The sequence below is a fragment of the Streptomyces sp. NPDC086989 genome (genome assembly GCF_044745505.1).
GTDB lineage: Bacteria > Actinomycetota > Actinomycetes > Streptomycetales > Streptomycetaceae > Streptomyces.
This window is the reverse complement of sequence record NZ_JBIVAL010000013.1, coordinates 222,127-273,752: the sequence shown is the minus strand read 5'-3', so window position 1 is coordinate 273,752 and position 51,626 is coordinate 222,127. Positions and strand designations below refer to the sequence as shown.

The window sequence follows — 51,626 nt, the reverse complement described above, 5'->3', positions numbered from 1 at the left end:
GCGTCGGGTACTCCTGTGCGCAGGTCAACGCGACGCCCCTCAGGGAAGGCGTCCCACAGCGGGTCACCGGTTCATTCCGTTAGGAGTTCTAAGTCACATGACGGATGGCACCGACGACGGGTGGAACGAGACTGGACGCAGCAGTCGGTCCAGTCCCCCGGAGGTTCCCGTGATCCTCGTTCACCTCGCGCCCGGCCGGTCGCTTCGGCCCGGTTCCGGCCGGAGCCGGCCGCGTCAGGGCGGCCGCCGCGCCCGCGGTCGCGCGGCGACAACCGGCCGTTCCTGAGCCGCGCCGGCCACGCGGACCCCTGAGCCCCCGTCGGCTGCCCTTTCGCGTCGCGGTTCCCTGCGCCCCGCACCGGCGCAGCGGACCCCGCAGGCGGCTCCCACAGCCGGTCCCCGCGGACCCGCTCTTCCCTCTCCGATCCACGGCATCACGGACCGCGCATCCCTCTGCTCCGGCGCGGTCACGCACGGTGCCCGCACGAACGCACCAAGGAGTCACGATGTCCGTCGTGCTGTCCACCCTCCCCCTGCCGGCCACCGAGCGGGCCGATTACTGGCACAGCGTGGTGTCCGACACCTTCATACCGCTCGACGTCTCGCTGCACGAAGCCGAGCCCTCGGCGGGTACGATCGCCAGCGATCGGCTCGGCCCCCTGCAGATCTCCGTCGTCGAAGCGGGCCCGCAGACCGTGACGCGTGACAGACGCCTGATCTCCCGGGGCGGTGCGGAGTACGTCACGGTCACCCTGCAGCACCGGGGTACCGCCAGGCTCACCCAGGACGGACGCCAGGCCCTGGCCGGACCCGGCACCTTCACTTGTTCCGACGCCGGTAAGCCCTACAAGAGGGAGCAGCAGGACGACTTCCGCTTCACCGCCTTCCGGGTGCCGAAGCAGGGGCTCGGGGTGTCGGACGGGGACCTGCGGGCGGTGACGGGGACCGTTTTCGCCGGCGACCGCGGGACGGGCGGGCTGGTGGCCGGGTACCTGACGCGGCTCGCCGAACGGGCCGCGGACTTCGACCCGTACACCGGCCGACAGCTCGCGATGACCGCCACGGACCTGCTGACCGTCCTCGTACGGGAGCGGCAGGGACGGCTGAACCCCCACGCGTCGGAGGCGGCCCGCGGGATGCTGGCACGCGTCAAGGAGTACATCCTGCTGCACCTGGCGGACCCCGGCCTCTGCCCTGAGACGATCGCGTCGGCGCACCACATGTCCGTGCGGTACCTGCACAAACTGTTCCAGGCGGAGGAGGCGACGGTCGGGCGCTGGATCCACCGCGAGCGCCTCGACCGGTGCCGCCGTGAGCTCGCGAGGCCTTCGGGTGCCGCGCCGAACGTGTCGGCGGTCGCACAGCGTTGGGGTTTCGTGAACCCCTCCCACTTCAGCCGGGCCTTCCGCGCCGCGTACGGCATGTCGCCCCGGGAGTGGCAGTCGAGCACCCGGCAGGCTTGAGGGCGGTCACGGAGCCTGCGGTCGCCGTTCGTGCAGCGCCCCGCGGAGTACGCGCGTGGCGAGCATCAGGGCGGCCTGCGCCCCGCAGGTGGCGCGCAGGGCGTTGACCGCGACGAAGTCGTGGAGGGCGCCTTGGACGCGTACGGCCGCGACGGCGACGCCGGCCTCCCGCAGCCTGGCGGCGTAGGCCTCCCCCTCGTCGCGCAGGACGTCGGCCTCCGCGGTGATGACCAGGGCCGGGGGCAGACCGGCGAGTTGGCCGGTGGTGGCCCGCAGGGGTGAGGCGGTGATCTGGGCGCGCTCGACCCGGCTCGTCGTGTACTGGTCCCAGAACCACCGCATGGTGTCGCGGCGCAGGACGTAGCCGGTCGCGAACCGGTGGTAGGACGAGGTGTCGAAGTCGGCGTCGGTCACCGGGCAGAACAGGACCTGCTGGAGCAGCGGTACGTCGCCCCGGTCCTTGGCCAGCAGGGTCAGCGCGGCGCCCAGGTTCCCTCCGGCCGAGTCCCCCACGACGGCCAGGCGGGTGCCGTCCAGGTCCTTGACGGCTCCTTCGGCGACGATCCACCGCGCGACGGCGTAGTTCTGCTCCAAGGCGACCGGGTAGCCGACCTCGGGCGACAGGTCGTACTCGGGGAAGACCACGGCGGCGCCGGCCCCGACGGCCAGTTCGCGGACCAGCCGGTCGTGGGTGGAGGCATTGCCGAGCACCCATCCCGCGCCGTGGATGAAGAGGATCACCGGTAGCGTCCCTTCGGCGCCCGCGGGCCGCACGACGCGGACCCAGACACCTCCGGTGGGGCCGCCGGGCACCGCGAACCACTCCTCGTCGACGGCGGGCAGGGCCGTCCCGGCCGCCGCCTGGAGTTCCTCCAGCGCCTTGCGGCCGTTCGCCAGGCCGCGCGGGTACCCGTGGGGCGGCCGGGCGGCCGCCCAGGCCAGGACGCGGGCCGCGGGTTCGAGCACCGGCTCGGGGCCCGGACAGGGGCTTGCGTCGGGATGGGCGTCGAGGTCGGACTCCGGCGTCACCTCGGGCATCGACAGCTCCTTACAGGTCCGGGGAAAAACGCAGATGCCCGTGCGGACGGGTGCAGTGCGGACGGTCCGGGCCGCCCCCACGGCACGCGTCCGCGCGACGAGGGGGAAAGGATCAGTGGGCGGTGGAGCCCACCGCGTCCCGGATCAACTCGGCGACGCGCTCGGGCCGGGACAGCATGACCAGGTGGGAGGACTCGACCTCGACGGTGGTCATACCGGCCCGCCGGTAGCCGAAACGCTCCACCTCGGGGTTGAGGGTGCGGTCGGCGGTGGCGACCAAGCCCCAGGACGGCTTGGTCCGCCAGGCGGCGACAGGCGCTGCTTCGGCGAACGCCCTTGCCGCCAGCGGGCGTTGGGAGACGGCGAGGATGGCGGCGAGTTCGGGGGCGACGTCCGCCGCGAAGAGGGCCGGGAACTGCTCGGCGTCCACCGAGACGTCGGTACCGGGCTCGGTCGACCCCTCGACGGGGAAGGGGGCGTACACGAGGGCGTCGGCGAGGTCGGAGGCGGGGAAGCGCCCTTGCAGCTCACCGAGGCTCTCGCCCTCCTCCAGCGCGTAACCCGCCAGGTAGACCAGCGCCCGGACGTTGTCCTCCGCGCCGGCGACGGTGATGACGGCGCCTCCGTAGGAGTGGCCCACCAGCACCACCGGGCCGGGGATCCCGCGCACGACGGAGGCGATGTACGCGGCGTCACCGAGAAGGCTGCGGTTGGGTACCGCGGGGGCCAGCACGTTCAGGCCGTGCGCGGTCAGCAGGGGGATGACCCGAGCGTAGCCGGAGGCGTCGGCGAACGCGCCGTGGACCAGGACGACGGTCGGCAGGGAAGCAGGGGACATGGGGGTGCACTCCTCGAAGGACGGGGGCGGGCGGTGAGGGATCGGGGCGCTGGGCCCCGGTCACGACGAGGACGCTACGGGCGCCCGGCCCGGGCGCCTTGCCCGTCGGTGCTCCGCTTCTGGCCTCTGCGTGCCCGGCCCGCAGCGGCCGCCCCGTGGGCGGCCGGGAAACGACGCGTCCCGCCGCCGCGCCGTAGGGCGCGGACAACGGGCGTCGCGGGTAGCGGTGCCGCTCAGAGGCCGAACCGGCCGCGGCGAACCTCGGGCACCAGGTCCGCGTACTGCGGATGCCTGCCGATCCAGCCCCGGATGAAGGGACAGTACGGGAGCACCTCCAGCTTGCGCCTCCGTACGTCGTCCAGGGCGCCCCGGGCGGTGTCGGCGGGGGTGGTGGGTTCAGTCCCGGCCGGGGCGCAGAGCTGCCAACTGCTCTTCGAACGGCACTACTTCGTCCTCATGCCGGGCCTGCGGCGCAGCGCCGGCCGCCAGCCGCGCCAGCTCGGCGGCGGCCCGTTCGACGCGAACGGCGAGTGCGGCCGTCCGCCCGTCACCGGCCGTCCCCCAGTCCTCGGGGGCCGCGAAGACGGCGGTCGGGGCCACGGTGGCCCGCAGATGGGCGAAGAGCGGCCGCAGGGCGTACTCCAGGGCGAGGGAGTGCCGTGCGGTGCCGCCGGTGGCGGCGACGAGTACCGGCTTGCCGGCGAGGGCGTCCCGCTCGACGATGTCGAAGAAGGACTTGAACAGGCCGCTGTAGGAGGCGCTGAAGACGGGTGTGACGGCGATCAGGGCGTCCGCCCGCGTCACGGCTTCGAGTGCCGTGCGCAGTGCGGGCGCGGGGAACCCCGTGACCAGGTGATGGGCGATGTCCACGGCCAGCTCGCGCAGTTCGATCACCTGCACCTCGGCCGGCCCGGCCGACTCGGCCAGGCGGTCGGCGGTGGCCGTCGCGAGCCGGTCGGCGAGCAGTCGCGTGGAGGAGGGCAGGCTCAGCCCGGAGCTGACCACGACCAGCCGCACCGGGCTCACCGCCGCACCTCGGTGGCGCCGGTGGAACCGGCGGACGGGACGGTGGCCCCGACGGCGGACGGGACGGTGGCCCCTGCCCGGGCGGCCGCCCGGGCCTCGTGGGTCGGCCCCTGCGGGACCGTGGCCGGCCGGCCGGCCGCGAACTCCTTGCGCAGCACCGGGACCACCTCCTCCCCCAACAGGTCCAGCTGCTCCAGTACGGTCTTGAGCGGCAGGCCGGCGTGGTCCATGAGGAACAGCTGCCGCTGGTAATCCCCGAAGCTCTCGCGGAACGTGAGCGTCTTCTCGATCACCTGCTGCGGGCTGCCGACCGTCAGCGGTGTCTGCTCGGTGAACTCCTCCAGCGAGGGTCCGTGTCCGTAGACGGGAGCGTTGTCGAAGTAGGGCCGGAACTCGCGCACGGCATCCTGGGAGTTGCGACGTATGTACGCCTGTCCGCCCAAGCCCACGATCGCCTGCTCGGGAGCGCCGTGGCCGTGTTCGGCGAAGCGCCGCCGGTAGAGGCCGACGAGCCTGCGGAAGTGGTCCGTGGGCCAGAAGATGTGGTTGGCGAAGAAGCCGTCACCGTAGTAGGCGGCCTGTTCCGCTATCTCCGGGCTGCGGATCGAGCCGTGCCAGACGAACGGCGGTACGCCGTCCAGTGGGCGCGGGGTGGATGTGAAGCCCTGGAGCGATGTGCGGAAGCGGCCTTCCCAGTCCACCACGTCCTCGCGCCACAACTGGTGCAGCAGCGCGTAGTTCTCGATCGCCAGCGCGATGCCGTCGCGGATGTCGTGCCCGAACCAGGGGTAGACGGGGCCGGTGTTGCCGCGGCCCATCATCAGGTCGACGCGCCCGTCGGCCAGGTGCTGGAGCATCGCGTAGTCTTCGGCGATCTTCACCGGGTCGTTGGTGGTGATCAGGGTGGTGGAGGTGGAGAGGATCAGCCGCTCGGTGCGCGCGGCGATGTGACCGAGCATCGTGGTGGGTGAGGAGGGGACGAACGGCGGGTTGTGGTGTTCTCCCGTCGCGAAGACGTCGAGCCCCACTTCCTCGGCCTTGAGGGCGATGGCCACCATCGCCTTGATCCGCTCGTTTTCGGTGGGTGTCCGCCCGGAGGCCGGATCGGGCGTGACGTCGCCCACCGTGAAAATGCCGAACTGCACAGAGATCACCTTCGTCGGAACAGGGGGTGGGAGGGCTGTGTGCCTCCCGTCACAAAGTGCGCCGCACTCCCGCATGGCGTTCGAGGTTGCGCAGTTGCACCGCCAGGTCGCCCTCGACCGCGGTGTGGGCGGGCCCGCTGCGCCCGATGGGCAGCACCTCCTCGCTGCGCATGTCCTCCAGCATCAAGGCGAAGGCGGCGTACGTCGCGACGAGGGCCACCAGGAGCCCGAGGGCCCCGGAGACCTGCGTGAGCCGTTCGACGCCGGTCAGCCCCGCCAGCCCGGTGGCCAGCCACCGGGGCATCGAGACGACGAGGACGAGCCACAGGGCGCGCTTGGGCCGGGTCACCGCCGCCATCAGGGTCCCGAAGCACAAGAACGCCAGGTTGAACACGCCCAGCACCCGCGGTCCGCCTGCCGCGCCGGTTCCCATGACCAGGGAGTACGCCAGCCAGCTGCCGGCGAACGTGCCCATGAGGGTGGCGGCGATCACGTCCCGCGCCCCGAAGGCGAGGACGCTCACCAGGAGTTGGAGGGCGAACGCGGGCAGCACGCACAGGGCGACGGCCCTGCGGTCCGCGGCTTCGAGGACACCGAGCTGGAGGCACCCCGTCATCACCGAGGCGATCGCCACGGTGAAGAAGCCGAGTGGCATCGGTGACGCGATGGGGCGCAGGTTGATCCGGGTCATCGACCGCAGGTCGGGTTCGAACCGGCGTCCGGCGGGCGGGCCTTCGTCAGGGGGTGTACTCATGTGTCGGTCTTCCTCGGCTGTCGAAGCGGGCTCTCGGGGCAGGGCGTCAGCGGCCCGTCAGGGCGCGAAGCAGGGGTCGGTGAAGGGCTGGGAAGGGGGCGTCCCGGGGCCGGAGCCGCGCGCGGCGCGCCACCGGCGGTGGTCCTCGGATTCGGCGACGGCCTCGGCCATGCGGAGCGCTTGCCGCGCGCCCGGGGACTCGTGGCCGCCGGACTGGTGACGGCCGGACTGATAGCCGCCGAAGCGGGCCACCGGGGACCAGGCCGGGCTGACGGGCGGGACGGTCTCGTCGAGGCCCTCGTACTCCTCGCTCGCGTAGACGATCCGGCCGCCGACGACGGTGAGCACGGACTCGATGTCCGGGATCGCGGATTCCGGCACGGTGAAGAAGTCGTGTGTGAGGATCGCGAGGTCGCCGTAGCAGCCCTCCCGCAGGGCGCCCTTGACGTCCTGTTCGCCGGTGAGCTCCGCGCCGCCCCGGGTGTAGAGGCCGAGGGCGGTCTCCCGGTCGATCAGGTTCGCGGCCGGGCAGAGGGCGGTGCCGCCGACGGTGCGGCCGGTCACCAGCCAGTGCAGCGAGACCCACGGGTTGTAGGACGACACCCGGGTGGCGTCCGTTCCGGCGGCCACGGTCAGCCCCCGGTCGAGCATGGCCCGTACCGGCGGGGTGTGGGAGGTGGCCTCGGCGCCGTAGCGGTCGAGGAAGGCCGCTCCCTGGAAGGACATCCTGTTCTGCACCGACAGCGCTCCGCCGAGGGCCGCGATGCGGTCGAGGCTGTCGGCCGAGACGGTCTCGGCGTGGTCGAAGAGCCAGCGGTTGGCGCCCGGGAAGAGCCCTTCGGCGGCGAGCTTCTCGAACACGGCCAGATCCCGGCGGATCGTCTCGTCGTAGGTGGCGTGGAGCCGGAACCCCCAGCCGTTCTCCATCAGCAGCCGGACCGCCTGCTCGAACTCCGTCTCGAAGTCCGCGGCGAGCTCGGGCCGCGGCTGCGAGAAGTTCTCGAAGTCGGCCGCGGCCCAGGTCAGGTTCTCGCCCGCGCCGTTGAGGCGGAGCCACTCGTCGCCGTCCCGCGGTTCCACCGTCTCGATCCAGCGCTTGAGGTCGGCCAGCTCCTGTCCGGCCGTCTGCGGGAACAGGTGGTAGGCGATGCGCAGTGACAGCTCCCCCGAGCGGGCCAGATCGACGACGGTGGCGTAGTCGTCGGGGAAGTTCTGGAAGCCGCCGGCGGCGTCGACCGCCGAGGTCAGTCCGAAGCGGTTGAGTTCGCGCAGGAAGTGGCGGGTGGAGGTGCGCTTGTCCGCGACGCCGAGCGTCGGGGCCTTGGCCAGGGTCGAGTACAGGATCAGGGCCCCGGGAGCCGCCAGGAGCACCCCGTTGGGCTCGCCGTCCCGCCCCCGGACGATCTGGCCGCCCCGCGGGTCGGCCGTCTCGCGGGTGAACCCGGCGGCCCGCACGGCGGCCCGGTTCATCAGCGCCGACTGGTAGAGGTGCAGGACGAACACCGGGGTGTCGGGCGCGGCCGCGTTCAGTTCCGCCACCGTCGGCATGCGGCGTTCGGCGAACTGCTCCGCGGTCCAGCCGCCGACGACGCGGATCCACTGGCCCCTCGGTGTGCGGCCCGCCTGCTCGCGCAGCATGGCCAGCGCTTGGCGCAGGCTCCGTACGCCGTCCCAGCGCAGCTCCAGTACGTAGTTCAGGCCACCGCGGATGACGTGCAGGTGGGAGTCGTTGAGCCCGGGGACGACCCGGCGGCCGAGCGCGTCCACGATCCTGGTCGCGGGCCCGACGAGGGCGGCGAGGTCGCGGTCGTCCCCGAGGGCGACGACCCGGCCGTCGCGGATGGCGACACCGCGGGCCGCGGGACGGGCCGGGTCGCCGGTGTACACCTTGGCGTTGCGGACGACGAGGTCGGCGGAGGGCTGCTGCGGGTCCTGGGCGGGCCGGACGCCCGCCACGGGCATGGCCGTCGTACCGGGCCCGTCCTTCGTACCGGGCGAGGGCGTCGTAAGGCTCACGCCAGGGCCTTGCGCAGGGTGTCGGCGGCCAGACCGATGGCCAGGGACGCGGCCTGCGTGTCGCGGAGCGCGTTCAGCATGACGAAGTCGTGGATGGTGCCCTGGACGCGCAGCGCGGCGACGGGGACGCCGGCGGCGCGGAGCTTGGCGGCGTACGCCTCGCCCTCGTCGCGCAGGACGTCGGCCTCGGCGGTGATGACGAGCGCGGGGGGCAGGCCGGTGAGCTGGTCGAGGGAGGCCCGCAGCGGGGAGGCGGTGATCTGTGCGCGCTCGGCCTCGTCGGTCGTGTACTGGTCCCAGAACCACCGCATGGCTTCGCGGCGCAGGAAGTAGCCAGTGGCGAACCGGTGGTAGGAGTCGGTGTCGAAGGCCGCGTCGGTGACGGGGTAGAAGAGGACCTGGTGGACGAACGCCACGTCGCCGCGCTGCTTGGCCATGAGGGTGAGGGCGGCGCTCATGTTGCCGCCGACCGAGTCGCCCGCGATGGCGACGCGGGAGCCGTCGAGGTCCCTGTGGCGGCCCTCGCGGGCGATCCACTGGGCGACCGTGTAGTTCTGCTCGATGGCGACGGGGTAGCGGGCCTCGGGCGACAGGTCGTACTCCGGGAAGACCACCGCCGCGCCGGCGCCCACGGCGAGTTCCCGCACCAGACGGTCGTGGGTGTGTGCGTTGCCGAAGACCCAGCCCGCGCCATGGAGGTAGAGGACGACGGGAAGGGGGCCGGTGAGGCCGCGCGGGCGGACGATCCGGGCGCGTACCGCCCCGGTCGGGCCGCCCTGGACGGTGATCCACTCCTCGTCGACGGGGAGCAGGGGGACGCCCTCGCCGTTCTGGACGTCGTCCACGGCCTTGCGGCCGTCGACGACGGGGATCTGGTACAGGTACGGGGGCTGGGCGGTGGCATCGGCGAATGCCTGGGCCGCGGCGTCGAGTACGGGCGGGTGCTGGTCGGACATGGTTCGGCTCTCCTTCACGAGAGGGGCGGAGGTGCGGTTGTGCCCAGGAGGGGCACCCAGGAGGGCACCCAGGCGGGGCACCCAGGAGGGGCGGGTCCGGCGGTCTGCCGTACGGGAGGCGCGGGTCGTGCGGGATGCGCGGGTCGTGCCCCGTCCTGGGTGCCCGGGTACGCGCCTGCTCAGGCGAGGAAGGCGAGCAGGGCGGCGTTGACCTCGGCGGCGTGGGTCAGCAGGAGCCCGTGCGGGCCGCCGGGCACGGTGACGAGTTCGGCGCCGGTGATGCTCTTCGCCAGCGGGATCGCGGTCGCCTCGATGGGCAGCGTGCGGTCGGCGTCGCCGTGGATGATCAGGGTGGGGACGTCGATGCGCGGAAGGTCCGCGCGGAAGTCGGTGAGCCAGGCCTGGACGCAGTCGAGGGTGCCCTTGGCGGAGGCGCCGACGGCGACGTTCCAGGAGGCCTGGACCGCCTGTTCGCTGATCCGCTCGCCGCCCAGGACGTCGACGTTGTAGAAGTCGGCGAGGAAGGCGCTCATGAACGCGAACCGGTCGGCGGTGATGGCGTCCTCGATGCCCTTGAAGACGCCCGCGTCCACGCCGGCGGGGTTGTCGTCCGTCTTGAGCAGGAAGGGCGGGACCACGCCGATCATGACGGCCTTGGTGACGCGGTCGCTGCCGTACGTGCCGAGGTATCGGGTCACCTCGCCGGTCCCCATGGAGAACCCGACGAGGACGGTGTCGCGCAGGTCGAGGGTGGTGAGCACCTCGTTGAGGTCCGAGGCGAAGGTGTCGTAGTCGTACCCGTCGGCGGGCTGGTCGGAGCGGCCGAAGCCGCGTCGGTCGTAGGTGATGACGCGGTGGCCGGCGGCGAGGAGGGCGGCGGTCTGCTTCTCCCAGGAGGCGCCGTTCAGCGGCCAGCCATGGATGAGGACGACGGGCTGTCCGGTGCCGTGGTCCTCGTAGTAGAGCTCGACGGGGGCGGAGTTGCCTTCGGCGACCTTGATGAACGGCATGGTGGAGTGCTCCTTCGGTGGGTGGGTGTGAGGGGTGGGCGGGTATTGCGGGTGAGGGGTGCGGTCGGCGCCGGCGCCCCGTGTCAGGCGCGCACCAGCGGGGTGTCGACGAGGTGTTCGGCCAGGAACCACACCTGCGCCTCACCGGTGCGGACGACCTGGGAGATGAGCAGGTCGTTGCTGCCCTCGTCCCCCTCCGCGGACAGCCGGGCGGCGGCGTCCCGCGCGTCGATCAGGATGCGCTCGTGCGCGTCCAGGAGCCGCGACAGCATGACGGGGACCTTCTCCACCCCGTTCGGCGGGCGGGGTACCGATGTCAGCTCGGCGACGTGGCGCGGGTCCGCGACGGCGACACCGCCGAGGCTCTGGACGCGCTCGGCCAGGGTGTCCACGAGCGCCAGTTGCTCCTGCGCGTGCTTGTCCAGCATCAGGTGGAGGGAGTAGAAGGTCGCGCCGCGCACGAGCCAGTGGTGCTTCTTGTAGAGCGAGTACAGGATCTGCGTGTCGGCGAGCACCTGGTTCAGCCGCTGGCAGGCGTACATGCGGGTGTCGTGGCCGAGGCCGAGGGGGAGCTGCTTGAGCGTGCCGAACGCCTGGATCTCCTCCCCCGTCTGGTGCAGCAGGGGCTGACCGCCGCCGCGCGGGGGTGCGGTGGTGGGTGCGGGTTTCATCGGGGGCTCCTGTAAGTGGGTGTGGGTGGGCCCGGCCGTGCGGCAAAGGGGGTGTACGCGGACGGCCGGACCCGGTTCGGGGGTCCTGCGCTCAGCCGGTTCGTGCCGCACGGTGCAGGACGAGGCGGGTGAGCAGCCCGCTGCCGACGCCCGCCGCGAGGACGAGCGCCGTCCACCACAGCGGGTACGGCGCCAGACCCAGCTCCGCGTCGAGGGACCAGGCGCCGGGGCCGGTGGCGGCGAGGGCGGCGGCGCTGACGATCAGGACCAGGGGGTACTCGTAGCCGTCGTTCTGGACCCAGAGGCCGTTGTGCCACTTCACGGTGAGGGCGACGGTCATGACCCCGATGGCGCCGGTCGCGGCGAGCGGTGTGAGCAGCCCGGCGGCGAGCAGCAATCCCGATCCGATCTGGCCACCGCCGGCCGCGAGGGCGGTGAGGGCACCGCCGCGGAAGCCGTCGGCGCGGAACTCGGCGGAGCCGCCGTCGAGTCCCCTCCCGCCGAGGTGCGAGCTGACCTTCTGCACGCCGTGGCCGGCGATGAGCAGGCCCACCAGCAGGCGCAGGACGAGGATGCCGGTGTCCAAGGAGGTCAGCCGGCCGCGTGCGCGCCGATGACGGCCTGCGCGTACACGACGCCCAGGCCGTAGGCGCCGGCGTGGGCCTTGACGATCTCCATCACGGCCCCGTACGTCTCCTGGCGGGCCCAGTCGCGCTGGAGTTCGAGCAGCACCTGGACCCAGGTGACCGGTACGGCGCCGGCGGCCAGCATGCGCTGGAGGGCGTGCTCGTGCGCGGCGGGGCTGACACCACCGGAGGCGTCGGAGACGACGTAGACCTCGTAGCCCTGTCCCAGGGCGGACAGCGCGGGGAGCACCAGGCAGACTTCGGTCCACAGACCCGACAGGATGATCTTCTTGCGGCCGGTCGCCTTGACCGCCTCCACGACCGCCTCGTCCTCCCAGGCGTTCATCGTCGTACGGTCCAGCACCTCGTGCTTCGGGAACACGTCGGCGAGCTGCGGCAACAGGGGTCCGGAGAAGGACTCCGCGGCGACCGTGGTGAGGACGACCGGCACGTCGAACGCGCGGGCCGCCTTGGCGAGGCCGACCGTGCTGTTGATGATCGCGGCGCGGTCGCCGCTGCCGGTGCCGAAGAACATCTGCGGCTGGTGGTCCACGAACAGCATCACGGCGTTGTCGGGCGTGAGCAGGTCCTCGCTCGGGGCAGCGTGCACCGTGCTGGTGTCGAACATTTAGGGGGTGTCCTCTCGGAACGGTCGGAAGTGAGCGCCGCCTGCCGCTTCCCGCGCGGCTCGGCACTCCTCGAACCTATGACCGTCCCGCCGGCCGACTTTTCCGCCCGCGCACCGTGGTTGGCACGACGACGCACGCTTCCCGGCCACCGGCGTTTCGCCTTTCCGCCGGACGCGGAGCTCCAGGTCAGAACAGCCGTGTGGGGTCCTGCCTTCGGGAAGGCAGGACCCCACACGCCGATGCTCTCCAGGAATCCACCGCGGCCGGTGGGGATGCCTGGCGTACGGGCTCCGGGCAGTACAGCTGGCTGCGTCGTAAGCAGCTGCCCCCGCTGGTGGTCAGGCGTGCTTGTCCGCGGGGTGGTGAGTGGGCTGGACCGACCAGGCCGGCGGTTCGTCGTTGCCCGAGTCCTCGTCGCTTTCCGCGTCGGCGGCGGTTGCCTGGATCTTGCCCGGGGCGTGGTGGACCGGGGCGTAGACGGCGTAGAGCTGCATGGGCTCGTCGCCGGTGTTGGTGATGTTGTGCCAGGTGCCGGCGGGTACGAAGACCGCCCAGCCGTCCTCGACCTCCTGGTCGAAGTCGAGGCGGTCCTTCGCGCTGCCCATCTGAACGCGGCCGCGACCCGCGTCGAGGCGCAGGAACTGGTCGGTCTCCGGGTGTGCCTCCAGGCCGATGTCCTCGCCCACCGGGATCGACATCAGGGTCAGCTGGAGGTACTTCCCGGACCAGGCCACCGAGCGGTAGTTGGTGTTCTGGAGCGTCGCCTGCTCCAGGTCGAAACTCTGAGGTTCGGGCCCGATGTCCTTGATGGTCATGCTTCTCTCCCGGTCGACGGAGGTGGTACGCGTTCGGGCGCAGGTCTTGCGCCGGGCCAACCCTTTCAGACTGACCGCGGTCTTATGGGGCGACGCCAGTGACACCCGTGCCGGGCGGTCACGGGCGCCAGGACGCGGCGGGCAGCCGCGCCCCAGCCGCGCAGCCGGGCGAGGGCCGGGCGGGAGTCGACGGTACGGGCGGCCTGGTCCAGCCCGGCCACCACCTCGTGGAGCACGCGCGGCAGCTCGGCATCGAAGCGGAACGGGAGTCGGTCGACGTTGACGACGTCGGTGTCGCACCGGGTGAACCGCTCCGTGACCGCGGTCGAACCCGGCTTCTTCCCACCGGCTGCTGGGCCGTTTGGTCCATGAGGGTCAAGTACTGCTCGTACGGCGACCACCCGGAGCAGGTCCTGCCGCCGCGCGACGGGGTGGTCCTCACCCCCCTGGTCACCGAACCCGTCTTCGCCCTGCTGCCCGCGACCCACCCACTGGCCGGCGAGGAGGCCGTGTCCCTGACCGAACTCGCCGACCACGACTGGGCGATGCCCCGGCCCGACGGCGACCGCACCCGCGAGTACTGGTCCTCGGTGTCCGCGCTGGCCGGCCGTCGGCCCTCCGCTACCGCACGAGGCCGAGGGACGCCAGCTGATCGAACTGGTCCGGGCGGGCCTGGCCGTCAGCCTCTGCCAGGCCACCTTCGCGGAAGCCCCCGGCGTCACCGTCCGCCCCCTCGCGGGCGCTGTGCACGGAGGGGGCCCGGCCCTCTTGGGGCCGGGTCAGCGGAGGGCCGCCGTCTGCCGGCGGCGCACATACACCACCGCACCGCCGATCGCCGCCAGCGCTGCGGCCGCGGCGGCGGAGATCGGCTGCCAGGACGCCTCGTCCGCCGGTGCACCGGACGCGGCGGCAGCCTGTTCCGGCTGGTCCTCCACGAGGCCGGCGTACCCGCCGGCCAGGCCCTTGCGGTCGTACTCCGAGCCGGGCATCTTGTCGCCGTAGCGGCTGGTGACCAGCTTCTGGTAGGCGGCGAGGGTAACGCCGCGCTTGCCGCCGAGGCCGGTGGTCGCTTCCTCGTTGAGCGGCTCGACCATGCCGTCGGCCGTGAGCCGGTACCAGGCGTGGATCTGCGGCTCGGTGAAGGTACGGGCCTGTGCGGTGCCGCGCTCGGCGAAGCCGACCTCGGCGTCCCCGTCCCGGATGCCGGCCAGCTGCCAGCCCTCGGCACCGACGTTCCGCGGGCCGCTTCCCGTCGTGGCGGCATCCCCCTTGGGTGCGAGCAGCACGGCGGCGTTCTTGCCGTCGGAGGCGGTCACCCGGGAGGCCAGGTAGGAGAGCCGGATCGCGGTCTGCGGGTCCGCCTGGGTCTTACCGGTCACGAACTCGGGGCTGATCTCGAACATCGGCACCGGGTCCTTGAGGTCGAACCGGGGCGGCGCGGCGACCGCGGCGGGTGCGTTGCCGGGGGTGCCGACGGTGCCGCCGTCCGCGCCGGGGCGCGTGCCCTGCTGCCGCGCCGAAACCAGGAAGCGGGAGACGGTGTCACGGAGTTGGTCGCTCCGTACGGCCTGCTGGGCGGACGGGTAGCCCGCGATGCCGTCGCCGTCCGCAGCCTGCGCAGAAACGATTCCGCTCAGGGCGGCGGCGAGCGCGGTCGCGGCGAGGACGGCGGCCCGGACTGCCGTGCGCTTGGTGTGTCGCGTGGTCTGCATGGTCGGTCTTCTCCTCAGCCCTGGATCCCGATGCGGGAGTGGGTCCACTGGAACGAGTTGTTGTTCACGTAAGTGGCGTGGCTCCACCAGGTGTAGGTCTGGGTGGTCTGCCACGGGTCCCCGACCGCGACCATGTTGGTGGCGCTGTCGTAGCCGTAGATGACGTTCATGTGACCACCGCCGGTGCGCCAGCCGATCCGGACGGCGAACGGCCGGCCTGCGGCTATCTCAGCGACCGACTCGCTGAACGAGGCGTTGCGGTACAGGCTGCGTCCGCTGTTGCTCAGCCCCAGCCTGGCCAGGCCGTTGGCCATGTCTTCCAGCGTCGCGGGCTGGTTGTTGCAGTCCACCCAGGAGCCCTGGGCGGCGAGCTGGCAGAACTGCTCCTGGCTGACGGAGCGGCCCCAGTGTTTGGCGATGGTCACGCCGGAGGCGTCCCAGCACCACTGGGTCCTGACCTGCTTCTGCATGTCGATCTTGAGCGTCTTCACGGTCGTGGGGGGAGGCGTGGGGGTGGGTTTCGGGTTCGGGCTCGAACCGCAGACCGGCAGGGCCGTGGTGTTCTCTCTGATGAAGGCGTCAGCGATGTAGTACGAGCCGGTGTAGATCCACCGCGGGTTGTTCTCCACGGTGTCGCCGGTGGTCCGGCAGGACATCTGGATCCTGTCGCCCACCTTCGAGGAGCCGTTCACCTGGGCCGAGAGGGACGGCTTGGCCCGGTGGTTGACGGTGTTGTAGTTGCCCTGCCCGCCGATGACCGTGCCACTGACCACATCGGCTTGGGCCAGCGCACCGAAGCCGAACAGCAGACCGCCGGAAAGTGCGGCGGTGACCGAGGCTGTCAGCGCCTTCTTGCGGCGGGACGCGCGACGTTTGTGCATCATGCTCCTTGATCTGGAATTGCGGGAACTTGCTTGCCCGGCAGCCGGATCGTCCGGTCTGCGCGACAGACGCCGAAGGGCGCCCGGCGCGGCGGCGGCACGGGCAGGTGATGGTCGGTCAGCCCACGGCACCGAAGGGAACGGCGCAGGAAAATCACGGCCGCTACGCCTCGTCGTGGCGCTCCCTGGTGCGGTGAGGATGCGAGGCTGCCACCGCAGTGGTGCGGGGGAGGTGTGGTGCGGTGAGGGATCGGCGGACGGCCGCAGGGGGAAGGTGGCCCGCGCCGGCGATTGGTCAGACGGTCGAAGGCCGGCCGGCCTTCCGGACGGTCCGGACCTGCGTTGCGCGCCGGTCGGCGCGCTGGAGGTCGAGCAGCCATGCGCCGTAGTGGTGGCGGTCGCTCACGTGGCCGGCGTACAGTCCGCGGCCGCCACGTGGCGGATGTGTCGGACGCCGCCTGTCTCCTGGGCGCTCGCCGCGTGGTTGAGGTCGGCGTCGGCCGCCCCCTTGCGGAACGACGCGAGGTACCCGGAGTGCCGATCGCGATCGCTTCGCCGGCCTCCGGGGGGCCGGATCGCAAGCCGCGGCCTTCGTCCTGGGGGCGGGGGCGACGCCGGCCTTGATGTCGACGCCCTTCTGCGGGGCGTCGAGGCCGTCGTGGACCTTGCCGCGCCTCGTGTCCTTGGCGGGCGCGTCCCGCGATGGGCGCAGGCTCCGCGTCACGGGCCGGAGGGGCGGTCCCTGCCTGGGCGTTGCCGACCAGCCCGAAGTAGGCGTTGCCCCCGCTGACACCGCGGCCGAAGCCATGGCGGCGGTGAGGAGTACCAACCGGCGGCAGGCCGTCATGCGCACCTCAAATTCGGACGGAGGAGTGGGTGGACGGGAGTGGGTGGACGGAAGCCTGCCAGACGAGCACGGTGGAAAATTCGGACAAACGGGAATGGACTTCGAGATATCTGACCGTTACCATGGCGACTGAATCTGATGATCTATCAAATAGCTTTAAAATAAGGCGAATTACCCGTGTAGACATGGAGAGGTCCAGGCCATTTCGGCGATGTCGTTATCGAATCGAGATAACCAGGCAGGACTTGCTGACGGAAATTCAGTCAGCGATTCATCTAATTACTACCCGCCGAATTCCCCCTGCTACGAGCGGTAAGGAATCCCTCGCTCCGCCCCGAGGACGACAACGCGGCGATGCGAAGGGCTGTGAAGCGCAACGGGTCCAGCCGCCGGCAGGTCGCGCGGACCGGGGCCGAACTGACCTCCTGTGCGCGCACCTTCGTCTCGTATCCCCTCGCTCTCACGCCCTCCCCGGCACGGGTGACCGGCGGCGGCCGGGCCGCGTGTCACGGCCCCGGAGTCCTGGCCCGGGCTCGGGACCGGGTGGGCCCGCACGTCCAGGTGCGTTCCGCGGCGCTCGGGGCGCGGGGGGGGGTCTCCTGGGACGGCCCGCCCACCGGGACGGCGTGTGGCGGTGGGGCACACAAGGCGGCGTCTGATTGTGATGGCCTGCCACATATGCGGCTGACCTGCGGACTTCTACGTTGTGGCCACACCCGGCGTACCCGCAGACCCCCTGGAAGTGGTGCACATGGTCTCCCCCGCAGCGAGCAGAACGAGCCCCTCCGGCATCCGCAGGATCGTCGCCGCCAGTCTCATCGGCACCACCATCGAGTGGTACGACTTCTTCCTCTACGGCACCGCCGCCGCGCTCGTGTTCAACAAGCTGTTCTTTCCCACCGGCGATCCGCTGACCGGCACCCTGATCGCGTTCATCACCTACGCCATCGGGTTCCTCGCCCGGCCGCTCGGCGGGGTCGTGTTCGGGCACTTCGGGGACAAGGTCGGGCGGAAGAAGCTGCTGGTGCTCAGCCTGCTCATGATGGGCGGGGCGACCTTCGCGATGGGGCTGCTGCCCACCTACGCCAACATCGGCGTCGGGGCGCCCGTGCTGCTCACCGTCCTGCGGCTGGTGCAGGGCTTCGCCCTCGGCGGGGAGTGGGGCGGGGCGGTGCTGATCGTCTCCGAGCACGGCGGGGCCGAGCACCGCGGGTTCTGGGCGTCCTGGCCGCAGTCCGGTGCGCCGGGCGGGAACCTGCTGGCCACCGGGGTGCTCGCGCTGCTCGCCGGCGTGCAGTCCGATGCGGCGTTCCTGGCCTGGGGCTGGCGCGTCCCGTTCCTGCTGTCGGGTGTGCTGGTGGTCCTCGGACTGTGGATCCGGCTGTCCGTCTCCGAGTCGCCCGTGTTCCTCGCCGCGCAGGCCGCCCGGGAGGGGCGCAAGGCCGAGGCACCCGTCGTCCAGGTGTTCCGCCGCAGCCTGCGCCAGGTGCTGACCGCCGTCGGCACCCGGTTCGGCGAGAACATCTCCTACTACGTACTGACCTCCTTCCTCCTCGTGTACGTCACCGCGCACCTGGGTCTGCCCAAGAGCACCGCGCTGAACGCCGTCCTCATCGGCTCGGCCGTCCACTTCGTCACCATCCCGGCCTGGGGTGCGCTCTCGGACCGGATCGGCCGGCGCCCCGTGACGCTGATCGGCTCCCTCGGCATGGCCCTGTGGGCGTTCGCGTTCTTCGCCCTGGTCGACACGGAGTCCTTCGCGGTCATCACGGCCGCCGTCACCACCGGGCTGCTGCTGCACGGCGCCATGTACGGGCCCCAAGCCGCCTTCATATCCGAGATGTTCGACACCGACGTCCGCTACTCCGGCGCCTCGATGGGCTCGCAGCTCGCCTCGATCGTGGCCGGCGCGCTGGCTCCGCTGATCGCCGTCGAGCTCCTCAAGGACTACGGCTCGTCGGTGCCCGTGTCCCTGTACCTCTGTGCGGCCGCGGTGGTGACGACCCTCACCGTCGCCTTCGCCCGGGAGACCCGGGGCCGGGATCTGGCCCGGGCCGCGGGCCCGGGCACGCCCTCCGGCCGGAAGGCGCACGTTCCGGCCGCCGCGGACCCGGCCTGATCCGGCCCGGTCCGTCCCGGGAGAATGCCGCCATGACCTCCGCGAGGGAAACCGCCCTGCTCGAACTGCTCGAACTGCTCCGCCGCGGCGCACCGGCCGAGCAGTTCGCCCGGCCCGCGGCGGACGCCCGTACCGCCGGGGCGAGCCCCGCCGAGCAGGCCCTCGTGGAGGAGGCCACGCGGGTGGCGCTGGACATCCGGCGCACGCTGGACCAGCACCGGCGGCGCGAGGCCGAGCTCACGGCCCTGTTCGACACGGCCGGCGACCTCGCCGCCCTGCGCGACCTCGACGCGGTGCTGCGGGCCATCGTCCACCGGGCGCGGATGCTGCTGGGCACCGACGTCTCGTACATGACCCTCAACGATCCGGTGGCCGGCGACACCTTCATGCGGGTCACCGACGGCTCCGTGTCGGCCGCCTTCCAGCAGCTGCGGCTCGGCATGGGCGAGGGGCTCGGCGGTCTCGTCGCCCAGACCGCCCGTCCGTACGCCAGCGCCGACTACCGTACGGACGACCGCTTCCGGCATACGGACACCATCGACAACGGGGTGCGCGAGGAGGGGCTGCGCGGCATCCTCGGCGTCCCGCTGCGCGTCGGGACCCGTGTGATCGGGGTGCTGTACGCCGCCGACCGGGCGGTCCGCGACTTCGCGCCCGACGCGGTCGCGCTGCTCTCCTCCCTCGCCGATCACGCGGCCGTGGCCATCGACAGTGCGCGGCTGCTCGAAGAGACGCGGGCCGCGCTCGTGGAACTCGGGGTGGCCACCGAGACCGCCCGCGCCCAGAGCGAGGCGATGCGGCTCGCAGCCGAGACCCACGACCGTCTCACCCGCCTCGTGCTGCGCGGCGGGGACGTGGCCGACGTCGCCCGGGAGGTCGCGACCCTGCTGGGCGGCAGCCTGGTGGTGCACGACGCGGACGGCGCCGAGCTCGCCCGCGTCGGCGTGAAGCAAGGCGGCGCGGAGCGGGGCGACACCACGGAACAGGGCGGTGCGAGGCACGGCGGCGCGGTGCGGTGCGACGCGAGGCGGGGCGGCGCGGACCCGGGCCGGCCGCCGGAGCACGCCCTGGCCGCCTCGCGCTCCGGCGGCCGGGCCGTCTGCGTGGACGGCGTCTGGGTCTGCGCGGTCCTGGCCGGGCCCGAGCTGCTGGGGAGCATCACGCTCGGCGGCCGCGGAGACCTGCCCGACACCGAGCGGCGGCTGTTCGAGCGGGCCGGTCTGGTGACGGCGCTGCTGCTCCTGCTGCGGCGGTCCATCGCCCACGCCGAGGACCGGGTCCGCGGCGAACTGCTCGGCGACCTGCTGGCTCCGGCGGCGCCCGGCCGGGTCCGGGACACCGACAGCCAGACCCTGCGGGCCCGCAAGCTCGGGGTGAACCTCACCCGCCCGCACGCCCTGGTGGTACTGCACTGCGATGCCGCGCTGCGGTCCCGGCTGGCGGCGGAGGCGGCCCGCCACGCACGCGCCCGGGACGGCCTGGCCGGGCTGCACCAGGGCCGCGTCGTCCTCATCGCCCCGACGGACCGCCCGGGCCCGCTCGCCCGGTCGCTCGCCGCCGAGCTGGGTCAGGCGCTGGGCGCTCCGGTCACGGCGGGCTCCGCCGGACCCGCCGCCGGCCCCGACGGCCTGCCGGGCGCGTACGCCGAGGCGTTGCGCTGCCTGGAGGCCCTGCACGCCCTCGGCCACACCGGCGGCGGGGCCGGCCTGGCCGACCTCGGGTTCCTCGGGGTGCTCCTCGGGGACCGTGCGGACGTGGGCGCGTACGTCGAGCGGGTGCTGGGGCCGGTCATCGCGTACGACACCCGGCGCGGGACGGAGCTGGTCCGCACCCTGGACGCGTACTTCGCGCACGGCGCCAGCCTGGCCCGGACCAAGGACGCCCTCCACGTCCACGTCAACACCGTGGTGCAGCGCCTGGACCGGGTCCGGCAGATCCTGGGCGAGGACTGGAACGCCCCGGCGGGGGCGCTGGAGGTGCAGCTTGCGCTTCGGATCCTGCGCGTGGCGGCGGTCCGGCCACGCCGGGTGCCGTCGGCGCCGGATCCGCACGGCCCCGGGTCACCTCACCCGACCTCTTCGTAGGCCGCCCACGTCCCGAGGGTGAAGTCCGCTCCCCGGCGGCGGACTTCGACGGCGCCCGCTCCGCCGAAGTGGGCGGGTACGAGCAACTCGGCCTCGTCTGCGGCACGTTCGAGGATCCGGCGGCGGCTGGTGGCGGCCTGTGCGGCGTCCATGCAGAAGCAGCTGTTGCAGGCGGGTTCCAGGATCTGCACGGGGCTGTGCAGCAGGTCGCCGACGAAGACGGCCCGGTCGGTCCCGGACGCGAGCCGCACCACGGAGGATCCGGGGGTGTGCCCGGGCGCGGCCTCCAGCGTGAGGTGCTCGTCGATGCGGTGGGCGCCGTCCCAGAGCACGACCTGCCCGGTGCGGTGGACGGGCGCGATGCTGTCCTCGTAGATCAGCCGGTCGTCCTCGCGGACGCCGCCGCCGTACCGGTTCGCGGGCCCGAAGTGGTGGTCGTCGGCGGCCGGGACGAGGTACTGGGCGTTGGGGAAGGCCGGCACCCAACCCTCGCCCGACGCCACGGTGTTCCACCCGACGTGGTCACCGTGGATGTGGGTGTTGACGACGATGTCCACGTCCTGCGGCCGGACCCCGGCCCGCGCCAGCTCCCCCAGGAAATCGCCCTGCCGCCGGTGGAAGAGCGGCGAACCGGGACGCTCGCGGCCGTTGCCCACGCCCGTGTCGATCAGGACGGTCTTGCCTGCGCTGCGCAGCACCCAGGTCTGGAGCGCCAGGACGGCCCGGTCCTCGGCGGGCTCCCAGTGTTCCGGCGCCAGCCAGTCCTCGTTCTCCTTCCACACCTGCGCGCCGACGTCCGGCACGAGACCGGCCGTGGGCCCCAACGGCCCCTGCCATTCGACGACTCGGGTGACCTCGACGTCACCCAGCACGATGCTCTTCCTGCTCTCGGTCTTCATGCCGTCAAGCCTAGGAAGAGCCGGATGAGCCTCTCAATGCCTGTCCGGCTCAGGTGAATACGCGATCGTCTCACTGCTGATGCCGTGGGTACCCTGGCCCCATGGATGTGGTGAGCGACGCGATCGCGGCCGTACGGATCGGCCGGCCTTCCTCCAACCGGATCACCGTGCAGGGGAGTTGGTGCGCACGTCTCGCCCCGTACGACGGTGCGGGCTTCCACGTGGTGCTGGAGGGCGGCTGCTGGCTGCTCCCCGACGGGGGCGGTGCGCCCGTCTCCCTCGGCGCCGGCGACGCGGTGCTGCTGCCGCACGGTGCGGGGCACGTGATCGCCGACTCCCCCGCCGACGCGGCGACCGTGGCCCGGGCGGTGCCGTTCGAACTCCTGCCCTCGGGAGCGCTGCCGATCCGTGCCGCGGCCTGTTCCGGCGGGGTGGAGATGCTGTGCGGCAAGTACCGGCTCGACCGCAGCCGCGCCCACCCTCTGATGCTGGAGCTGCCGGAGGTGGTCCACCTGCCGAACCGGGTCGGTGCGTACCCCGAACTGCGGGCGGCGATCTCCCTGCTGGGCGGCGAGCTCGGCGGCGAGCAGCGGCCGGGCGCGTGCGTGGCGGTGCCGAGCCTGCTCGACCTCCTGCTCGTCTACATGATCCGTTCCTGGATGGCCGAGGGTTCGGGCGGAGCCTGGTCCGCGGTGCTGGGCGATCCCGTCGCGGCCGCCGCCCTGCGGGCCCTGCACTCGGATCCGGCCGCGCCCTGGACGAACGAGCGGCTGGCGGCCGAGGCGGGCGTCTCCCGGCCCACGCTGGCGCGCAGGTTCACCGCACTGGTCGGCCGCCCGCCGATGGCGTACCTCACGTGGTGGCGGCTGACGTACGGCGCCACCCTGCTCCGGGACACCCCGGACCCGCTGGCCGTGATCGCGCGCCGGGTCGGGTACGGCACTCCGTACGCGTTCTCCCATGCCTTCAGCCGGGAGTTCGGGACGACACCGGGCCGCTACCGGGCCGGCGTGGCGCAGGCCGCGTGACGGAGGGGCGGCGGCGGGCGCCCGGACGCCCGCGAGCGGCGGGGCGGACGGCCGCCACCGCCGCTCGGGACGTTCCGGTACCGGTGGCCGGTTCAGCGGCGTACCGGGCACTCCTTCCAGGAGAAGTGGTACACGGAGCTGATGCTGCCGTCCGTGGAGTCGACGGCCATGTAGCTGGTCTTGGAGGCGTCGGAGGTCCCGACCTCCGCGCGCAGCTCGGTGTTGATGTTGAAGTTGCGCTGTTCGCCGCAGGGGGCGAAGACGAGGGCCTGGATACCGGTGGTGTCGGTCACCTGCCAGTTGTCGTCGAGCGCCCCGTGGAACTGGTGGGTGCGGTTGGCGGTCTGGCTCATGCCCTGGAAGTAGTAGCTGGCCTTCTGGGTGCCGGTCGCGCCGGGCTCCAGCTTGCCGTAGCCCCGGTAGTCGACGTGGGAGACCGCGTAGGTGTAGCCCTGCGGGACGTGTACGAGGAGGGAGAGCTGGCAGTTCTTGCGGCCCTCGGTGGCGGCGACTCCCCCGCCGGCCGAGGCCAGGTATTCGCTGTAGGTGACGGTGAAGGCCGAGTTGTCGGGGGCCACGGCGACGGCGGCGGTGCCGGGGCGGCAGCCCGATCCGTTGACCGAGGCGACGTCGACGGCGATCCGGCCGGGGGGCGCGGTGGTGGCGGAGGAGGAGGGAGCGGTCGCCCCTGCCGCGGGCGAGAGCGTGATGAGGCATCCGGTCACGGCGGCGGCGGTCAGTGCGGTGCGAGCGGTGCGAAGTGACTTGATCACACCGCCATGGATAGCCAGCGCGGGCAGCCGCCGGGCGTCACCGGGTGCGCCGTCTCACCCGGTCGGACGGCCGGGTTCACCGAAGAAACGATTCAGTACTCCGGACCCGGGGCCGAATGGCCCACGCCCCCCACCTTCACCCGTCCCACACGCGTCATTTCACGCCAATAACGGCATTTCTCCTATTATGGGCACCCCGTCGACGGAGGAGAGCTCATGCCCGGTCCGCTCGCACGGCGGTCCGCCGTGCTGTCCGCCTGCGTGGCCGTGGCCGCCGCTCTCGCCTCCCTCACCGCACCTGCCCCACCCGCCTCCGCCACGGCAGTCGGGCACACCACCCCACCCGGCCACCACCAGCCGGACGAGGGCGCCGCCCGGACCGAGGCGGACCCCGACGCCGCCGCCCGGGCCGAGGCGGACCCAGACGGCGCCCGGATCGCGGTCGACGCCGACGAGGCCTCCGTCATCGGCGCGGAGCACGCCCGGGCGCACGCGCAGCGGCGCAGCGCGGTCAAGGGGCCCAAGGAGTACCCGCAGTCGAAGCGCACCGCGAGCCTGGCGGCCCTCACCGCCTCGCAGCAGCAGGCCAACGCCGCGTTCGACGCGGCGCAGGCCGGGCGGTTCACGGAGTTCTTCCCCTCCCCCGACTTCGGCGTCCACACCGCGCTGCTGCCCACCGGCAAGGTGCTGCTGTTCTCCTTCGAGCGGGTGGAGGTCGACCCCACCAAGGAGACCGGGCCCACCGACCGGATCGGCCGGACGAACGCGGGCCGCGCCTTCCTGTGGGACCCGTCCCGCGGCACCGGGGCCCGGGCGTTCAAGAAGGTGGAGCCCCCCACCGTCCTGATGCCCGACGGTACGTACGCCCCTCGCCCGGCTCCGTTCTTCTGCGCGGGGCACGCCTTCCTGCCCAACGGCATGGTGGGGGTCTTCGGCGGCAACACCGGCGGCAAGGGCGGCAGCGGCGCGAAGCTGTCCTTCGTGTTCGACCCGTGGACCGAGACCTGGTTCCGCAACCAGGACATGGCCGTCGGCCGCTGGTACCCCTCGGTCGTGACGGGCGCGGACGGACGGCAGATCATCATGTCCGGCCAGTCCGAGCGGGGTACGGGCACACCCACCCCGGTCGTCGAGCGCTTCCCCGCGCTGCGCCATCCCGTGCCCTGGCGGACGTACGACATCCCGGTCGGCCTGGCCGCCGAGCGGCTGCGCGCCGACGCCCCGTTCCGCAACGACTATCCGCACCTCTTCTCGCTGCGCGACGGCATGGTCTACGGCCTGGGCCGGGACGCCGACCAGCAGTGGCTGTTCGACCCGGTCAAGGAGACGCGCACCGACCTGCCCCGGCGTCCCGCCGACTTCCGCGGTTACGGCTCGGCCGTCCCGCTGCCCGCAGGGTTCCGCGGACCCGACTCGGTCCTGGTGCTCGGCGGCGATCCGCACGACCCGAACACGTACCGGCTGTCCGGCGGCCGGTGGACCACGGAGGAGCCGAGGGCCTTCGGCCGGACCCAGGACGACACGCTGATCCTCCCGGACGGCACGCTGCTCACCGTCAACGGGGCGCTGGACACCCGGGATTACGGACACGGACCGTTCAATCCGCAGGCCGACCTCTCGTACCGGCAGATCGAACTGCGCGACGCGCAGGGCCACTGGAGGCTGGGGCCGGCCCAACGGCTGCCCCGGGGCTACCACTCCAATGCCCTGGTGTTGCCGGACGGCCGCATGATGGTGACCGGCGACGAGCTCCAGCAGATCGCCAACGACCCCGACATCGGGGACGAGATGGACGGCAGCATCGAGCTCTACGAGCCCGCGTACCTGCACCGGGGCGGCCGGCCGGCCCTGGACCGGGCGCCCGGGGGCGAGCTGGGCTACGGGGCGGGGTTCGAGGTGAGCAGTTCCACCGCTTCCGCGGTCACCCGCGCGGTGCTCCTGGCTCCGACGACGGTCACCCATGCGGTGAACACCAGTCAGCGCCATCTGGAACTCCCGATCACGGGTGTACGGGGGTCCGCGATCGGGCTTCGGACGCCGCCGAGTGCGGCCGACGCCCCGCCCGGGTACTACATGCTGTTCCTGCTCGACGCCAAGGGAGTGCCGAGCACCGCGAAGTGGGTCAAGCTCGGCGGCCACCGGGAGCGGGGAGGCCGCCGGTAGCGGGGACCCCGCCGGTCAGGACCCGGGCGGGGGCTCGACCCGGGCCAGCCAGGCGGTGAGCAGCGTCTCCAGTTGTGCGGCCTGTTGCGTGGTCAGGCCGTCCAGCAGGCTGCGTTCGTTGTCCATGTGCTCGGTGAACGCCCTGTCGATCAGCTCGCGCCCGGCCGGGGTGAGGCCGACGACGCGGCCGCGGCCGTCGGCGGCCGAACGGCGGCGTGCGACGAGGCCGTCCCGTTCGAGCCGGTCGATCCGCTTGGTCATCGCGCCCGTCGTCACCATGGTGTGCACCGCGAGCGCGCCGGGGGCCCGCTCGTACGGTGCGCCCGCGCGGCGCAGGGCGGCCAGTACGTCGAACTCCCCCTCGCTCAGGCCGTAGCGGCGGTAGACGAGGTTCAGGCGGTCCGTCAGGAGCAGCCCGAGCCGGTGCAGCCGGCCGATCACGCCCTGCGGGGCGACGTCGACGTCCGGGCGCTCGCGGGCCCACTCGGCCTGGATGCGGGCGACGTGGTCGGCGGGCGGTCCCGCGGGGGCCTCTTCATGCGTCTCATCGGTTTCTGGCATCACCCCACCACTATAGCTTCCATGGAAGGTATTATAGCTTCCATGGAAGCTAATCTTCGGTGGTCGCTGGTGACGGCGGTCGCGCCGATCGCGTGGGGCACGAACTACTACGTCACCCGGGAGTTCCTGCCCGCCGGCCACCCGCTGTACGGAGCTGCCTTCCGGGCCCTGCCGGCCGGGCTGCTGCTCCTGGCCGTCTGCCGCGAGCTGCCCCGTGGTTCCTGGTGGGGGAAGTCCCTGCTGCTCGGTTTCCTCAACATGGGCGGTTTCTTTGCGCTGGTCTACGTCGCCGCGCAGCGGCTGCCGACGAGCGCGGCCTCGACCGTGATGGCGACCGCGCCACTGGTGATGATGCTGTTCGCGTGGGCGCTGATCGCCGAGCGGCCGGGGCCACCTCAGCTGACCGGCGCCGGGCTCGGCGTGGCCGGGGTCTCGCTGATGCTGCTCACCGGGGACGTGCCGGTGGACGCCCTGGGCGTTGCGGCCTCCGTGGCCGCCATGGCGATGTCCTCGCTCGGCTACATCCTCGCCAAGCGATGGAGCGGGGAGGCCGACGTGCTCTCCTCGACCGCGTGGCAGCTGCTGGGCGGCGGCCTCATGCTGCTGCCCTTCGCCGTCGGCGTCGAGGGATCACCGCCGGACCTCGACCCCCAGGCGCTGTTGGCGTTCGGCTACGTCACGGTCGTCGCGACGGCGCTGGCCTTCGCCGCCTGGTTCGCGGGGCTGCGGCGGCTGCCGGCCGCGACGGTGGGACTGCTGGGGCTGCTGAACCCGGTCACGGGCGTCCTGTTGGGCACGGCGATCGCCGGGGAGACGCTCACATTCCGACAGATCTGCGGACTGCTGCTGACCTTGGCGGGCATCCTGCTGGGGCGGAGGGGAGGATTCCTCACCGCTCGTGACGAGGGGAATTCGGCAGGTAGTAATTAGATGAATCCCTGACTGAATTACCGTCAACAAGGGTTCGCCCTATATCTCGATTTGATAACGAGATCTTCGAAAAGGCCTGGACCATTAACGGCCTACGCGCGTAACTCCCCTGCCGCAAAAGCAAATTGACTGTTCATCAAATCCAGCCAGCAGGTAACAGTCTGATATCTCGGACCCCATTCCCGTTTGTCCGAATTCTCCACCGCGCCCGTCTGGCAGGCTGCGGCGCACCCACTCCTCCGACCAAGGATTTGAGGTGCGCATGACTAGACATCGCAGGAAGCAGCGCGAACACCGGCGCAAGCCGCGCCGGTTGATACTCCTCACCGCCGCCATGGCCACGGCGGCGGTGATAGCGGGCGGCATCGCCTACTCGGGGCTCGGTGACGACGCCCAGGCAGGGACGCCCGCACAGGCCGACGCGGCCGCGGACACCCTCGTCCAGGCCGCCGCCGCACCGGCCCACGACGCTGAGCCGGCGCCCATCGTGGGCGAACCCGCCAACGAGACCGCCAAGGGCATGGTCTTCGACGGTCTCAAGGCCGCACCCAAGGGCGACCGCTGTGTCGGCGTCTACCGCACGGAGGCCGGTCTCTGCACCCACGGCCCCGACGCCCCGCCCAAGGACGTGGACATCAAGTCCGATGTCGCGCCCGTCGTGAAGACGAAGGCAGCGGCGGCCGACCCCGCGAAGCCCGAGTCCGGCGACACGGCCGCCGCGGCGGAAGGCAGCGGGCGTCCTCAGGACGCGCCCGCCGCCGACGCCCAGTCCGCGAAGGCCGCGCCCTCCGCTGCACCCAAGCCCGCCGCGGCCGGCAGCGGCCAGGCCGTCGCGGCCGGCCCCGCCGGCCAGACCGTCCAGTGCGACGGCGACGGCAGCACCGGCAACCGCGTCCAGGTCGTGTACGTCCACGGCTCCGACCGCGACCGCTACTCCGAGTACTTCGCCTCGTTCCGCAAGTGGGCGGCCGACGCCGACCTCATCTACTCGACGAGCGCCCAGGAGACCGGCGGCATCCGCCACATCCGCTTCGTCACGGCCGCCGACTGCACGCCGACCGTGCTCAACATCGAGCTCCCGGCCTCCGCACTCTCCGAGTTCAGCGCGACCAACAACGCGCTCGCCGACAAGGGCCTCAACCGGCGCGACCGCAAGTACATGATCTTCGCGGACACCCAGGTCTACTGCGGCATCGGCACCTTCGCGGGCGACGAGCGACCCGGCCAGGACAACCAGAGCAACTTCGGCCCCTCCTACGGCCGTACGGACTCCGGCTGCTGGGGCGGCCACACCGCGGCGCACGAACTCGGCCACAACCTCGGCGCGGTCAACAACAGCGCCCCCAACACCAGCCGCGGCGCCCACTGCACGGACGAGTGGGACGTGATGTGCTACTCGGACACCCCGTACTACCCGCAGATGCGCAACGTGTGCACCAACCAGGCCGCCGAGAACATCCTGGACTGCAACCACGACGACTACTTCCACACCAACCCCAAGGCGGGCAGCTACCTCGCCACGCACTGGAACATCGCCAACAACCAGTTCCTGATGAAGACCAACGGCGGTGGCGACGGCACGAACCCCGATCCGAACCCCAAGCCCACGCCGAAGCCCACCCCGACGCCGACCAAGAAGCCCACGGGCGGTCCCAAGGTGACGGCGGCCCAGATCCAGTCCAACTCCGTCGTGGTGAGCTGGCCGAAGGTCGACGGGGCCGCGTGGTACCAGGTCCTGCTGAACGGCAAGCACCTGACCTGGGTCCAGTCCCAGGCCCTGCGCATCTACAACCTCCAGCCCGGCACGGAGTACAAGGTCGCCGTCTCGGTCCGCGACGCCTCCGGCCGTGACAGCGGAGCCGGCCCGGCCGTCACCTTCCGTACGACCGGTGCGGGCGGCACCACCACGCCCGGCGCCCGCTACACCCTCGGCAACGGCAGCACCGGCATGGCCGCCGAAGTGTGGGGCGGCCGCAGCGCCGACGGCACCGTGCTCGTCGGTGGCCGCGCCAACGGCTACGCCCAGCAGCAGTGGCTGTTCGAGGACGCGGGCAGCGGCCTGGTCCGCATCAAGTCGGCCGTCTCCGGCAAGTGCCTGCAGACGGGCGGCGCCCCCGCCCCCGGCATGTGGATCGCGCAGCAGCCGTGCGGCGGCGACTCCGCGCAGCAGTGGAAGCTCTCGGCGCGCGGCGGCGGAATGAGCGTCACCGACGCGAGCGGCGGCTACGCCCTGACGGTGAGCAACCGCCCGTACTACGGCGACTGGCTGCTCGACCTCCAGCGCGCGGACGGCCGCGCCACCCAGGTGTGGACGGTCCAGAAGGCCGGCTGACCTTCCGGAGCCCGACCCGCCTCCCGCCGGTGGACGGCCGCCCCGCGCGGCCGTCCACCGGCCCCCTCATCTCCCGCACCACAGCACATCGCATCCCACCGCACCAGGAGCACCCAACGATGCGCACACGACGACACGCCCTCCCCGTCCGCACCGGACTCGGCATCCTGTTCCTGTTCCTCGCCCAGGCCCTGGCCCTGCCCACGGCCGCCCACGCCCACGGCGACACCGTCAAGGTCGTGGTCACCGGGCAGCGCGAAGGCCATGTCACCACCGAGATCACCTGGGAGAACGACGGGGACGCCATCGAGGAGGCGGTCGCCGCCACGGTGAACTCGACCAGCCCCGACGGATCCCGCACGATGGGGCCCTGGCGGCTGGTCCGCGATGCCGGCACCCGCACCGGCTGGAGCACGGCCGAGGTGCTGCCGCCCGGCACCTGGAAGGTCACCGTCGACGTGGGGTTCCCGTCCCTCGGGCACGGCGAGAAGGAGATCGCCGTGCCGGTCGTCGACCCGGCGCCGTCGGCCGCCACGCCGAGCGCGGCCGCACCGGGCAGCCCGTCCACCGCGTCGGACACGGCCGCACCCGGCAACGCGTCCACCGCCTCGGGCGCACCGGTCTCCGGCGCGTCGCCGTCGCCCGCGAGCAGCCCCTCCGCGGCCCCGGCCGGTGAGGGCGACGACACCACCATGTGGTGGACCACGGCGGGAGTGGCCGTGATCGCGCTGGCCGGCGCCGCCGCCGGTGTGCTGCTGCGCCGAGCCCGGGCCCGCAGGCTCTGACGGCCGCCGGGGCGGGTGGCACGGTGGCCGGAGCCGGCCCTGGGACCTGACATCCCAGCGGGCGCGCGTTGACAGTGGAATTCGCCGTGCCGTTCATTCGGTGCATGGACATCACCACCGCCGCCGTGCGCTCCACCACCCGCGTCGTCCGCCCCTTCCACACGTTCGAGGGCGAGGGCTTCCCCGTCCGCCGTCCGTTCCCGCAGCCGGAACTGCCGCTGGTCGACCCGTTCCTGATGGTCGACCAGGTCGGCCCGCACGTCCTGGGTCCGGGCGAGGCCAAAGGTGCGCCGCCGCACCCGCACCGCGGGTTCGAGACCATCCAGTACGTCATCGAGGGCGCGATGGAGGACATCGACTCCGAGGGGCACAAGCGCGTCATGAACCCCGGCGAGGTGCAGTGGCTCACCGCCGGGTCGGGACTCGTCCACCTCGCCCGCCCCACCCCCGAACTGCTCGCCGACGGCGGCCCGCAGCACCTCCTCCAGATCTGGGTGAACCTGCCGGCCCGGCTCAAGGCGACGCCGCCGCGCGTCCAGTACGGCTCCGCACCGGGCGACATCCCCACGGTCGTCACCGAGGACGGCGGCGCCGAGCTCACCGTGATCACGGGCAGCACGCACGGCGTGCGCGGCCCCTTCGAGACCCACACCCCGGTGCTGGTCGTCCATGCCCGCCTCGCGGCGGGCGGCCGCGCCGAGTTCACGGTCCCCGCCGGACACAACGCCATGGTGTACGTGCTGTCCGGGAACGCCGCCACGCCCGACGCCCAGCTCCCCGACGGCCACCTCGCGATCCTCGGCCGGGACGCGGAGCGGTTCGCGGTCGAGGCTCCCGGTGATGCGGCCGAGGTGCTGGTGCTGGCCGGTGAGCCGATCGGCGAACCCGTGGCCCGCAGCGGCCCGTTCGTCATGAACACCGCCGCCGAGATCCGTCAGGCCCAGGTGGACTACCAGCGCGGCCTGATGGGGCACATCGACATCTGAGCCCGCGTGCTCATCCCGGACCGGGCCGGCCGCAGCAGGGCCGGCCGGACCAGGCCGGGCAGGCCGGAACGGGCGCGCGCACATCCCGGTGCGGCGCCCGCGACGGCGCCGGGTGCGTCCACCCGCGCATGACCCCGGAGGTAATGGACCCGGTGGAGACGGCGGGGCGAGGATGGGCGGCACAGCGCACAGCCACCTCTGAAGGGACCACCGCGATGCCGTACTTCGAGAGCAGCACCGACGGAACCCGCCTCCACTTCGTGGACTACGGGCCGGCGGACGGGCCCGTCCTCGTCTTCGTCCACAGTGCGTACTTCGCCACGGAGATGTGGGAGTACCAGATGCTGCCGCTGGCGGCCGAGGGCTTCCGGTGCGTGGGTCTCGACCGCCGGGGACACGGCAGGTCCGACGACGTCTGGGGCGGCTTCGACCTCGACATCCTCGCCGGGGACCTGGGCGCGCTGCTCGACCACCTGGACCTGCGGGACGTCACCCTGATCGGCCACTCGGTCGGTGCGGCCGAGGCGGTCCGGCACCTGACCCTGCGCGGCACCGAGCGGGTGGCGCGCCTCGCCCTCGTCGCGGGGATGGCACCCGGACCCGCCCGTTCGACGGACCATCCGGACGGGGTGGCCCCGGAGGTGCTGGATGCGGTCAACGCGGCCTTCCGCGCGGACCGGGCCCGGTTCTTCGCCGAGGGCGCCGAGGCGTTCTTCGCCCGCCACCTGCCGGGACCGCCGGTCTCGGACGCGTACGTGGCGTACATGGTGGGGCGCTGTCACGGGGCGACGGCGCGGGCGGGCGTGGCACTGGGCGAGGTGGTGGCCGGGCTGAACCTGGTGCCGGAGCTGGTGAAGATCGACTGTCCCGTGCTGGTCGTCCACGGCTCGGACGACGTGTCCGCCCCGCTGGAGCTGACCGGCCGACGGGCGGCCGATCTGGTCCCGGGTGCGCGTCTGCACGTGTACGAGTACGCCGGGCACGGGCTGTTCGCGACGCACGCAGACCGCCTCAACGAGGACCTGCGGGCCTTCGCCCGGGCCTGAGGCCGGCCCCTGGGCCTGAGGCCGTTCGACTCCCGCGGCCCGTTCCGGGCTTCGCCGGCTACGCCTTCACCCCGGGGAAGCCGTAGTTGTACACGGGGAACACCTCGGGGCGGTCGCCCGCGGACTCCCAGCCGAGCGCCTGCGCGACGGGCATCATCTTCTCGGCGAAGACGTTCATGTGCAGCTCGCTCTCCCAGAGGTCGTAGATGTGCAGGCCTTCGGCGGATGCGATGCAGACGTGGGAGAGGCAGCCCTCGAATATCCCGGGGATCTCCAGGAGCTTCGCGTGGAGGACGTCGTACTGGTCCGACGTGATGCCGGGGACGGTGGCGTGCATCAGGATCGCCATGGCAGGTCACTCCTCGCGTGCCGGGACGGATTCCTCACCGCCGGGTGGCGGCGTCTCCCCACGGACAGGACAGCACGCAAACGAAGGGACGGCATCCGCGAACGGTGCCGCCCCTTCGTCGGGCCAGGTCAGAGCTGTGGCAGAGCCGGGTCAGGCGGTCCGGACCGGCTCCGGCTCCGTCACCTTCGCGGCGCCGGCGGCGGGCACGCCCGCCTCGACGGTGCGCGGGCCGTGCGCTCCGCGCAGGCCGAGCCAGCTGATCACCGCGACCAGCGCGAAGGCGACGGCGCCGATCCAGAAGGTGAGGGTGAACCCGGACTCGGCGGGCAGGGCCGGGACGCCGGCGGGCAGGTGCTCGATGGTCTTCGACGCCAGGATCGTGGTGACGATGGCGCTGCCGATCGCGCTTCCGGTGGAGCGGGAGATCGAGTTGATGCCGTTGGCGATGCCGCTCTGGTGGTGCGGGACGCTCGCCATGATGACGGCAGGCATGGCCGCGTAGCCGAAGCTGACGGCCGCGCCGACGATCAGGCCGGCGCCGATCACCGAGTAGCTGTGGCCGTGGTCGAGCGCGAGCCAGCCGAAGCCGGCGGCGCCGAGCGCGGCGGCGAGACCGAGGGCCACGCGCGGGCCGCGGTGGCGGACCAGCTGGCCGCCGACGGGCGAGGCCAGGAGCGAGACGATCGCGCCGGGCAGCAGGAACTGCACGGAGGCGCGCAGGATGGAGGCGTCGAACCCGTAGCCGGTGAGCTTCTGCGGCATCTGGACGAGGTACGAGACGCCGAGGAAGTTCGCGAACATGCCGAAGCCGACGAGGATGCCGGCCAGGTTGGCCATGAGGACCGGCCGGTGGACGAACATCCGCATGTCCACGAGCGGCTCGCTGACCTTGAGCTCGGTGAAGACCCAGACGGCGGTCATCACGGCGGCGCCGGCGAAGCTGCCCAGCGTGCGGCCGGAGGTCCAGCCCCACTCGTGGCCCTGCGAGATGGGCAGCAGGAGCAGCAGGAGGGTGATGCCGAGGGTCAGCGCGCCGAGGAAGTCGGTGCGGCCGCCGGTCTTGTGCCGGGTGGCGGGGACCAGGAAGGCGACGGCGAGCAGGGCGAGGGTCGCGAAGCCGGTCGCCATCCAGAAGGCGTTGCGGTAGTCGGCGTCGGAGCCGGACGTGAGCAGGCCGGTGGCGACGAGCGCCAGGCCGCTGCCGAACGCGAGGGTGCCGCTGACCAGGGCCATCGCGCCGGGGAGCTTCTGCGGGCGGACTTCCTCGCGCAGCACCGACAGGGCGAGCGGGAAGATCGCGGTGGCGGCGCCCTGGAGGACGCGGCCCAGGATCAGCAGCGGCAGCGAGGTCGCGAGCGCGGCGATGACGGAACCGGCGACCATGACGCCGAGGACGGCCACCAGCGTGGGCTTCTTGCCGTGCTGGTCGCCGAAGCGGCCGAGCAGCGGGGTGAAGACGGCGGCCGACAGCAGCGTGGCGGTGGTCACCCAGCTCACGTTGGCGGTCGAGGTGCCCAGGTCGGTGCGGATGAGGCCCAGGATCGGGACCGGCAGGGTCTGCATCATCGACACGACCATGGCGGCAAGGCTCAGGGCGAAGACGATGACCGTCTCGTTCCTGTTCTTGGCCTCGGCGGGGGTGGGGGCGGCGGTGCTCATGTCTGGCAGGACCTTCTTAGTGCTTCAGATCGCAGATGTTTGATGTCATGAAGTAACTCCGTAGACGGTAGACGTCAATAGTTAAAGGGGTCAAGTAAACAATTGATAATGTCAACCATCCTGAGTAGGCTTCCGGCATGAGCACCGCCACCCCCCACACCCCCACCAAGCTCGAGCTGCTGGAGCTGCTCGCCGCCATCGGAACCGCCCAGTGGCGCGATTTCGCGGCCGCGGCGGCCCACTACGGCCTCACCTCCACCCAGGCCCGGGTCCTCGCCCAGCTCAACGGCCCGCTCCCGATGCGCGGCCTGGCCACCCTCCTGGTGTGTGACGCATCGAACGTCACCGGGATCGTGGACCGTCTGGAGGCCCGTGAGCTCGTACGACGCGAGCCGGACCCCGCGGACCGCCGCGTCAAGAACGTCGTCGCCACCGACGCCGGCCGGGAGATCATCCGGCGGGTGCGCGAGGAGATGCAGGCGACGCACGGCGCCCTCGACACCCTCGACGAGGCCGAGAGCGCGACCCTCTACGCCCTGCTGGGGCGGCTGCGGCCGACCATGGAGAAGGACGCCTGAGCCGGCGGGCGCCCGCGCCGGCCGTCAGACCCCGCGCAGCGCCGCGGCCGCCCGCTCCGGCGCGATGTCGTTGATGAACTGGCCCATCCCCGACTCCGTGCCGGCCGGGTACTTGAGCTTGTCCGCGGCGCGCCGGGTGGTGAACAGCTCCAGGTGCAGCGCGTACAGCTGCCGGCCGGTGCGTACGGGGGCCTGGTGCCAGGCCGAGATATAGGGGGCCGGCGTGGGGAACAGCCGGTCGAAGCGGCCGAGCAGGTCCGGGTGGAGTACGGCCAGCTCGGCCCGTTCGGACTCGGTCAGGGCGGCCAGGTCGGGGACGCGCCGGTGCGGGTAGAGGTGCACCTCGTACGGCCAGCGCGCGGCCTCCGGTACGAACGCGCTCCAGTGGTCCCCCGCGAGCACCACCCTGCTGCCGTCGGCCAGGGCCTCGTCGCGGACCTCGTCGAAGAGGTTGCGGCCGGTGGCCCGGTGGTGGCGCGCGACGGTGTCGAGCGTGCGCCGGGTGCGCGGGGTGAGGACGGGCAGCGCGTACACCTGGCCGTGCGGGTGGGTGAGCGTGACGCCGATCTCGGGGCCCCCGATTCTCGAAGCAGTACACCTGCTCCACGCCCGGGAGCTCGGCGAGCTCGGCGGTGCGGTCGGCGAGGGCGGCGAGGACGGTACGGACCCGGGCCGGCCCGAGGCCTGCGTACGAGGCGTCGTGGTCGGAGCTGAAGCAGACCACCTCGCAGCGGCCCCCGCCCGGTCCGGACAGGGCGGGGAAGCGGTTCTCGAAGACCGCGACCTGGTGGTCGGGGGCCGGGATCTCGGTGGACCGGCCCGGGGCCGACGGGCACAGCGGGCACCGGTCGGCGGGCGGCAGGTGGGTGCGGCCCTGGCGGTGCGAGGCGATCACCACCCATTCGTCGAGCAGCCGGTCGTGCCGCCGCTCGGAGTGCGTCGCGGCGGGCGGCAGGCCGCGGGGGTCGGGGCGGGCCGGCACCGCCTCCCCGGCGCCGGCCCCGTCGTCGTAGTAGATCAGCGCCCGGCCGTCGGACAGGGTCGTACGGGTCTTCCTCACCGCCGGTGGTCCCGCCCGGGAGCAACGGCAGGTACGGGAGGTACGGCAGGTACGGGAGGCGGCAGCACGGGAGGCGGCGCGGGTGGGGCGGGGGGCACGGCCGCCAGCACTTCGCCGACCCGCTCGGTGACCGCGGCGGCCTCCTCCGCGGGAAGGAAGTCGGTGACCAGGACGTCGACCTCCTCCAGGGCGGCGAAGGTGGTGAGCCCCACGGTCGACCACTTGGTGTGGTCGGCGAGGAGCGCCGTGCGCCGGGCGGAGCGGAGGAAGGCCCGGTTGGTCTCCGCCTCGCCGAGGTTCGGCGTGGTCAGCCCGGTGGTGGCGCCCAGGCCGTGGCAGCCGAGGAAGAGCAGGTCGACGTGGAGGGAGCGGATGGCCTGGTCGGCTATGGGTCCGACGAGCGCGTCGGAGGGGGTGCGGATGCCGCCCGTGAGGATGACCGTCGTGGTGCTCGCGGCGCTCGGGGTCCGGCGCGCGGCCTCGAAGACCTCGGCGGTGCGGACCGAATTGGTGACCACGGTGAGGCCGGGGACCTCGGTCAGCTGCCGGGCCAGCGCATGGGTGGTGGTTCCGGCGGACAGGGCGATGGCCGAGCCCGGTGCGACGAGGGCGGCCGCCGCCTTGGCGATGGCCTGCTTCGCGGCCGTCTCCCATTCCGACTTGGCCTCGAACCCGGGCTCGTGGCTGCTCGCCTCGTCGCCGAGGACCGCGCCGCCGTGCACCTTGCGGAGCAGGCCTTCGCGGGCGAGGACGTCCAGGTCCCGGCGCACGGTCATGTCGGAGACGTTCAGGGAGCGGGTCAGCTCGTTCACCCGCACCCCGCCGCGCCGGCGGACCTCTTCGAGGATGAGGGCGCGGCGCTGATGGGCCAGCAGGCTGCCGGGATCGGCCATGCGGAGGTTCCTCTCCTGGGGCACCGGCGTCCCCGGTCCGGTCGCCAGAAGCATCCTGACGGAACGAACAGAAGTCAACAGAGTCCGACAAAGCCGCAGTTGAACGCTGCGGTCGCGGGCGCAGCGGCGGATTGACGCAGTCCGCTACCTTGACATGTCCCTGCGGTTGCCGTGTGATGTGGGCCTTCCCGTTGGAGTCCGTTCGTTCCTGAGGGCTTCTGCGGGAACCGACGTACCGTCAGGACGCTCTTCCGCACACGCTCTCCCGGAACTCCGGGCCCCACTCCCCCCAGGAGCCGTCTGTGCACACGTTACGAAGCGCCGTCGGGCGCCGTCTGGCGGCGGTCTTCGCGGCCCTGCCGTTACTGGCCCCGGCCGCGGGGGCCGCCGCGCTGGCCGGTAGCGCGGTGATCGCGGGCGCCGCCCCCGCCGCCGCCGTCGCCGACGGTCAGGCACTGACCCCGCCGATGGGCTTCAACAACTGGAACTCCACCCACTGCCGAGCCGAGTTCAACGAGACGATGGTCAAGGGCATCGCCGACCTCTTCGTCGCCAAGGGCCTCAAGGCCGCCGGCTACCAGTACGTCAACCTCGACGACTGCTGGGCCCTGCCGAACCGCGACGCCTCCGGCAACCTGGTCCCCGACCCCGTCCGCTTCCCGGGCGGGATCAAGGCCCTCGCCGACTACGTGCACGCCAAGGGCCTGAAGTTCGGGATCTACACCAGCGCCGGCACCAGGACCTGCGACACCGCGGGCTTCCCCGGCGGTCTCGGCCACGAGCAGCAGGACGCCGCCCTGTTCGCCTCCTTCGGCGTCGACTACCTCAAGTACGACAACTGCAACAACCAGGGCGTGGACGCGAAGAAGCGGTACACCGACATGGCCGCCGCGCTGAAGAGGACGGGCCGTCCCATCGTCTTCTCGCTGTGCGAATGGGGCGAGAACCAGCCCTGGACCTGGGCGTCCGGCGTCGGCCACCTGTGGCGCACCACCGGGGACATCAGCGACAGCTGGTCCTCGATGATCTCCATCGCGCACCGGAACCAGCCGCTGGCCCCGTACGCGGGCCCCGGCCAGTGGAACGACCCCGACATGCTGGAGGTCGGCAACGGCGGCATGACCGCCGCCGAGTACCGCACCCACTTCACCCTCTGGTCGATGATGTCGGCGCCGCTGCTGATCGGCAGCGACCTGCGCAAGGCGACGGCCGAGACCTTCGACATCCTCTCCAACCCCGACGTGATCGCCCTGGACCAGGACCCCCTCGGCAAGCAGGGAACGGTGGTCTCCAGCGCGGGCGGCCTGGTGGTGATGACGAAGGAACTGTCCAACGGCGACCGGGCGCTGTCCCTGACCAACGAGACGGGCACCACCGCCACGATCTCCGCCAGAACCGACGCCCTCGGCATCGGCAACCGCGGCCCCTACGCCCTCAAGGAGCTGTGGACGAAGGCCGCCTCGGTCAACACCAGCGGAACCGTCAGCGCCTCGGTCGCCCCGCACGCCACCGTCGTGTACCGGATCACCCCCGGGCCGGCGCCGCTCCCGCCGGCCGGCACCTCCCACCTGTCCGACCTGCCCTGGACCGGGGTGAGCAGCGGCTGGGGCGCGGTCGAGAAGGACCGGAGCAACGGGGAGCAGGCGGCCGGCGACGGCAGGACCCTCACCGTGGGCGGAACCGCGTACGCCAAGGGCCTGGGCGTCCACGCGCCCAGCACCGTGACCTACCACCTCGGCGGCAGGTGCAGCGCACTGACGGTGGACGTCGGCGTCGACGACGAGAGCGCCTTCACCGGTGCGGTCGCCTTCCAGATCTACCGGGACACCACCAAGGTCGCCGACAGCGGAGTCGTCACCACGGCCGACGCGGCCAGGAGGCTCAGCGCCGACCTGACCGGCGGCCAGACGCTGCGGCTCGTCGTCACCGACGGCGGCAACGGCGTCGACTACGACCACGCGGACTGGGCGGCGCCCCGGCTCACCTGCGCCTGACCCATCCGGCCCGATGAGGGAGCACGCGTACATGTCCATGAACCGGTACCACCGCGCAGCCGCCCCGGCCGGTGCACTCGCGCTGGCACTCGCCCTGGCGGCCTGCTCCTCCGGCAGGCCCGCCTCCGTCCCGGGAACGGGAGGGGGAACGGGCGCCGGCCCGAAGGCGGGCGGCCCCGTCTCCATCGCGTACCTGCAGAAGCAGGGGGACCAGGAGTACTTCGTCTCCGAGGCCGCCGGCGCCAGGAAGAAGGCCGCCGAACTGGGCGTCAAGCTCACCGTCGTCAACCTCGGCAACGACGCCTCGAAGACCGTCACCGAGGTCAAGTCGGCGATCGCACAGAAGAACTCGGGCATCATCATCGTCGTGCCGGAGTCGGCGGTCGGCCCCCAGGTCGCCGCCGAGGCCAGGAAGGCGGGGATCCCGCTGCTCACCTCCGACGACCAGGTGTGCGTCAGCGGACCCCGGCCCGCGGCGTGCGGCAAGGCCGATCTGGTGGCGCGCGTGGGTTTCTCGGGGGTCCAGATGGGCGGCGAGGTCGGCAAGCGGGCCGCGGCCGAGTTCACGAAGGCGGGCTGGAGCCCGGCGGACACCCGGATCGTCTACGCGTGGAAGCAGGACACCACCGTCTGCACCGACCGGATCGACGGGGCCAGGGCCGCGTGGAAGGCGGCCGGCGCCCCCGAGGTACAGACGATCGAGCTCGGTACGGACAACACCCCGGCCGGCGCGCAGGCCAAGGTCGAGGCGACGGTCACGGCCAACCAGGGCGTCAGGCACTGGGTGGTCATGGGCTGCAACGACGAGAACGTCTCCGGCGGGGTCAAGGGCCTGAACAACACGGGCGTCAAGGGCTCGGACATCGTCGGCGTCGGCCTCGGTGCCTATCTGGCCTGCAAGGACTGGCAGGCGGGCGCCGACAACGGGATGAAGGCGGCGCTCTACATCCCCGGCGACGAGGTCGGGAAACTGGCCGTCCAGGCCATGTACGACAAGCTCAGGAACGGTACGGAGTTCACCCCCGAGGCCTTCGCCCCGACCAGGATGGTCGACGCCGGCAACTGGCGGGACGCCGGATTCGGCTGCAAGTGATGACGTCCGGACTGCGGGTGGACCGTCTCACGAAGAGCTTCGCCGGGGTCCCGGCCCTTCAGGACGTCAGCCTGGACTTCCCGGCCGGTTCGGTCACCGCGCTGATGGGCGAGAACGGCGCGGGGAAGTCCACCCTGCTGAAGATCGTCTGCGGTGACCGGCCGGCCGACTCCGGGACGGTCCACGTCGACGGCGTCCAGGTGCGGTTGCGCTCACCGGCGGACGCCCGGGCGGCCGGCATCCGGCTCATCCCCCAGGAACCGGAGATCGTCCCGCACCTCACGGTCGCCGAGAACGTCTACCTCGGCGCGCTTCCCACGCGCGGCGTCCGCCGCTTCGACCGGGCGGCGCTGCGCCGCCGGCTCCGGGAGGACCTGGACCGGATCGGCTTCGGGCACGCGCTCGCCGCGGACACCCCCGGCATCCGGCTCACCCCGGCCCAGCGCCAACTGGTGGAGATCCTGCGGGCGCTGACCGGGGAGGCGAAGGTGGTGGCCTTCGACGAACCCACCTCCTCCCTGTCCGAGCACGAGGTGGAGGCCCTGTTCGCGCTGATCCGCAGACTGCGCGACCAGGGGCTCGCGGTCGTCTACGTCTCCCACCGCATGCAGGAGATCTTCCGGCTGGCCGACCGGGTGGCCGTCCTGCGCGACGGGGCGCTGGTCTGCGTCGCGGACGCCGCCGCCACGGACGAGGGCGACATCGTACGGATGATGGTGGGCCGGGACCTGTCCGCCGTGTTCGCGCGCCCGCACGTGGCCCGCGACCGGGTCGTCCTGGACGTCCGCGGGGTCACCACCGACGACGTGCGCGACATCAGCCTCCAGGTCAGGGAGGGCGAGGTGGTGGCGCTGGCCGGGCTGGTCGGCGCCGGGCGCTCCGAGCTCGCCCGGGCACTGATCGGCGACCTCCCGCTGCGCGGCGGAACGGTCTCGGTGCTGGGCGAGGAACTGCGGCTGCGCCGGCCCTCCGACGCGATCCGCGCGGGCATCGGCCTCGCCCCCGAGGAGCGCAAGGCGCAGGCGCTGTTCCTCGACCGCTCGGTCCGCGACAACATCGCGCTGGCCGTGCTGGACCGGCTGAGCCGCCTGCGCTTCGTGCGCCGGGCGGCCGAGAGGGAACTCGCCGGCGAGTACACCGGCCGGCTGCGCGTGCGGACCCCGTCGGTGGAGCGGGAGGTGCGCACGCTGTCGGGCGGCAACCAGCAGAAGGTGGTGCTCGCCCGCTGGCTGGCCCGCAGACCCAAGGTCCTGATCCTCGACGAGCCGACCCGCGGCATCGACGTCGGCGCGAAGGCCGAGATCTACCGGATCATCGCGGACCTCGCGCAGGCGGGGGTGGCGCTGCTGGTCATCTCCTCCGAACTGCCCGAGGTGCTGGGGCTGGCCGACCGGGTTCTGGTGATGCAGGGCGGCCGGATCACGGGCGAGCTGGACCGCGCCGGGGCCACCGAGGAGGCCGTCCTCGCCCTGGCGATGGCGCAGGACCTGACCACGACGGCGACGGGCGACGGAGGATCCCAGTGAACGCGAACCAGGCCGACCCGGTGACGCCGGTGACCTCGGAGACCCCGGACACCCCGGAGACGTCGGAGACCCCGGACACCCCAGTGACCTCGGACACCCCGGAGGCGGCGGCGACCGAGGTGAAGGTGACGGCCGCCGCCGGGCAGGGCAGGCCCGTGGCGGAGCCCGGGCGGCGGTTCGGGGTGGTCCTGCGCTCCGTCGGCGGCCAGAACCTCAGCCTGACCGGCGCCCTGGTGCTGGTGCTGGCCTTCTTCGGCTGGCTGAACCCCGCCTACCTGACGTGGGCCAACATCAAGGTCATCGGCGACGCGGTGACCATCTCCGGGCTGCTCGCCCTCGTCCAGACCGTGGTGATCATCTGCGGCGCGCTGGACATCTCCGTCGGCTCCCAGGTCGGCGTGGCCTCGGTCGTCTCCGCCATGGTGTTCACGTCCACCGGCGGGAACGCCCTGCTCGGCATCGCCGCCGCGCTCGGTGCGGGCCTGCTCGCCGGACTCCTCAACGGAGCGGTGATCGTCTTCGGCCGGGTCAACCCGGTCATCGCGACGCTGGCCACCCTCGCCGCGTACAAGGGGGTCGCGCAGCTGCTGTCCAAGGGCGCGGCCCAGGGGTACGTCAGCAACGACGACGTCTTCGTCTTCCTCGCGAACGGTTCGATCGCCGGGGTCCCGGTGCTGCTGTGGGTGCTCGCCGTGGTCACCCTGGCCATCCACCTGCTGCTGGGATCGACCGACATCGGGCGCAACATCTACGCGATCGGCGGCAACGACACGGCCGCGCGGCTGGCCGGCATCGACGTCAACAAGTACCTGATCGCCGTCTACGGTCTGGCCGGGGTGGTGGCCGCCGTCGCCGGGGTCCTGCTCACCGCCCGGACCGGGTTCGGTCACCCCGTCTCCGGCAGCGAGGGCCTCGAACTGAAGGCGATCACGGCCGCCGCCCTCGGCGGCTGCCTGCTGGCGGGCGGCAAGGGCGGGGTCGGCGGCACGCTGCTGGCCATCACCCTGCTCGGGGCGCTGGACAACGGGCTCACGGTGCAGGGCGTCAACCCCTTCTGGCAGAACGTCGCCCAGGGCGCCCTGCTCGTGGTGGCCGTGGTGATCCAGAAGCGGCGGGCCCGGGAGCGGGCGGTGGGGCTGCCCACCTGAGGCTCACCTGACGGCCCACTGGAGAGGGCGGCCCGACGGGCCGCCCGACGGGCTCGGGTGTGCGGGGCGGCACCGTCCCACAGGCCCCGCCCTTCAACCAATGAACTCCCTTGGACCATAACCTCTTTGACGGGTTCAAAGTCTTGACGCCCGTGGAACACGGGGAGGACAGTGTCCACCGGTGCTGCGTGAGAGCGCTCTCAAGCAGCCGCCTACCTCCCCCCGCACCGCGCCCCACGGCGCTTCAGAGAGGGCACCCATGCGTCAGACATCCGGAAGAAGCAGAAGGCTCTCGTCCGTCCGGCGGGCCGTCATCGCCGCGTTCGGCACGCTGGCCGTGGCCGCGGCGGCCGCCGCGGTGGTCACGGCGCCCGCGGGCGCCGCCGCTCCGCCGGCCCCGGCGGGCTGGTCCCAGGTGTTCCTGGACGATTTCAACGGGCCCGCGGGATCCGGTGTGAACACCGCCGAGTGGCAGTACACCACCGGGACGAGCTACCCCGGCGGCCCCGCCAACTTCGGTACGGGCGAGGTCGAGACGATGACCGCGGACCCCTCGAACGTCTCCCTCGACGGCGCCGGGAACCTCCGGATCACCCCGCTCCGGGACGCCGCCGGCCACTGGACCTCCGCCCGCGTCGAGACGCGCCGCTCCGACTTCCAGCCCCCGGCGGGCGGCAAGCTCCGCACCGAGGCCCGGATCCAGATGCCGAACGTCACCGGCGCGGCGGCGAAGGGCTACTGGCCGGCGTTCTGGATGCTCGGCGCGCCCTTCCGCGGCAACTGGTGGAACTGGCCCGGCATAGGTGAGCTCGACATCATGGAGAACGTCCAGGGCATCAACAACGAGTGGGCCACGATGCACTGCGGTACGAGCCCGGGCGGCCCGTGCAACGAGACGTCCGGCATCGGAGGCCAGCGCGCCTGCTCCGGCACCACCTGCCAGGGCGGGTTCCACACGTACGCGGTGGAGTGGGACCGGTCCACCGCCGTGGAGGAGATGCGCTTCTCCCTGGACGGAGTCGTCTTCCACACCGTGCGGGCGAACCAGGTGGACGCCGCCACCTGGACCAACGCCACGAACCACGGGTACTTCGTCATCCTGAACGTCGCCATGGGCGGCGGCTTCCCGGACGCCTTCGGCGGTGGACCCGACGCGGGCACCCAGCCCGGCCACCCGATGGTCGTCGACTACGTCAGCGTACTGCGGTCGACGGGCGGCACGACCCCGCCGACCACACCCCCCACGACGCCCCCGACTACTGCCCCGCCCGGCGGCCGCGACGCGTACGGCACCATCGAGGCCGAGTCGTACGACGGCCAGGGCGGGCTGGCCACCGAGACCACCACCGACACCGGCGGCGGCCGGAACCTCAGCACGATCGCGAACGGCGACTGGGCCCTGTACAAGGGGGTCGACTTCGGCTCCGCGGCCGCGCACCAGTTCCTCGGCCGGGTCGCGAGCGGGGCGGCCGGCGGGGTCAGCGGACTCGTCGAGGTCCGCCTGGACAGCCGTACCGGTCCGCCGGTCGGCAGCTTCTCCGTCGCGAACACCGGCGGCTGGCAGAGCTGGAGGACCGTCCCGGCGAACATCAGCGCCGTGACCGGCACGCACGACGTGTACCTGACCTTCACCAGCGGCCAGGGCGCCGACTACGTGAACGTCAACTGGTTCGCCTTCGGCCACTGACCCCCACGACGACGTGAACGGCCAGTCGTCGGTGCAGATCCTCGGCAACGCGGAGCCTCCTACCGGGCTGACCCTCGGCATCGGCCGGTGACCCCCGCCCGTGCCTCCGGGAGCGCTCTCAGGCTCCCGGAGGCACGGGTTACCCTGCTGTCCGGCGAGCCAACAGGCCCCGGAGACGCAGAAGGAGCGCCCGTGCCCGAACAGCTTCCCGCCCACCGCCCCACGCTGGAGGCCGTGGCGGAGCGCGCCGGGGTGTCCCGGGCCACCGTGTCCCGGGTCGTCAACGGTGGCGAGGGCGTGCGCGCCCATCTGGTGGAGAAGGTCCGCGAGGCCGTCCGGGAGCTCGGGTACGTGCCGAACCCGGCGGCCCGCACCCTGGTCACACGGCGCACGGGAGCCGTCGCGGTGATCATCGCGGAGCCGGAGGTCCGGATCTTCTCCGACCCCTTCTTCTCCCGGCAGGTCCGCGGCATCAGCAAGGAGCTGACCGCGCACGACACGCAGCTGGTGCTGCTGCTGGTGGAGGACCGGGGGGACTACGACCGCATCGAGCGCTACCTGGCCGGCGGCCACGTCGACGGGGCGCTCGCCTTCTCCCTGCACACCGACGACCCGCTGCCGGCGATCACCCGGCGCATCGGCATGCCCACGGTCTACGGGGGGCGGCCGGGCTGGACCGCCGGGCCCGGGGGCCACGGCGGCGTGGCGTACGTCGACGCGGACAACCGCGGTGGGGCCCGCGAGGCCGTGCGGTACCTGCTGGAGCAGGGCCGGCGCCGGATCGCGCACATCGCCGGGCCGCTGGACCAGACTTCGGCGGTGGACCGGCTCGACGGCTACCGGGACGTGCTGCTCGACGCCGATCCCGCGCTGACCGAGGAGGGGGACTTCACCGCTGCGGGCGGGGCCGCGGCGATGGCCGCACTGCTGGGGCGCTGCCCGGACCTCGACGCGGTGTTCGCGGCGAACGACCTGATGGCGACGGGCGCTCTGCGGGTGCTGCGGGAGCGCGGCCTCGCCGTGCCCGGGGACGTGGCCCTCGTCGGCTTCGACGACGCCGAACTGGTGGCGGAGAGTGCCGATCCGCCGCTGACGACCGTGCGCCAGGACATCGAGGGCATGGGGCGGCTGATGGCCCGGCTGCTGCTGCGGACGCTGAACACGGCCCCGGGCGAACGCACCGTACCCGCCTCGGTGGTCACCCCGACGGCTCTGGTGCGGCGCGCCTCCGGCTGATCGCCGACGGGTCCGCGCGGCGTGAACCCGCCCTGCGGTAGGGGTGATTGCGGACGAAAGCGCGCGGGTGTGCGTACAACTCTTGACGGGGCCCGGGCTGCGGGTGCAGGCTCCACTCGCGCTTTGAGAGCGCTCTCAATGTGGCGCAGTCCCACCCCCGCACCTGCCCGTCCAGGCCAAGGAGGCCGCCCCATGTCCGTTCCCCGAACCGCCCTGAGAGCCGGGGCCCGCCTCGGCGCCGTCGCACTCACGGGAGTGCTCCTGGCCGCCTGCGGATCCGGGTCCGGGCCGGGCGGCACCTCGTCGGACGCCGCGGGCGGCTCCGTCACGCTCACCATCGACCTGTTCGGCGCGTTCGGCTACCAGGAGTCCGGTCTGTACGCCGAGTACGAGCGGCTCCACCCGGGCATCAAGATCAAGCAGACGGACACCGAGGACGAGCAGGACTACTGGAAGTCCCTCCAGACGCGCCTCGCGGGCGGCGGCGGTCTGGCCGACGTCCAGGGCATCGAGGTCGGCCGCATCGCGTCGGTCACCCAGCAGCAGGCCGGCAAGTTCACGGACCTCGCCCAGTACGGGGCCGGGGCGCTCAAGGAGGAGTTCGCCCCCGCCAAGTGGTCCGCCGCGACCACGAAGGACGGCAAGGTGCTGGGTCTGGGCACCGACGTGGGCCCCGAGGCCATGTGTTACCGCAGCGACCTGCTGAAGGCCGCGGGCCTGCCCACCGACCGCACCGAACTGGCGGCGCGGTGGGCCACCTGGGACGGCTACCTCGAACTCGGCCGCCAGTACAAGGAGAAGGCGCCGGCGGGCAGCGCCTGGCTCGACAGCGTGGGCAGCCTCAACGCCGTCATGGTCGGCCAGGAGAAGGAGCGGTACTACGACGCCTCGGGCGCACTGGTCTACGAGAACAGCCCCGCCGTGAAGGCCGCCTGGGACACCTCGGTCAAGGCCGCGGGCGAGGGGCTCAGCGCCAAGCTGGACCAGTGGTCGCCGCCCTGGAACCAGGCGTTCTCCTCGGGGTCCTTCGCCACCCTGCCCTGCCCCGCCTGGATGCTCGGCTACATCAAGGGCCAGGCGGGGGACGCCGGCAAGGGCAGGTGGGACGTGGCGAAACTGCCCGGCGGCCCGGGCAACTGGGGCGGTTCCTACCTGGCGGTCCCGAGCGCGGCCCGGCACAAGAAGGAGGCGTACGAGCTGATCAAGTGGCTGACCGCCCCGGAACAGCAGACCAAGGTCTTCCTCAAGCAGGCCAACTTCCCGTCCGCCACCAAGTCGATCAGCCGGATAGCCGACGCCAGGGACCCGTACTTCTCGGATGCGCCGATCGGCAAGATCTTCGGCGACGCCGCGGAACAGGCCCCCGTCCAGGTGCTCGGCGTACACGACAAGGACATCGCCGACCAGATCAACAACGCACTGAGCGAGGTCGAACGCAAGGGCACCGCACCGGACACGGCCTGGGCGAACGCGAAGAAGGCCGTCAAGAATGCCCTCGGCTGAGCCGACGGCGCCCGCGCCGCCCGGCCGGCGGCGCGGCCTGCCGTCCGCGCTGTCCCCGTACGCCTTCCTCGCTCCCTTCTTCGTCCTGTTCGCCGCGTTCGGGATCTTCCCGCTGCTCTACACGGCGTACGTCTCGCTCCACCGCGCCGAACTGCAGACCCCCGGCGAGCTGGAGTGGCGCGGCCTCGGCAACTACACGGCGCTGTTCACCGACCCGTTCTTCTGGACGGCGCTGCGCAACACCTTCACCATCGGCGTCCTGTCCACGGTCCCCCAGCTGCTGATGGCCCTGGGCCTGGCCCACCTCCTCAACTACCGGCTGCGCGCACGCACGTTCTTGCGCACCGCGCTGCTGCTGCCGTACGCGACCTCGGTCGCCGCCGCCTCGCTGATCTTCGCGCAGCTCTTCGGGCACGACTTCGGGCTCGTCAACCGCCTGCTGGCCCTGGCCGGCCTCCACCCGGTCGACTGGCAGAACGGCACGGCGGCCTCCCAGATCGCCGTCTCCTCCATCGTGGTCTGGCGGTGGACCGGCTACAACGCGCTGATCTACCTCGCCGGCATGCAGACGATCCCGGCCGAGCTGTACGAGGCGGCCGAGGTCGACGGCGCCTCCCGATGGCGGCAGTTCCTCCACGTCACCCTGCCCGGGCTGCGTCCCACGATCGTCTTCACCTCGATCGTGTCGACGATCGGCGCCACCCAGCTGTTCGGCGAGCCGCTGCTGTTCGAAGGCTCGGTCTCCGGCGGCATCTCACACCAGTACCAGACCCTGGGGCTGTACATGTACGAGCAGGGCTGGGGCTTCTTCCACCTGGGCCGGGCGGCGGCCATCGCCTGGGTGATGTTCCTGCTGATCGCGGTGCTGGTCGGGGTCAACGCCCTGACCGCGCAGCGCCGTTCGCGCAAGGAGGCGCTCCGGTGAGCGCGCGCACCTCCGCCCGGCGTGGCGGCAGGCTCACGTACGCGGTCCTGATCGCGGCGGTGCTGGTCTCCGCCTTCCCGCTGTACTGGACCCTCGTCGCCGCGAGCCGCTCGAACGCCGAACTGGCCCGCCCGGTGCCCGCACTGCTGCCCGGTCCGCGGCTCCTGGACAATCTGCAGGGGGTGCTGGACGAGGCCGCGATCGGCAAGGCACTGCTCAACTCCCTCATCGTCTCGGGGGCGATCACCCTCGGCACGGTGCTGTGCGCCACGCTGGCCGGCTTCGCCTTCGCCAAACTGCGCTTCCGCGGCCGCGGGGCGCTGCTCGGCGCCGTCGTCGCCTCGATGATGATCCCGCCGCAGTTGGGGGTGATTCCGCTGTTCATGCTGATCGTCAGGCTGCACTGGGTGAACCAGCTCCAGGCCGTCGTCCTGCCCGGGCTCGTCTCCGCCTTCGGGGTGTTCTTCATGCGGCAGTTCCTGGCCCAGTCGCTGCCGGACGAGCTGATCGAGGCGGCCCGGGTGGACGGGGCCTCGCACGCCCGGATCTTCTGGTCGGTCGTCGTGCCGATCGCCCGCCCCGCCATGGCGGTCCTGGGCCTGCTCACCTTCATGACGGCCTGGAACGACTTCTTCTGGCCGATCGTCGCACTGTCCTCGCAGGAGCCGACCGTCCAGGTCGCACTGCGCCAGCTGGGCGGCGGCTACGTCCACGACCAGTCCGTGATCATGGCGGGCACCCTGCTCGGCACCCTGCCCGTGCTGCTGGTCTTCGGACTGCTCGGCCGGCAGATCGTCGGCGGCATCATGCAGGGCGCGGTCAAGGGCTGACGCAGCCGCCCCGGCCCTCCCCCATCTTTTCAGGAGTCCTCCATGCCCACGCTCGACACCTCTCCCGCCACGGAGGCGGGCCTCACCTTCCCGGCCGGGTTCCGCTGGGGCACGGCCACCGCCGCGTACCAGATCGAGGGCGCGGCCGCCCTGCACGGCCGGACGCCCTCCATCTGGGACACCTTCAGCCACACCCCCGGCAAGGTCCTCGGCGGCGACACCGGGGACACCGCCACCGACCACTACCACCGCATGGCCGAGGACGTCGCCCTGCTCGCCCGGCTCGGCGTGAGCGACTACCGCTTCTCGGTGGCCTGGCCACGGGTCCAGCCGACCGGCCGGGGGCCGGCCGCCCGGCCGGGCCTGGACTTCTACCGGCGCCTCGTCGACGCGCTGCTGGCGGCCGGGATCCGGCCGGTCGTCACCCTCTACCACTGGGACCTGCCGCAGGAACTCGAGGACCGGGGCGGCTGGCCACTGCGGGAGACCGCCGAGCGGTTCGCCGAGTACGCGGGGCTCGTGGCCGGGGCGCTCGGCGACCGCGTCGCCTCCTGGACCACCTTCAACGAGCCCTGGTGCGCGGCCTTCCTCGGCTACGCCTCCGGGGTGCACGCCCCGGGCCGCACCGAGCCGGAGTCCGCGCTGCGCGCCGCGCACCACTTCAACCTCGCGCACGGCCTGGGCACGGCGGCGCTGCGCGCGGCCCTCCCCCGGTCCGCGGAGGTCTCGCTGACGCTCAACCTGCACGCGCTGCGGCCGCTGACGCCCTCCGCCGCCGATCTGGACGCGGTGCGCCGGATCGACGCCGTGGGCAACAGGATCTTCCTCGACCCGGTCTTCCACGGGCGCCTGCCCGAGGACCTGGTCCGTGACACCGCCGGCGTGACGGACTGGTCCTTCGTCCGGGACGGCGATCTGGCCGCCGCCGCGGCGCCGGTCGACTGGCTCGGCGTCAACTACTACTCCCCGACGGTCGTCGCCGCCGGGACCGGCCCCGAGCCCGTCGGCGGCGGGCCGGCCGCCGGGCCCTCGCCGTGGGTGGGCGCCGACGGGCACGTGCGCTTCGTGCCGGCGCCGGGCCCGCGGACGGCGATGGACTGGCCCGTGGACGCGGACGGGCTGCACGAGCTGCTGGTCCGGCTGCGCGACGAACTGCCGGGCGTGCCGCTGCTGATCACGGAGAACGGCGCGGCGTACGCCGACCGCGCGGGCCCCGGGGGCGTGGTGCACGACCCGGAGCGGATCGGGTACCTGCACGGCCATCTGGCCGCGGTGCACCGGGCGATCGCCGACGGGGCGGACGTGCGGGGGTACTTCGTGTGGTCGCTGCTCGACAACTTCGAGTGGGCGTACGGCTACAGCAAGCGGTTCGGCCTCGTCCACGTCGACTTCACGACCCTGCGGCGCACCCCGAAGGACAGTGCCCGCTGGTACGCCGACGTCATCGCCCGGGGCGGGCTGCCAGCCTGACCACCGCCGCGTGCCCCCGGGTGCGCAGGGCGCAGGCACCGGGCCCGCCGATGCGGACCGCGTCGTACGGGCCGAGGGCGACGGGCTCGCCGACACCTGCGGCCTCGAGTTCCGCCGGGCCCTGGAGGGCGACCACCAGCAGGGTCTCCCCGGGCCCGGCGGTCAGCGCGAGGGCGCCCCGTACCACCGCGGTGTGCGCCCGGACCAGGTCGCGGCGGTACATGACGTTGAAGTTCACGACGGGGCCGTCGAGGAGCCGGCAGTCGGTGGGGGCGTCGCCGGGGAAGTCCTGCGGCGCGTAACGCTCGTCGACGCGGCGGCGGGCTCCGGACACGCTGAGGTCCATCCCCGCGCCCTCGGCCAGCGTCAGCGTACGGTCGACGCCGGGGAACGCCGAGAAGGGACCGTCGGCGTCGACCTCGGCGAGGCTGGCCCGCCACCCGAAGCCGGCCATGCCGGCCCCCTCCGGCCAGGCCGCGATCTCCCGGGTCACCCCGCCGCCGTTCTTCCAGGCGACCGCCGCGCGGTCGCCCGCACGCAGGATCCGGACCTCGTCGCCGCCGGTCATGGCGCTGTTCCTTCCGTCGGGTACGCACCGCCCTGCGCGGGGCGGTGCGTACCCGGGCGGCCGGGGCCGAGCCTACCCAAGGGCCTTAGGCCCTGTCGTCAAACTCCCGTCGTCGCCCGGAGGGCGGCCGGCAGTTTGACGACAGGGCCTAGTGCTGGACCGAGAGGTCGTCGCCGTACACGGCGCCCTGGCCGTACCAGCCGTGCAGGTAGACGGTGACCGTTCCGGAGGCGCCGGTCGTGAAGGGGACCGTCAGTTTCGTCCAGCCTGCCGCGCCGGTCCACGTACTGGCGTTCGCGCCGCCCCGCACGCCCAGGTAGGCGTAGCTGCCCTGCACCCAGCCGGCCAGCGTGTACGTCGTGTTCGGGGCGAGGGTCAGGGTCTGCGCGCATTCCCCGGTCCGGGAGGCGGTGGGGGCGCTCTTGAGCGCGTACGAGCCCCCGTGCGCCGGGGTGCCCACGACCGCGCCGCCGCTCTCGCACGTCCACGGGGCGAGGTTCCCGCTCTCGAAGCCGCCGTTGACCAGGGCGCCGCCGCCGCCGGGACCGGAGACCGTGAGGGTGAAGGGGGCCGAGTGCGTGAGCCCGCCCGCGGTGCCGGTGACCGTGATCGGGTAGGTGCCCGGTGCGGCGGAGGCGGACGCGGAGAGCGTGAGCCGGGCCGAACCGCCCGCCGTGACCGACGCCGGGTCGAGTGCGGCGCTCACTCCGGCGGGTGCGCCGGACGCGGTCAGCGCGACGGTGTGCGCGGTTCCGGAGACGACCGCGGTGTTCACGGTCGCGGAGGTGGAGCCGCCGGGGGTGACGGAGGCCGAGCCGGGCGCCACGGCCAGCGAGAAGTCGTCGGCGACCGGGCCCCCGCCGCCGGTGAACGGAGCGAAGGCGTGGCTGAAGTACCAGGGGTCCTGGGCGATGCCCGAGCAGGTGTCGGAGCCGCCGGTCCCGGGGCAGCCGCCGTTGTCGCGCTGGAGCGCC

At 72.5% G+C, this 51,626-nt stretch carries 45 protein-coding genes and 1 pseudogene (1 of these 46 running past the window's edge); 22 read left to right on the top strand and 24 right to left on the bottom strand.

The annotated features are described in order from the left end of the window. Positions 1-506: 506 nt before the first annotated feature. Positions 507-1,463 carry a helix-turn-helix domain-containing protein gene (locus tag ACIPK4_RS29505; protein WP_402318026.1) on the top strand — a complete coding sequence of 319 codons (957 nt, stop codon included), beginning with the start codon at positions 507-509 and terminating at the stop codon, positions 1,461-1,463. A 6-nt stretch (positions 1,464-1,469) separates the two neighbouring features. Here the strand turns inward: ACIPK4_RS29505 and ACIPK4_RS29500 are convergent, their stop codons facing one another. The 14 genes from ACIPK4_RS29500 to ACIPK4_RS29435 all read right to left on the bottom strand — a co-directional run bounded on the left by ACIPK4_RS29500 (position 1,470) and on the right by ACIPK4_RS29435 (position 13,523). Further along, a complete protein-coding gene (locus tag ACIPK4_RS29500) occupies positions 1,470-2,501 on the bottom strand; it encodes an alpha/beta hydrolase (protein WP_402318023.1) in 1,032 nt (343 codons plus the stop codon). A gap of 112 nt (positions 2,502-2,613) precedes the next feature. Further along, positions 2,614-3,339 carry an alpha/beta fold hydrolase gene (locus tag ACIPK4_RS29495; RefSeq protein ID WP_402318020.1) on the bottom strand — a complete coding sequence of 242 codons (726 nt, stop codon included), beginning with the start codon at positions 3,337-3,339 and terminating at the stop codon, positions 2,614-2,616. Positions 3,340-3,572: 233 nt separating this feature from the next. Continuing rightward, positions 3,573-3,701, bottom strand: a complete 129-nt coding sequence (locus ACIPK4_RS29490; RefSeq protein WP_402318073.1) for an N-acetyltransferase — start codon at positions 3,699-3,701, stop codon at positions 3,573-3,575. A gap of 34 nt (positions 3,702-3,735) precedes the next feature. After that, complete coding sequence (locus ACIPK4_RS29485; protein ID WP_402318017.1) at positions 3,736-4,365, bottom strand: CE1759 family FMN reductase; 630 nt, start codon at positions 4,363-4,365, stop codon at positions 3,736-3,738. Further along, the gene (locus ACIPK4_RS29480; protein ID WP_402318014.1) at positions 4,362-5,510 is read right to left on the bottom strand and encodes an LLM class flavin-dependent oxidoreductase; all 1,149 of its coding nucleotides are present in this window, start codon (positions 5,508-5,510) and stop codon (positions 4,362-4,364) included. Before ACIPK4_RS29480 ends, ACIPK4_RS29485 begins: the two co-directional genes overlap by 4 nt. Positions 5,511-5,559: 49 nt before the next feature. Further along, the gene (locus ACIPK4_RS29475) at positions 5,560-6,264 is read right to left on the bottom strand and encodes a GPR1/FUN34/YaaH family transporter (RefSeq protein WP_402318012.1); all 705 of its coding nucleotides are present in this window, start codon (positions 6,262-6,264) and stop codon (positions 5,560-5,562) included. 57 nt (positions 6,265-6,321) lie between these two features. Further along, a complete protein-coding gene (locus ACIPK4_RS29470; protein ID WP_402318070.1) occupies positions 6,322-8,226 on the bottom strand; it encodes an amidohydrolase in 1,905 nt (634 codons plus the stop codon). A gap of 50 nt (positions 8,227-8,276) precedes the next feature. After that, entirely contained in the window at positions 8,277-9,236 is a 960-nt protein-coding gene (locus tag ACIPK4_RS29465; RefSeq protein ID WP_402318009.1) for an alpha/beta hydrolase, read from the bottom strand. A gap of 179 nt (positions 9,237-9,415) precedes the next feature. Further along, a complete protein-coding gene (locus ACIPK4_RS29460) occupies positions 9,416-10,246 on the bottom strand; it encodes an alpha/beta fold hydrolase (protein WP_402318006.1) in 831 nt (276 codons plus the stop codon). Between the two features lie 83 nt (positions 10,247-10,329). Beyond that, the gene (locus ACIPK4_RS29455; protein WP_402318004.1) at positions 10,330-10,917 is read right to left on the bottom strand and encodes a Dps family protein; all 588 of its coding nucleotides are present in this window, start codon (positions 10,915-10,917) and stop codon (positions 10,330-10,332) included. Positions 10,918-11,008: 91 nt separating this feature from the next. Next, positions 11,009-11,503: a DoxX family protein gene (locus ACIPK4_RS29450; protein WP_402318001.1), complete on the bottom strand. Its 495-nt coding sequence runs from the start codon at positions 11,501-11,503 to the stop codon at positions 11,009-11,011. Positions 11,504-11,508: 5 nt separating this feature from the next. After that, the gene (locus ACIPK4_RS29445) at positions 11,509-12,171 is read right to left on the bottom strand and encodes a hydrolase (RefSeq protein WP_402317999.1); all 663 of its coding nucleotides are present in this window, start codon (positions 12,169-12,171) and stop codon (positions 11,509-11,511) included. A gap of 339 nt (positions 12,172-12,510) precedes the next feature. Further along, positions 12,511-12,987 (bottom strand): cupin domain-containing protein, encoded by a 477-nt coding sequence (locus tag ACIPK4_RS29440; RefSeq protein ID WP_402317996.1) that lies wholly within the window; start codon positions 12,985-12,987, stop codon positions 12,511-12,513. Positions 12,988-13,052: 65 nt separating this feature from the next. Continuing rightward, a complete protein-coding gene (locus ACIPK4_RS29435; protein ID WP_402317993.1) occupies positions 13,053-13,523 on the bottom strand; it encodes a hypothetical protein in 471 nt (156 codons plus the stop codon). Here ACIPK4_RS29435 and ACIPK4_RS29430 point away from each other — a divergent pair. Continuing rightward, positions 13,419-14,771, top strand: a complete 1,353-nt coding sequence (locus tag ACIPK4_RS29430; protein WP_402318068.1) for a LysR substrate-binding domain-containing protein — start codon at positions 13,419-13,421, stop codon at positions 14,769-14,771. The two genes, ACIPK4_RS29435 and ACIPK4_RS29430, sit on opposite strands and share 105 nt — an antisense overlap. Here the strand turns inward: ACIPK4_RS29430 and ACIPK4_RS29425 are convergent. Then, complete coding sequence (locus tag ACIPK4_RS29425) at positions 14,714-15,583, bottom strand: papain-like cysteine protease family protein (RefSeq protein ID WP_402317990.1); 870 nt, start codon at positions 15,581-15,583, stop codon at positions 14,714-14,716. The genes ACIPK4_RS29430 and ACIPK4_RS29425 overlap by 58 nt on opposite strands. A 1,595-nt stretch (positions 15,584-17,178) precedes the next feature. Between ACIPK4_RS29425 and ACIPK4_RS29420 the strand changes: the two genes are divergently transcribed. Both ACIPK4_RS29420 and ACIPK4_RS29415 read left to right on the top strand, forming a co-directional pair. Beyond that, on the top strand, positions 17,179-18,546 hold the full coding sequence (locus tag ACIPK4_RS29420) for an MFS transporter (RefSeq protein ID WP_402317987.1): 1,368 nt from the start codon (positions 17,179-17,181) through the stop codon (positions 18,544-18,546). 32 nt (positions 18,547-18,578) lie between these two features. Next, positions 18,579-20,630: a helix-turn-helix domain-containing protein gene (locus ACIPK4_RS29415; protein ID WP_402317986.1), complete on the top strand. Its 2,052-nt coding sequence runs from the start codon at positions 18,579-18,581 to the stop codon at positions 20,628-20,630. Here ACIPK4_RS29415 and ACIPK4_RS29410 read toward each other — a convergent pair. After that, complete coding sequence (locus ACIPK4_RS29410) at positions 20,612-21,529, bottom strand: MBL fold metallo-hydrolase (RefSeq protein WP_402317984.1); 918 nt, start codon at positions 21,527-21,529, stop codon at positions 20,612-20,614. The genes ACIPK4_RS29415 and ACIPK4_RS29410 overlap by 19 nt on opposite strands. A 101-nt stretch (positions 21,530-21,630) precedes the next feature. On the opposite strand from ACIPK4_RS29410, the gene ACIPK4_RS29405 reads away from it, so the two are divergent. Beyond that, on the top strand, positions 21,631-22,557 hold the full coding sequence (locus ACIPK4_RS29405) for an AraC family transcriptional regulator (protein WP_402317981.1): 927 nt from the start codon (positions 21,631-21,633) through the stop codon (positions 22,555-22,557). 92 nt (positions 22,558-22,649) lie between these two features. On the opposite strand, the gene ACIPK4_RS29400 is transcribed toward ACIPK4_RS29405, so the two are convergent. Beyond that, positions 22,650-23,330, bottom strand: coding sequence for a DUF4360 domain-containing protein (locus ACIPK4_RS29400; protein ID WP_402317978.1), 681 nt, complete (start codon positions 23,328-23,330; stop codon positions 22,650-22,652). A gap of 216 nt (positions 23,331-23,546) precedes the next feature. On the opposite strand from ACIPK4_RS29400, the gene ACIPK4_RS29395 reads away from it, so the two are divergent. Then, complete coding sequence (locus ACIPK4_RS29395; RefSeq protein ID WP_402317976.1) at positions 23,547-25,493, top strand: galactose oxidase-like domain-containing protein; 1,947 nt, start codon at positions 23,547-23,549, stop codon at positions 25,491-25,493. Positions 25,494-25,508: 15 nt separating this feature from the next. Here ACIPK4_RS29395 and ACIPK4_RS29390 read toward each other — a convergent pair whose 3' ends face one another. Continuing rightward, positions 25,509-26,054, bottom strand: coding sequence for a MarR family winged helix-turn-helix transcriptional regulator (locus ACIPK4_RS29390; protein WP_402317973.1), 546 nt, complete (start codon positions 26,052-26,054; stop codon positions 25,509-25,511). A gap of 42 nt (positions 26,055-26,096) precedes the next feature. Here ACIPK4_RS29390 and ACIPK4_RS29385 point away from each other — a divergent pair, with 42 nt between their 5' ends. From ACIPK4_RS29385 to ACIPK4_RS29365, 5 genes are all read left to right on the top strand, one after another. After that, the gene (locus ACIPK4_RS29385) at positions 26,097-26,984 is read left to right on the top strand and encodes a DMT family transporter (protein WP_402317971.1); all 888 of its coding nucleotides are present in this window, start codon (positions 26,097-26,099) and stop codon (positions 26,982-26,984) included. 262 nt (positions 26,985-27,246) lie between these two features. Further along, a complete protein-coding gene (locus ACIPK4_RS29380) occupies positions 27,247-29,316 on the top strand; it encodes an RICIN domain-containing protein (protein ID WP_402317968.1) in 2,070 nt (689 codons plus the stop codon). A gap of 119 nt (positions 29,317-29,435) precedes the next feature. Beyond that, positions 29,436-30,101 (top strand): hypothetical protein, encoded by a 666-nt coding sequence (locus ACIPK4_RS29375; RefSeq protein ID WP_402317966.1) that lies wholly within the window; start codon positions 29,436-29,438, stop codon positions 30,099-30,101. 104 nt (positions 30,102-30,205) lie between these two features. Next, a complete protein-coding gene (locus ACIPK4_RS29370; RefSeq protein WP_054224364.1) occupies positions 30,206-31,087 on the top strand; it encodes a pirin family protein in 882 nt (293 codons plus the stop codon). A gap of 215 nt (positions 31,088-31,302) precedes the next feature. Next, complete coding sequence (locus ACIPK4_RS29365) at positions 31,303-32,133, top strand: alpha/beta fold hydrolase (protein ID WP_402317963.1); 831 nt, start codon at positions 31,303-31,305, stop codon at positions 32,131-32,133. A gap of 58 nt (positions 32,134-32,191) precedes the next feature. On the opposite strand, the gene ACIPK4_RS29360 is transcribed toward ACIPK4_RS29365, so the two are convergent. Further along, the gene (locus tag ACIPK4_RS29360; RefSeq protein WP_402317960.1) at positions 32,192-32,482 is read right to left on the bottom strand and encodes a hypothetical protein; all 291 of its coding nucleotides are present in this window, start codon (positions 32,480-32,482) and stop codon (positions 32,192-32,194) included. 150 nt (positions 32,483-32,632) lie between these two features. Beyond that, on the bottom strand, positions 32,633-34,141 hold the full coding sequence (locus tag ACIPK4_RS29355; RefSeq protein WP_402317957.1) for an MFS transporter: 1,509 nt from the start codon (positions 34,139-34,141) through the stop codon (positions 32,633-32,635). 137 nt (positions 34,142-34,278) lie between these two features. Between ACIPK4_RS29355 and ACIPK4_RS29350 the strand changes: the two genes are divergently transcribed. Then, entirely contained in the window at positions 34,279-34,719 is a 441-nt protein-coding gene (locus ACIPK4_RS29350) for a MarR family winged helix-turn-helix transcriptional regulator (protein WP_402317955.1), read from the top strand. A gap of 24 nt (positions 34,720-34,743) precedes the next feature. Here the strand turns inward: ACIPK4_RS29350 and galT are convergent. Then, a pseudogene (galT, locus tag ACIPK4_RS29345) lies at positions 34,744-35,779 on the bottom strand (galactose-1-phosphate uridylyltransferase). Beyond that, positions 35,776-36,672, bottom strand: a complete 897-nt coding sequence (locus ACIPK4_RS29340) for a DeoR/GlpR family DNA-binding transcription regulator (RefSeq protein WP_402317952.1) — start codon at positions 36,670-36,672, stop codon at positions 35,776-35,778. Before ACIPK4_RS29340 ends, galT begins: the two are co-directional and overlap by 4 nt. 467 nt (positions 36,673-37,139) lie before the next feature. Here ACIPK4_RS29340 and ACIPK4_RS29335 point away from each other — a divergent pair, with 467 nt between their 5' ends. The 10 genes from ACIPK4_RS29335 (at position 37,140) to ACIPK4_RS29290 (ending at position 50,084) form a co-directional block, all read left to right on the top strand. Then, entirely contained in the window at positions 37,140-38,666 is a 1,527-nt protein-coding gene (locus ACIPK4_RS29335) for an NPCBM/NEW2 domain-containing protein (RefSeq protein ID WP_402318065.1), read from the top strand. 31 nt (positions 38,667-38,697) lie between these two features. Next, positions 38,698-39,759: a substrate-binding domain-containing protein gene (locus ACIPK4_RS29330; RefSeq protein WP_402317949.1), complete on the top strand. Its 1,062-nt coding sequence runs from the start codon at positions 38,698-38,700 to the stop codon at positions 39,757-39,759. After that, complete coding sequence (locus tag ACIPK4_RS29325; protein WP_402317946.1) at positions 39,759-41,285, top strand: sugar ABC transporter ATP-binding protein; 1,527 nt, start codon at positions 39,759-39,761, stop codon at positions 41,283-41,285. Before ACIPK4_RS29330 ends, ACIPK4_RS29325 begins: the two co-directional genes overlap by 1 nt. Beyond that, positions 41,282-42,433, top strand: coding sequence for an ABC transporter permease (locus tag ACIPK4_RS29320; RefSeq protein ID WP_402317943.1), 1,152 nt, complete (start codon positions 41,282-41,284; stop codon positions 42,431-42,433). Before ACIPK4_RS29325 ends, ACIPK4_RS29320 begins: the two co-directional genes overlap by 4 nt. 259 nt (positions 42,434-42,692) lie before the next feature. Next, entirely contained in the window at positions 42,693-44,120 is a 1,428-nt protein-coding gene (locus ACIPK4_RS29315; protein WP_402317941.1) for a glycoside hydrolase family 16 protein, read from the top strand. A gap of 192 nt (positions 44,121-44,312) precedes the next feature. Beyond that, a complete protein-coding gene (locus ACIPK4_RS29310) occupies positions 44,313-45,356 on the top strand; it encodes a LacI family DNA-binding transcriptional regulator (protein WP_402317939.1) in 1,044 nt (347 codons plus the stop codon). Positions 45,357-45,548: 192 nt separating this feature from the next. Further along, the gene (locus tag ACIPK4_RS29305; protein ID WP_402317936.1) at positions 45,549-46,859 is read left to right on the top strand and encodes an ABC transporter substrate-binding protein; all 1,311 of its coding nucleotides are present in this window, start codon (positions 45,549-45,551) and stop codon (positions 46,857-46,859) included. Next, a complete protein-coding gene (locus ACIPK4_RS29300) occupies positions 46,846-47,784 on the top strand; it encodes a carbohydrate ABC transporter permease (RefSeq protein WP_402317934.1) in 939 nt (312 codons plus the stop codon). The genes ACIPK4_RS29305 and ACIPK4_RS29300 overlap by 14 nt, the downstream gene beginning before the upstream one ends. Further along, positions 47,781-48,614, top strand: a complete 834-nt coding sequence (locus tag ACIPK4_RS29295) for a carbohydrate ABC transporter permease (RefSeq protein ID WP_402317932.1) — start codon at positions 47,781-47,783, stop codon at positions 48,612-48,614. The genes ACIPK4_RS29300 and ACIPK4_RS29295 overlap by 4 nt, the downstream gene beginning before the upstream one ends. Positions 48,615-48,656: 42 nt before the next feature. Further along, positions 48,657-50,084 (top strand): GH1 family beta-glucosidase, encoded by a 1,428-nt coding sequence (locus tag ACIPK4_RS29290; protein WP_402317929.1) that lies wholly within the window; start codon positions 48,657-48,659, stop codon positions 50,082-50,084. Here ACIPK4_RS29290 and ACIPK4_RS29285 read toward each other — a convergent pair. Continuing rightward, entirely contained in the window at positions 50,056-50,652 is a 597-nt protein-coding gene (locus ACIPK4_RS29285) for a HutD family protein (protein ID WP_402317927.1), read from the bottom strand. The two genes, ACIPK4_RS29290 and ACIPK4_RS29285, sit on opposite strands and share 29 nt — an antisense overlap. A gap of 148 nt (positions 50,653-50,800) precedes the next feature. After that, positions 50,801-51,626, bottom strand: partial view of a glycosyl hydrolase family 18 protein gene (locus tag ACIPK4_RS29280; protein ID WP_402317925.1) — the 3' portion only. 923 nt of this gene lie beyond the right edge of the window; the window shows 826 of its 1,749 coding nt (coding positions 924-1,749); its start codon lies off the right edge, out of view — the gene reads right to left on this strand; the stop codon is at positions 50,801-50,803.

Bases quoted from the DNA above. Each gene is read 5' to 3' on its own strand.
- ACIPK4_RS29445 (WP_402317999.1), bottom strand. From the start codon at position 12,171: ATGTTCGACACCAGCACGGTGCACGCTGCCCCGAGCGAGGACCTGCTC.
- ACIPK4_RS29285 (WP_402317927.1), bottom strand. From the start codon at position 50,652: ATGACCGGCGGCGACGAGGTCCGGATCCTGCGTGCGGGCGACCGCGCG.
- ACIPK4_RS29420 (WP_402317987.1), top strand. From the start codon at position 17,179: ATGGTCTCCCCCGCAGCGAGCAGAACGAGCCCCTCCGGCATCCGCAGG.
- ACIPK4_RS29495 (WP_402318020.1), bottom strand. From the start codon at position 3,339: ATGTCCCCTGCTTCCCTGCCGACCGTCGTCCTGGTCCACGGCGCGTTC.
- ACIPK4_RS29350 (WP_402317955.1), top strand. From the start codon at position 34,279: ATGAGCACCGCCACCCCCCACACCCCCACCAAGCTCGAGCTGCTGGAG.
- ACIPK4_RS29415 (WP_402317986.1), top strand. From the start codon at position 18,579: ATGACCTCCGCGAGGGAAACCGCCCTGCTCGAACTGCTCGAACTGCTC.
- ACIPK4_RS29410 (WP_402317984.1), bottom strand. From the start codon at position 21,529: ATGAAGACCGAGAGCAGGAAGAGCATCGTGCTGGGTGACGTCGAGGTC.
- ACIPK4_RS29360 (WP_402317960.1), bottom strand. From the start codon at position 32,482: ATGGCGATCCTGATGCACGCCACCGTCCCCGGCATCACGTCGGACCAG.
- ACIPK4_RS29290 (WP_402317929.1), top strand. From the start codon at position 48,657: ATGCCCACGCTCGACACCTCTCCCGCCACGGAGGCGGGCCTCACCTTC.
- ACIPK4_RS29330 (WP_402317949.1), top strand. From the start codon at position 38,698: ATGTCCATGAACCGGTACCACCGCGCAGCCGCCCCGGCCGGTGCACTC.
- ACIPK4_RS29370 (WP_054224364.1), top strand. From the start codon at position 30,206: ATGGACATCACCACCGCCGCCGTGCGCTCCACCACCCGCGTCGTCCGC.
- ACIPK4_RS29325 (WP_402317946.1), top strand. From the start codon at position 39,759: ATGACGTCCGGACTGCGGGTGGACCGTCTCACGAAGAGCTTCGCCGGG.
- ACIPK4_RS29505 (WP_402318026.1), top strand. From the start codon at position 507: ATGTCCGTCGTGCTGTCCACCCTCCCCCTGCCGGCCACCGAGCGGGCC.
- ACIPK4_RS29470 (WP_402318070.1), bottom strand. From the start codon at position 8,226: ATGCCCGTGGCGGGCGTCCGGCCCGCCCAGGACCCGCAGCAGCCCTCC.
- ACIPK4_RS29335 (WP_402318065.1), top strand. From the start codon at position 37,140: ATGGGCTTCAACAACTGGAACTCCACCCACTGCCGAGCCGAGTTCAAC.
- ACIPK4_RS29300 (WP_402317934.1), top strand. From the start codon at position 46,846: ATGCCCTCGGCTGAGCCGACGGCGCCCGCGCCGCCCGGCCGGCGGCGC.
- ACIPK4_RS29395 (WP_402317976.1), top strand. From the start codon at position 23,547: ATGCCCGGTCCGCTCGCACGGCGGTCCGCCGTGCTGTCCGCCTGCGTG.
- ACIPK4_RS29455 (WP_402318004.1), bottom strand. From the start codon at position 10,917: ATGAAACCCGCACCCACCACCGCACCCCCGCGCGGCGGCGGTCAGCCC.
- ACIPK4_RS29355 (WP_402317957.1), bottom strand. From the start codon at position 34,141: ATGAGCACCGCCGCCCCCACCCCCGCCGAGGCCAAGAACAGGAACGAG.
- ACIPK4_RS29460 (WP_402318006.1), bottom strand. From the start codon at position 10,246: ATGCCGTTCATCAAGGTCGCCGAAGGCAACTCCGCCCCCGTCGAGCTC.
- ACIPK4_RS29425 (WP_402317990.1), bottom strand. From the start codon at position 15,583: ATGATGCACAAACGTCGCGCGTCCCGCCGCAAGAAGGCGCTGACAGCC.
- ACIPK4_RS29385 (WP_402317971.1), top strand. From the start codon at position 26,097: ATGGAAGCTAATCTTCGGTGGTCGCTGGTGACGGCGGTCGCGCCGATC.
- ACIPK4_RS29305 (WP_402317936.1), top strand. From the start codon at position 45,549: ATGTCCGTTCCCCGAACCGCCCTGAGAGCCGGGGCCCGCCTCGGCGCC.
- ACIPK4_RS29405 (WP_402317981.1), top strand. From the start codon at position 21,631: ATGGATGTGGTGAGCGACGCGATCGCGGCCGTACGGATCGGCCGGCCT.
- ACIPK4_RS29465 (WP_402318009.1), bottom strand. From the start codon at position 9,236: ATGTCCGACCAGCACCCGCCCGTACTCGACGCCGCGGCCCAGGCATTC.
- ACIPK4_RS29500 (WP_402318023.1), bottom strand. From the start codon at position 2,501: ATGCCCGAGGTGACGCCGGAGTCCGACCTCGACGCCCATCCCGACGCA.
- ACIPK4_RS29365 (WP_402317963.1), top strand. From the start codon at position 31,303: ATGCCGTACTTCGAGAGCAGCACCGACGGAACCCGCCTCCACTTCGTG.
- ACIPK4_RS29440 (WP_402317996.1), bottom strand. From the start codon at position 12,987: ATGACCATCAAGGACATCGGGCCCGAACCTCAGAGTTTCGACCTGGAG.
- ACIPK4_RS29475 (WP_402318012.1), bottom strand. From the start codon at position 6,264: ATGAGTACACCCCCTGACGAAGGCCCGCCCGCCGGACGCCGGTTCGAA.
- ACIPK4_RS29380 (WP_402317968.1), top strand. From the start codon at position 27,247: ATGACTAGACATCGCAGGAAGCAGCGCGAACACCGGCGCAAGCCGCGC.
- ACIPK4_RS29390 (WP_402317973.1), bottom strand. From the start codon at position 26,054: ATGCCAGAAACCGATGAGACGCATGAAGAGGCCCCCGCGGGACCGCCC.
- ACIPK4_RS29315 (WP_402317941.1), top strand. From the start codon at position 42,693: ATGCGTCAGACATCCGGAAGAAGCAGAAGGCTCTCGTCCGTCCGGCGG.
- ACIPK4_RS29375 (WP_402317966.1), top strand. From the start codon at position 29,436: ATGCGCACACGACGACACGCCCTCCCCGTCCGCACCGGACTCGGCATC.
- ACIPK4_RS29340 (WP_402317952.1), bottom strand. From the start codon at position 36,672: ATGGCCGATCCCGGCAGCCTGCTGGCCCATCAGCGCCGCGCCCTCATC.